This is a genomic window from Dankookia rubra (genome assembly GCF_004355005.1).
GTDB classification, from domain to species: Bacteria; Pseudomonadota; Alphaproteobacteria; order Acetobacterales; family Acetobacteraceae; genus Paracraurococcus; species Paracraurococcus ruber_A.
In genome coordinates this window covers 109519-163049 of record NZ_SMSJ01000008.1, presented here as the reverse complement: position 1 = coordinate 163049, position 53531 = coordinate 109519, and the positions used below count along the sequence as shown (strand labels likewise).

At 65.9% G+C, this 53531-nt stretch carries 54 protein-coding genes, 2 tRNA genes and 2 pseudogenes (1 of these 58 running past the window's edge); 30 read left to right on the top strand and 28 right to left on the bottom strand.

Features of this window, described 5'->3' with window-relative positions; translation table 11 throughout:
* The 3 genes from E2C06_RS09745 to E2C06_RS09735 form a co-directional block, all read right to left on the bottom strand.
* The coding region (locus E2C06_RS09745; protein ID WP_133288413.1) for a helix-turn-helix domain-containing protein at positions 1-189 on the bottom strand (189 nt) is incomplete at its 3' end.
* A gap of 129 nt (positions 190-318) precedes the next feature.
* A complete protein-coding gene (locus tag E2C06_RS09740; RefSeq protein ID WP_133288400.1) occupies positions 319-1482 on the bottom strand; it encodes an acyl-CoA dehydrogenase family protein in 1164 nt (387 codons plus the stop codon).
* Positions 1483-1670: 188 nt separating this feature from the next.
* Positions 1671-2624, bottom strand: a complete 954-nt coding sequence (locus E2C06_RS09735; protein WP_133288399.1) for a hypothetical protein — start codon at positions 2622-2624, stop codon at positions 1671-1673.
* Between the two features lie 189 nt (positions 2625-2813).
* Here E2C06_RS09735 and E2C06_RS09730 point away from each other — a divergent pair, with 189 nt between their 5' ends.
* Positions 2814-3191 (top strand): hypothetical protein, encoded by a 378-nt coding sequence (locus E2C06_RS09730; protein WP_133288398.1) that lies wholly within the window; start codon positions 2814-2816, stop codon positions 3189-3191.
* A gap of 447 nt (positions 3192-3638) precedes the next feature.
* On the opposite strand, the gene E2C06_RS09725 is transcribed toward E2C06_RS09730, so the two are convergent.
* The 3 genes from E2C06_RS09725 to E2C06_RS37490 form a co-directional block, all read right to left on the bottom strand.
* Entirely contained in the window at positions 3639-4064 is a 426-nt protein-coding gene (locus E2C06_RS09725) for a hypothetical protein (RefSeq protein WP_133288397.1), read from the bottom strand.
* Between the two features lie 20 nt (positions 4065-4084).
* Positions 4085-4396, bottom strand: a complete 312-nt coding sequence (locus E2C06_RS09720) for a hypothetical protein (protein WP_133288396.1) — start codon at positions 4394-4396, stop codon at positions 4085-4087.
* 248 nt (positions 4397-4644) lie between these two features.
* The gene (locus E2C06_RS37490) at positions 4645-4929 is read right to left on the bottom strand and encodes a hypothetical protein (protein WP_165982302.1); all 285 of its coding nucleotides are present in this window, start codon (positions 4927-4929) and stop codon (positions 4645-4647) included.
* Between E2C06_RS37490 and E2C06_RS09715 the strand changes: the two genes are divergently transcribed.
* Together E2C06_RS09715 and E2C06_RS09710 are read left to right on the top strand one after the other, a co-directional pair.
* Complete coding sequence (locus tag E2C06_RS09715) at positions 4922-6082, top strand: tyrosine-type recombinase/integrase (RefSeq protein ID WP_165982301.1); 1161 nt, start codon at positions 4922-4924, stop codon at positions 6080-6082. The two genes, E2C06_RS37490 and E2C06_RS09715, sit on opposite strands and share 8 nt — an antisense overlap.
* A 289-nt stretch (positions 6083-6371) precedes the next feature.
* Positions 6372-7700 (top strand): tyrosine-type recombinase/integrase, encoded by a 1329-nt coding sequence (locus E2C06_RS09710; RefSeq protein WP_133288394.1) that lies wholly within the window; start codon positions 6372-6374, stop codon positions 7698-7700.
* Between the two features lie 114 nt (positions 7701-7814).
* Here the strand turns inward: E2C06_RS09710 and E2C06_RS09705 are convergent, their stop codons facing one another.
* Entirely contained in the window at positions 7815-8816 is a 1002-nt protein-coding gene (locus E2C06_RS09705; protein ID WP_133288393.1) for a hypothetical protein, read from the bottom strand.
* Between the two features lie 1438 nt (positions 8817-10254).
* On the opposite strand from E2C06_RS09705, the gene E2C06_RS40745 reads away from it, so the two are divergent.
* From E2C06_RS40745 to E2C06_RS38665, 3 genes are all read left to right on the top strand, one after another.
* The gene (locus E2C06_RS40745) at positions 10255-10560 is read left to right on the top strand and encodes a transposase (protein ID WP_133288392.1); all 306 of its coding nucleotides are present in this window, start codon (positions 10255-10257) and stop codon (positions 10558-10560) included.
* A 119-nt stretch (positions 10561-10679) separates the two neighbouring features.
* Positions 10680-11237: a transposase gene (locus E2C06_RS38670; RefSeq protein WP_206664495.1), complete on the top strand. Its 558-nt coding sequence runs from the start codon at positions 10680-10682 to the stop codon at positions 11235-11237.
* Positions 11228-11995 carry an IS701 family transposase gene (locus E2C06_RS38665; RefSeq protein WP_206664494.1) on the top strand — a complete coding sequence of 256 codons (768 nt, stop codon included), beginning with the start codon at positions 11228-11230 and terminating at the stop codon, positions 11993-11995. Before E2C06_RS38670 ends, E2C06_RS38665 begins: the two co-directional genes overlap by 10 nt.
* Before the next feature lie 786 nt (positions 11996-12781).
* Here the strand turns inward: E2C06_RS38665 and E2C06_RS38660 are convergent.
* The 9 genes from E2C06_RS38660 to E2C06_RS09655 all read right to left on the bottom strand — a co-directional run bounded on the left by E2C06_RS38660 (position 12782) and on the right by E2C06_RS09655 (position 23441).
* The gene (locus E2C06_RS38660; RefSeq protein ID WP_241671199.1) at positions 12782-13258 is read right to left on the bottom strand and encodes a restriction endonuclease; all 477 of its coding nucleotides are present in this window, start codon (positions 13256-13258) and stop codon (positions 12782-12784) included.
* 36 nt (positions 13259-13294) lie between these two features.
* Positions 13295-13699: a winged helix-turn-helix domain-containing protein gene (locus E2C06_RS38655; protein ID WP_206664493.1), complete on the bottom strand. Its 405-nt coding sequence runs from the start codon at positions 13697-13699 to the stop codon at positions 13295-13297.
* The gene (locus E2C06_RS09685) at positions 13686-16748 is read right to left on the bottom strand and encodes a type I restriction endonuclease subunit R (RefSeq protein WP_133288391.1); all 3063 of its coding nucleotides are present in this window, start codon (positions 16746-16748) and stop codon (positions 13686-13688) included. The genes E2C06_RS38655 and E2C06_RS09685 overlap by 14 nt, the downstream gene beginning before the upstream one ends.
* 2 nt (positions 16749-16750) lie before the next feature.
* On the bottom strand, positions 16751-17440 hold the full coding sequence (locus E2C06_RS09680; RefSeq protein WP_133288390.1) for an HNH endonuclease: 690 nt from the start codon (positions 17438-17440) through the stop codon (positions 16751-16753).
* Positions 17427-18701: an AAA family ATPase gene (locus tag E2C06_RS09675; protein WP_133288389.1), complete on the bottom strand. Its 1275-nt coding sequence runs from the start codon at positions 18699-18701 to the stop codon at positions 17427-17429. Before E2C06_RS09675 ends, E2C06_RS09680 begins: the two co-directional genes overlap by 14 nt.
* Before the next feature lie 2 nt (positions 18702-18703).
* The gene (locus E2C06_RS09670; RefSeq protein ID WP_133288388.1) at positions 18704-19951 is read right to left on the bottom strand and encodes a restriction endonuclease subunit S; all 1248 of its coding nucleotides are present in this window, start codon (positions 19949-19951) and stop codon (positions 18704-18706) included.
* Positions 19948-21954 (bottom strand): type I restriction-modification system subunit M, encoded by a 2007-nt coding sequence (locus E2C06_RS09665; protein WP_133288387.1) that lies wholly within the window; start codon positions 21952-21954, stop codon positions 19948-19950. Before E2C06_RS09665 ends, E2C06_RS09670 begins: the two co-directional genes overlap by 4 nt.
* 48 nt (positions 21955-22002) lie before the next feature.
* Positions 22003-22206, bottom strand: a complete 204-nt coding sequence (locus E2C06_RS09660) for a type II toxin-antitoxin system Phd/YefM family antitoxin (RefSeq protein ID WP_133288386.1) — start codon at positions 22204-22206, stop codon at positions 22003-22005.
* Positions 22207-22371: 165 nt separating this feature from the next.
* Positions 22372-23441, bottom strand: a protein-coding gene (locus E2C06_RS09655; RefSeq protein ID WP_133288385.1) for an IS630 family transposase whose coding sequence is annotated in 2 segments (ribosomal slippage) — positions 22372-22947 and positions 22950-23441 — 1068 coding nt in all. Because the reading frame shifts where the segments join, the coding sequence is not laid out codon by codon here.
* A 1440-nt stretch (positions 23442-24881) separates the two neighbouring features.
* On the opposite strand from E2C06_RS09655, the gene E2C06_RS40235 reads away from it, so the two are divergent.
* The 8 genes from E2C06_RS40235 to E2C06_RS09610 all read left to right on the top strand — a co-directional run bounded on the left by E2C06_RS40235 (position 24882) and on the right by E2C06_RS09610 (position 32120).
* Positions 24882-25235: a Bug family tripartite tricarboxylate transporter substrate binding protein gene (locus E2C06_RS40235; RefSeq protein ID WP_133288384.1), complete on the top strand. Its 354-nt coding sequence runs from the start codon at positions 24882-24884 to the stop codon at positions 25233-25235.
* 14 nt (positions 25236-25249) lie between these two features.
* Positions 25250-25828 (top strand): tripartite tricarboxylate transporter substrate-binding protein, encoded by a 579-nt coding sequence (locus E2C06_RS09640; RefSeq protein WP_165982300.1) that lies wholly within the window; start codon positions 25250-25252, stop codon positions 25826-25828.
* A 923-nt stretch (positions 25829-26751) separates the two neighbouring features.
* The gene (locus tag E2C06_RS09635; protein ID WP_206664492.1) at positions 26752-26922 is read left to right on the top strand and encodes a helix-turn-helix domain-containing protein; all 171 of its coding nucleotides are present in this window, start codon (positions 26752-26754) and stop codon (positions 26920-26922) included.
* A 336-nt stretch (positions 26923-27258) separates the two neighbouring features.
* On the top strand, positions 27259-27600 hold the full coding sequence (locus tag E2C06_RS09630; protein WP_133288381.1) for a hypothetical protein: 342 nt from the start codon (positions 27259-27261) through the stop codon (positions 27598-27600).
* Positions 27600-30551 carry a DUF927 domain-containing protein gene (locus E2C06_RS09625; protein WP_133288380.1) on the top strand — a complete coding sequence of 984 codons (2952 nt, stop codon included), beginning with the start codon at positions 27600-27602 and terminating at the stop codon, positions 30549-30551. Before E2C06_RS09630 ends, E2C06_RS09625 begins: the two co-directional genes overlap by 1 nt.
* A gap of 477 nt (positions 30552-31028) precedes the next feature.
* Positions 31029-31475 carry a DUF5681 domain-containing protein gene (locus E2C06_RS09620; RefSeq protein WP_241671198.1) on the top strand — a complete coding sequence of 149 codons (447 nt, stop codon included), beginning with the start codon at positions 31029-31031 and terminating at the stop codon, positions 31473-31475.
* A gap of 2 nt (positions 31476-31477) precedes the next feature.
* Positions 31478-31690, top strand: coding sequence for a hypothetical protein (locus E2C06_RS09615; RefSeq protein WP_133288378.1), 213 nt, complete (start codon positions 31478-31480; stop codon positions 31688-31690).
* A gap of 205 nt (positions 31691-31895) precedes the next feature.
* Positions 31896-32120, top strand: a complete 225-nt coding sequence (locus tag E2C06_RS09610; protein ID WP_133288377.1) for a hypothetical protein — start codon at positions 31896-31898, stop codon at positions 32118-32120.
* 57 nt (positions 32121-32177) lie between these two features.
* Here the strand turns inward: E2C06_RS09610 and E2C06_RS09605 are convergent.
* Positions 32178-32570, bottom strand: a pseudogene (locus E2C06_RS09605) (IS66 family transposase); the annotation flags it as partial.
* Here E2C06_RS09605 and E2C06_RS09600 point away from each other — a divergent pair.
* Positions 32533-33237, top strand: a complete 705-nt coding sequence (locus E2C06_RS09600) for a Bug family tripartite tricarboxylate transporter substrate binding protein (protein WP_133288376.1) — start codon at positions 32533-32535, stop codon at positions 33235-33237. The pseudogene E2C06_RS09605 and the gene E2C06_RS09600 sit on opposite strands and share 38 nt — an antisense overlap.
* 58 nt (positions 33238-33295) lie before the next feature.
* Here the strand turns inward: E2C06_RS09600 and E2C06_RS09595 are convergent.
* The 3 genes from E2C06_RS09595 to E2C06_RS09585 all read right to left on the bottom strand — a co-directional run bounded on the left by E2C06_RS09595 (position 33296) and on the right by E2C06_RS09585 (position 33869).
* Positions 33296-33371 (bottom strand) — tRNA-Glu (locus E2C06_RS09595).
* A gap of 43 nt (positions 33372-33414) precedes the next feature.
* Positions 33415-33594 (bottom strand): DUF2256 domain-containing protein, encoded by a 180-nt coding sequence (locus E2C06_RS09590; RefSeq protein WP_133288375.1) that lies wholly within the window; start codon positions 33592-33594, stop codon positions 33415-33417.
* Positions 33594-33869, bottom strand: a complete 276-nt coding sequence (locus E2C06_RS09585) for a DUF6476 family protein (protein WP_133288374.1) — start codon at positions 33867-33869, stop codon at positions 33594-33596. Before E2C06_RS09585 ends, E2C06_RS09590 begins: the two co-directional genes overlap by 1 nt.
* Here E2C06_RS09585 and E2C06_RS09580 point away from each other — a divergent pair.
* From E2C06_RS09580 to panE, 12 genes and pseudogenes are all read left to right on the top strand, one after another.
* Positions 33838-34863 carry an RluA family pseudouridine synthase gene (locus E2C06_RS09580; RefSeq protein WP_133288373.1) on the top strand — a complete coding sequence of 342 codons (1026 nt, stop codon included), beginning with the start codon at positions 33838-33840 and terminating at the stop codon, positions 34861-34863. The two genes, E2C06_RS09585 and E2C06_RS09580, sit on opposite strands and share 32 nt — an antisense overlap.
* A gap of 231 nt (positions 34864-35094) precedes the next feature.
* Entirely contained in the window at positions 35095-35976 is an 882-nt protein-coding gene (rpoH, locus tag E2C06_RS09575; protein ID WP_193560444.1) for an RNA polymerase sigma factor RpoH, read from the top strand.
* Positions 35977-36103: 127 nt separating this feature from the next.
* Positions 36104-36973 (top strand): polysaccharide deacetylase family protein, encoded by an 870-nt coding sequence (locus tag E2C06_RS09570; RefSeq protein WP_133288372.1) that lies wholly within the window; start codon positions 36104-36106, stop codon positions 36971-36973.
* A gap of 43 nt (positions 36974-37016) precedes the next feature.
* Positions 37017-37844 (top strand): ABC transporter permease, encoded by an 828-nt coding sequence (locus E2C06_RS09565; protein WP_133288371.1) that lies wholly within the window; start codon positions 37017-37019, stop codon positions 37842-37844.
* Positions 37844-38611 carry an ABC transporter permease gene (locus E2C06_RS09560; protein WP_133288370.1) on the top strand — a complete coding sequence of 256 codons (768 nt, stop codon included), beginning with the start codon at positions 37844-37846 and terminating at the stop codon, positions 38609-38611. The genes E2C06_RS09565 and E2C06_RS09560 overlap by 1 nt, the downstream gene beginning before the upstream one ends.
* Positions 38612-38633: 22 nt before the next feature.
* Positions 38634-39641, top strand: coding sequence for a taurine ABC transporter substrate-binding protein (locus tag E2C06_RS09555; protein ID WP_133288369.1), 1008 nt, complete (start codon positions 38634-38636; stop codon positions 39639-39641).
* On the top strand, positions 39638-40426 hold the full coding sequence (locus E2C06_RS09550; protein WP_133288368.1) for an ABC transporter ATP-binding protein: 789 nt from the start codon (positions 39638-39640) through the stop codon (positions 40424-40426). Before E2C06_RS09555 ends, E2C06_RS09550 begins: the two co-directional genes overlap by 4 nt.
* An 81-nt stretch (positions 40427-40507) precedes the next feature.
* Positions 40508-41104, top strand: a complete 597-nt coding sequence (locus E2C06_RS09545; protein WP_133288367.1) for a glutathione S-transferase N-terminal domain-containing protein — start codon at positions 40508-40510, stop codon at positions 41102-41104.
* Positions 41105-41342: 238 nt separating this feature from the next.
* Positions 41343-41831 carry a VOC family protein gene (locus E2C06_RS09540; RefSeq protein WP_133288366.1) on the top strand — a complete coding sequence of 163 codons (489 nt, stop codon included), beginning with the start codon at positions 41343-41345 and terminating at the stop codon, positions 41829-41831.
* A 73-nt stretch (positions 41832-41904) separates the two neighbouring features.
* Complete coding sequence (locus E2C06_RS09535; RefSeq protein ID WP_133288365.1) at positions 41905-43518, top strand: peptide chain release factor 3; 1614 nt, start codon at positions 41905-41907, stop codon at positions 43516-43518.
* A gap of 117 nt (positions 43519-43635) precedes the next feature.
* Positions 43636-44345, top strand: a pseudogene (locus E2C06_RS09530) (IS5 family transposase); the annotation flags it as partial.
* Positions 44346-44390: 45 nt separating this feature from the next.
* On the top strand, positions 44391-45332 hold the full coding sequence (gene panE, locus E2C06_RS09525; RefSeq protein ID WP_133288411.1) for a 2-dehydropantoate 2-reductase: 942 nt from the start codon (positions 44391-44393) through the stop codon (positions 45330-45332).
* A gap of 220 nt (positions 45333-45552) precedes the next feature.
* On the opposite strand, the gene E2C06_RS09520 is transcribed toward panE, so the two are convergent.
* On the bottom strand, positions 45553-45741 hold the full coding sequence (locus tag E2C06_RS09520; RefSeq protein WP_133288364.1) for a hypothetical protein: 189 nt from the start codon (positions 45739-45741) through the stop codon (positions 45553-45555).
* A gap of 182 nt (positions 45742-45923) precedes the next feature.
* On the opposite strand from E2C06_RS09520, the gene E2C06_RS09515 reads away from it, so the two are divergent.
* Positions 45924-46712, top strand: coding sequence for an SDR family NAD(P)-dependent oxidoreductase (locus tag E2C06_RS09515; protein WP_133288363.1), 789 nt, complete (start codon positions 45924-45926; stop codon positions 46710-46712).
* A 67-nt stretch (positions 46713-46779) separates the two neighbouring features.
* On the opposite strand, the gene E2C06_RS09510 is transcribed toward E2C06_RS09515, so the two are convergent.
* The 3 genes from E2C06_RS09510 to E2C06_RS09500 all read right to left on the bottom strand — a co-directional run bounded on the left by E2C06_RS09510 (position 46780) and on the right by E2C06_RS09500 (position 48968).
* A complete protein-coding gene (locus tag E2C06_RS09510; protein ID WP_133288362.1) occupies positions 46780-47598 on the bottom strand; it encodes an SDR family oxidoreductase in 819 nt (272 codons plus the stop codon).
* Positions 47599-48156: 558 nt separating this feature from the next.
* Positions 48157-48249, bottom strand: a tRNA-Ser gene (locus E2C06_RS09505).
* Between the two features lie 89 nt (positions 48250-48338).
* A complete protein-coding gene (locus E2C06_RS09500; protein WP_133288361.1) occupies positions 48339-48968 on the bottom strand; it encodes a glutathione S-transferase family protein in 630 nt (209 codons plus the stop codon).
* A gap of 209 nt (positions 48969-49177) precedes the next feature.
* Here E2C06_RS09500 and E2C06_RS09495 point away from each other — a divergent pair, with 209 nt between their 5' ends.
* Positions 49178-49456: an NINE protein gene (locus E2C06_RS09495; RefSeq protein ID WP_133288360.1), complete on the top strand. Its 279-nt coding sequence runs from the start codon at positions 49178-49180 to the stop codon at positions 49454-49456.
* Between the two features lie 85 nt (positions 49457-49541).
* On the opposite strand, the gene gatB is transcribed toward E2C06_RS09495, so the two are convergent.
* The 4 genes from gatB to gatC are packed head-to-tail and all read right to left on the bottom strand — an operon-like array spanning position 49542 to position 53128.
* A complete protein-coding gene (gene gatB / locus E2C06_RS09490; RefSeq protein WP_133288359.1) occupies positions 49542-50990 on the bottom strand; it encodes an Asp-tRNA(Asn)/Glu-tRNA(Gln) amidotransferase subunit GatB in 1449 nt (482 codons plus the stop codon).
* Positions 50974-51357: a hypothetical protein gene (locus E2C06_RS09485; RefSeq protein ID WP_133288358.1), complete on the bottom strand. Its 384-nt coding sequence runs from the start codon at positions 51355-51357 to the stop codon at positions 50974-50976. Before E2C06_RS09485 ends, gatB begins: the two co-directional genes overlap by 17 nt.
* Complete coding sequence (gene gatA / locus E2C06_RS09480) at positions 51354-52841, bottom strand: Asp-tRNA(Asn)/Glu-tRNA(Gln) amidotransferase subunit GatA (protein ID WP_133288357.1); 1488 nt, start codon at positions 52839-52841, stop codon at positions 51354-51356. Before gatA ends, E2C06_RS09485 begins: the two co-directional genes overlap by 4 nt.
* Positions 52841-53128 (bottom strand): Asp-tRNA(Asn)/Glu-tRNA(Gln) amidotransferase subunit GatC, encoded by a 288-nt coding sequence (gatC, locus tag E2C06_RS09475; protein WP_133288356.1) that lies wholly within the window; start codon positions 53126-53128, stop codon positions 52841-52843. The genes gatA and gatC overlap by 1 nt, the downstream gene beginning before the upstream one ends.
* Positions 53129-53172: 44 nt before the next feature.
* Here gatC and ruvX point away from each other — a divergent pair, with 44 nt between their 5' ends.
* Positions 53173-53531, top strand: the 5' portion of a protein-coding gene (gene ruvX, locus E2C06_RS09470; protein ID WP_133288355.1) for a Holliday junction resolvase RuvX. The gene runs 112 nt beyond the window's last position; only the first 359 of its 471 coding nucleotides appear in the window; the start codon lies at positions 53173-53175; its stop codon lies beyond the right edge, outside the window.

The following is a 53531-nucleotide window of genomic DNA, read 5'->3' as shown; positions in this document are numbered from 1 at the left end:
GTCGGGCCCGCGCTGCCCGGTCTTCAGCCCAGCCGCACCTCGCTCCGCATACCGCTTGCAAATGTCGAACACCCCGGTCTGGGTCAGCCCAACCTGCGCCGCGATCGCACCGTAGGTCAGGCCGGCCTGGCGCAGCCCGATCACCTGTCGCCGACGTTCCTCTTGCGCCGCCGCCGGCAGCTTGCGCATGTCCACATGCTTCATGCCCCCAACCTGGACGGATCCTACTCGCCTTCAAGACCGCCCAGGCCGGATCAATAAGTGGACATGGAATGGGCGGCATCGCCCGGGTGTGTCTTACCCGGTCCTTGTCGGACCTCAGAAGCGTGTCGTGCCAGGGTCCATCCCAAGCATCACCCGCCCTGCCGTCTCGTAGTTGGCCACCGACAGCCCGAGGTGCTGCGCCGCTGCGTGGGCATCCCGCCAGCACCGCGCCAACCGGCAGCCCTCATACAGAGAGGCAGAGCCTCCCGCGCGGTACATCATGTCGGCAACCTGAGCCGCCGACGTACCGACGTTCGCCAGGGCGAGACGGACAAGCGCTCGGTCCCGCAGGGTGGCGTCCGCCCCGGCATCCCACAACGCCTGGATGGCCTCGAACAAGAAGGCGCGTGCGGACCTCAGGATGGCCTCAGCACGGCCAATCTCGGCCTGGATAGCAGGCTTGTCCCGAAGCACCTGCGTCGAGCCGACCGATGCCTTGCTTTCCGCCAGTTCCATCAGCGCGTCGATCGCCGCCCGCGCGACCCCGAGCGGGACCCCGGCAACGGAGGTGGAGAAAACTGTCATCACTGGGAGGGCGTAGAGGCGCCCTGGCGTCGTCGGGACGGGCGTGGCCCAGACCATGGTACGAGCCTCCGGAACGAAGATGTCCTTGACGCGGAAGTCGTGGCTGCCGGTGCCGCGCAACCCTGATACGTGCCACGTGTCCAACACCTCGGTCTCCGCCTTCGGGAAGATCACCAGCCGGAGTTCGGGCGATCCATCCGCGGCAGCCTGCGGCGTATCACCTGAAAAAACCCGGCAGACGCCCAGCACCCAGTCGCTATGGCCGATCCCACTCCCGAAGGACCATCGGCCGGTGACACGGTAGCCGCCCGGCGCCACCTCGGCGCGCCCGGTCGGGACGAGGGTCCCGGCGAGCACCGACGCACCATCGCGGAAGATTTCGTGTGTACTGGGCTCTGCCAAATACCCTGCCAAGCGGCTGTAGGAAGTGGCGATGGCGGCGCACCACCCGGCCGACCCATCCGCCCGGGAGACTGCCTCGACAACACGCACAAGGTCGGCGACGGAAAGCTCAGGGCCGCCGAACCGTTTGGGCAGCCACAAGGAGAAGAAACCCGCTTCACGCATTTCGTGGGCGAGATTGGGCGGCAGGCTACGATGCTGCTCGATGGCGTCCCGTTCTGCCAGGATGCTGCGTGCGAGCCTGTCGGCGGCTCGCAGGAAGTGCTCGGCCGATAATTGCGACCACGACATGGCTGCGCCTCCCGCTCTGCGATAGCGGAGCCTATGATGCGCGAGGAGCCGTAGCCAACCGCGGTCTGCCTACGCGACTCGTTCGCTGCCGCTTATCCGGCCAGTTGAGGATGCCAAGCTGGCAGTCGCGGCGAAACTCACATGAGTTCGTTCGCCGATGACCAGCGTCAAGTATTATCCTGCCGCTACTAGAAGGCGATCGGCATCGGCTCAAAAGACGGCCGGGGTTTTTGCTCGGCCATTTGTTGGAATGCGCTCACGCCTGCCGCCCGCTGAGGTAGCACGACGATCCGCAATGGCTCACATCCGCGCCTCGCGCTCCCAAGCTCTACTGCATCCTCCACCGACATTGCCCAGCAGGGCGACGCTGAAATGCCCTGCCGGATAACCGCGTCCGGCCAGCGTCGAGTGATGACATCGCCGACCTCGGCCAGGGCAACTGCGGGGTGACGAATGAGCAGCAACGCCGTGCCGTTGCCGAATGCCATGCCCGCCATGGCCATGCTTCGCCACCGTGCACGTTGTCGGGCGGCACGATCCCGTACATCCCGACATGCCCGGCGCAGACGTGCGACAGCGGCCCGCAGTTCACCGGGACGATATTGCAACGGGACGATGGCGATGCTGACCGGCTCGCCACCCTCTACGATCCACCGCTGAACGCCGTTCCACCACCGCCTCATCGTTGTCTTGCCACACCACGCGCAGCCCGCCGACCGACATGTCCATGGACGACCATCGTCCGAGCAGCGACCCACCCTCGCCTTCATGCACAGGGCGAGGCGGTCCGCCACACGCTCGTCACCACTGTCGTGTAGCACGGCGATGACCCGCACCTGCGTGGCGACCATCTCGGCCATCTGGCGCCGGGTCGTCATCGCCTTACCAGCAGATCGGATGCACTCCCTTTCTTCCGTGTGCTCTCTTGGTCTGATTGCCGTGCTACTGATTGTGGTATCATTTGCTTCGACGCCGTAGCCACGTTTTTTCGCGCCCTGTCGATGATTCCGAAATCCCTGCCAGCATATGCAAACCTCTGCCCCATAAACTCCCTCGCGCGCATCATTTTTCTCCTGCCGATGCATGTATTTATGTAGCGAGAATTTCCGAGCCGAGGCGAACTCGCTCAATATGATCTGCATCGCCGACTGATCCTGAGCGGGGCGGCGAGACCGAGGCGGTCCCCTCGGCCCGGGACGCCACCCTGGGGCGCCACACGATCATCTATGAGGAGGTGGTCGGCCCTGAGTGAGTGTGGCGTGGCGGCAGGTCAGGGGCGGTGATTGGCTGAACGTTTCCTCCGGCATGGCGCCATGTGTCAGGATGCCGGGATGAACAGAAACAGCGAACCGAGCCGTACGCGTGCAGTACGCATCCGGGCCTACCTGGGAGAGCCCCGCGACGTGAGGCGGACCTTCCGCGCGCCCGCGGACGCGGACCTCGGGGCGTTCATGAAGCGCGCCGCGCTAGCTGTCCTCCCCAAGGACGAGGGCTGGCTACTCGCCGTGTTTTCCGTCGAGAGAACGAGCGAGAGCGAGCAGGTCGCGCCTTTCCTCGACCGGCTGGCACGCCGTCACATGCGCGGGAAAGATTTCGCCGCTGCGCTGGTGGCGACGTTCGACGGGGCACGAGCCGTGCTGGCGATAAGTGCAAAGGATAAGGCGTTGATCGAGCGGCTACGCACGGCGCTCGCCGGGAATGGACGCTGATCCGGCGCGGATAGCCGCATCGGACACGATCAAGAGCACCAAACCACTTGGATTAGCGTACCACCTCGCCGCGCTGCCCTACGGCTTGCCCGACGGCGGCCAAGGCTTTCAGTGCGGGCAGGTCCTTGTGTCGGTCCATCTCGGAATGCCGGTTTCGGGTGCCGCGCTACGTGTCCACTGGGTAGCGTTACCATGCGGCATCGCCGTCGCTATCTGGCCGGGAGGCCCACCGCCACAGGAGGACACCCGCCAGGACCGCCCACAGGAGGAACGCCGAACTCGACGCCATGCTCAGCGCCATAGCTGCGCCCGAGAAATCCGCGGACATCTTTGCCACTCCCCCCGCCGACATCCCCAGGCCGCCCAGAAGGCCAAGCGCGCCAAGCCGCGCGGGGTACTGCGCGCCCGAGAGGATCGCCAGACCGAAGGCGATCGGCGTAAGGCCGGTCAAGATGCCAAGGACGCCCGCCACCCCGATCTCGATCCAGCGCAGCGCGTGCGCGGCCTCGTAGACGAGCGGCCGGGCTTCGAGGCCGTGCGGATGATGACAGGCGAAGTCGTCACCGGAGGGAGCGCCGACCAGCCGTCAATCCAGCGGACGACGGCGCACACCTCCTCGACCGTCCGCTTGGGCGTCTGTATGCGCGTCCGCCCGGCCACGACCATCATGCGCCCGTACAGCACCGGCTCGCGGAAGCCCTCGATGACAAACCGGTTCTTCGACTGGGTGTCCGAGCCGCTGTCGTCGAAGATCAGCCAGTCGCTCTCCCAGCGGGTGTCGCGGATGGTGACCTCGCCCAGCGGTTCGTCGGTGCGTTCGGCCGAACGGTCATGCTTCGCCGCAGTGAAGGTGCGCGCCACGGGGTCGATCATTATCTCGGATGCATCGAGGTTCACCGGTATCGCTTTCTAGCGGCGGCGGTGGACGAGAATATAGGTCGCGGTGGTGGTGCGGCGAGCGTGAGAGCGACATCCGCCGCACCCAGGAGGGCGCCGCCCAGCGCGGCCGTCGTGGCGTCATTGACATCCCGCCGGTACTCCTGCTGGCGGGCGATGTACGAGAACAGCGCCCCTGCCCGCTCACAGGCCGCTGCGTCGCCCTGGTAGCAGCGCGCGCCGAAGGCGTTGACCTCGGTCTCAAACGGGCCGGGTCCGATGGCGCACCCCGAGAGCGCCAGCAGGACGACCGGGATCACTCGCTTCAAGGTCTGATGGTTTTCGTTCAATGTCACAACGATAGGTAGGAGAGAAAAGGCCGAGGTGTCATCCCCGGCCTTGTGCCGCCACTAACTGGTGAGATGGCAAGGTCGCGTAGCGGCGGAAAGCATAGAAGGGGGTTCGAATCTACACATCCCAAGTATTAAGATTCGAACCCCCACCACATAATAGCAATGAGCGCTTCGGAGCACGCCGAAGTATATCGCAATTCGGATCATTGCTGAAATGAATGCCGTCACGTTCGTGCGATACCCCGGCCATTGGCCGGGGTTTCGGTGGAGTATTCTATTTTTTCCGGTTGTACTTTGTCTCGTCTGGCTGCGAGCGTTGCCAGATGCCGCGGCAGCGCCTTCACCCCGACGACCTTGCTGCCACGCTCGCGCAAATACGGGCGTTGGTGGACGGGACTGTTGAGATCGACCCTGAGGCGGTTACTCTCTCGGCCGAGCAGCAGGAGGCCGATGATGCCTTTAGACGCTTCCGAGAGCGCGTCCAGGCGGAAATACGTGCAGATGAACACCTGCGGCGACGGTCGGGTCCGGCCGTATTATCGCCGGGTCAACCCGAAATTCCGCCAGCGGCTTCCCGACGACCTCGACAGTACTGAATTCGAAGCCGCCTATCAGGCGGCGGCCGCGGCCTACATCCGGTTGAAGGCCCAGGCCGCCGGTCGGGCACCCCCGGATGGGTCGGTCGCAGCCGCGATTGCGGACTATCGCAACTCGGTTGAGTTCCGCGAGCATCCGAGGACGACGCGGGATCACTACGAAACCTTCCTGCGCATGTTCGGCAATGAGTTCGGCCACCTGACGATGCGCGGGCTCACCAGCCGCGGGCTCGATGATTACCGGCTTGGCATGTACGAAGCGAAGCGCGCGGCCAGCTTCAACGAAATTCGTAAGGTGATGATCAACGTCACCAAGCATTTTATCAAACGCCACCCCGGCCTCCTGAAAGACGGGAACCTGTGGCGGGATATTGACCGGCTACCCATAGCCAAGGTGCCCGAGCAGGAGCGGCAGAACCGACCTTGGCCCCTGGATGTCATCGCCGCGGTGTTCAGCGCCGCCACGCCGGGCTTCCGCGCCCTGTTGACCCTCTACCTCTACACGGGCCAGCGGGGCGGCGACGTGGTGCGCTTTACTGTTGACGATGATGCGGTGTTATTTGATCCGGAGCAGTGTGTGCTGCGCTTCGCGCAGAACAAAACCCACCGGCCGATGGACCTGCCGGTGCCCGAGGAACTGCGGCCGCTGCTGACGCGCACAGGCGGCGGCTCGGCCCTGCTAACGCCGCGCGGCGTGCCGTGGACCCTGGGCAACGCCCGCGAGACACTGCGCACCCTGCTGACCAACCTCAACCTGCCACGGTACACGCTGCACGGGCTGCGCAGCACGCTGACGCGCGAATTGGCGGCGCTCGGGTTCAACGAGATGGTCATGATGTTGCAGTGTGGTTGGACAGATTCTCGGGAAGCGCGCCGCTATCTGCGCGGCGTCGAACAGGCGCGGGTGCTGGTGGGGGTTCCGACTGCGGTCGCGGGGCATTTCGGCCCGACACTCGAACAGGCCGCGCTGGCGGGCAACGAGCGACGATTTGCCGGGAAAACCGGACGGGCGGCGGCGAAGGCAGGTGTGGTCGGCAACGTCAAAGCGCGACGGCGCGACAGATAGCCCTTGACCGTTTTGTACCCGAAGATGAACCCTGTACCCGGCCGGAGAGTTCGTTTCGGCATTCCGCCTAGAAAAGGAGCCGGTTCAATGGCTTACGCTTGGCGTCCCCTAGGGGATTCGAACCCCTGTTACCGCCGTGAGAGGGCGTTAAGTTGTATCAAATTTGGGGTTCTTGGGCCACCCTGAAACAGCCTGATATGACCTATCTAACTGACTTTCAACACTCACTATCCCATACCGACCCATCGTGTGTCAGAGTGGGTATTGGAGATGGTATTGGAGATGGAGGATGCCTGCCAAAATCCGCGAAGTCAGCCTTGCTACCCGCACTGCGCGGACCAAGCTCACGGCAAGGGTGAAGCCCTATTACCGGCGGATCGGGGGCGACCTGCATCTCGGTTATTACCGGCCGATGACGAAGGGCTTGGCGGGCTCATGGATCGCCCGGCGCTATCTCGGCGCGGCGAAATATGAGACGGCGGCGCTGGGGCGTGCCGACGATGTGCCCGAAGTACCTGCGGACGGCACCGCAGTTCTGACCTTCGACCAAGCGCAGAGGGCAGCGGTTGAGTGGTCGCGGCAGAAGGCAGCCGCTGTCCGCGCCGCCGCTTCCGGCGCCACCAACGTGACCGTTCGGAGCGCGGTCGATGCCTATGTCACTATTCGGAAAGCGAGGGCAATGAAGGCGGGCCGGGATGCCGAGCTACGGCTGTCCCATCATGTCCTGGCCGCGCCGCTGGCAGATACCGCGCTGCTGACCCTGACCGATGGCGACCTTGCCCGTTGGCGCAGCGGAATAGCCCGTGGTGGCCGTGGGAAGCCGCGGAAGACCCCACTCGCCCCTGCCACGCTGGCCCGCCTGTTGAACGATCTGCGGGCCGCCCTGACGGCCGCAGCCCGCAAGGCGAAAGCGCCCGCCGATCTGCACACCACGATTAAGGACGGGCTGCGTCCTCCGGAGGATCACGGCAAGGCCCGGCCGAAACAGGTTCTGCAAGATGCCGACGTACGGAAGCTGGCGGCGGCGGCTGAGGCCATTGATGCCGACTTCGGCGCGCTGGTGATGATCCTCGCGGCGACTGGCGCACGCCTTGATCAGGCAGCACGGATCACGGTCGCGGACTTCCAGCCCGAGGCGCGGCGCGTAATGGTCCCGCCAAGCCGCAAAGGCCGCGGTCAGAAACAGATAATCCGCATTGCCGTGCCACTGCCGGATGACGTCATCGCCCGGCTCCGTTCCCTCGCCGCTGGTCGCGCTGGGCATGAGCCCCTTTTGACCCGTTGGCATCATCGGCAAGTTGAAGGCGACAAGGCCGCCGGCACCCTTTACCGCTGGGAACGCGTGGACCGGCGCCCATGGGCGAATGCCGCGACCATGACACGCCAGTGGCGGGCGGCGGTGGCTTCTATCGGCTTGCCGGCCGACCTCGTTCCGTACTGCCTGCGCCATTCCAGCATTGTCCGCGGGCTGCGGTCCGGGCTGCCGGCGGCGCTGGTGGCGAAGGTCCACGACACCAGTGTCGGCATGATCGAAAAGCACTACGGTGCCTTCATCGTGGATGCGAGCGAGGACCTTTTGCGGCGCGCTGTCGTCCCGTTAGAAGCTGTACACGATTAAACTCCTTGCTGCATCTGGGTCTGGGCGGCCAGCCCGCTTCGAAACGGAGACCAATGCAGAACCAAATGGATCAACCAGCCGCTCCGGTCACAGAGCCTAGCTGCAACTGTAAGACTACCGGGCGATGCTGCGTGTTATTCGACGACTGCTGTTCGCAGCTGCGGCAGCGCTGAGTCGGCCATCGAAATCATAGGTCGCGAAGGTGCGGCTGAGTTCTTCCAGCTTGCCCGTTGCTGGCGGTCTGTGACGCTCGGGATCAGGCTCTTGCTTGGTCATAGCTCGCCATAGGGCGTCCCGACCGTAATTTGCGTCAAATTCGTTTCTGCAGAAACGATCAGCCAGTAGGAAGCGATACTCGTCCCACTTAGCCCTGTCTTCGTCTGTTGCTCGGTCCGGAAGGGTTCCACGCAACGCTTCATGGAAGTCGATGCGGAACCGACTGCCCGCGCCAACGGCAACGGGCCGGTTGAAATTTTCTATCAGCGCTAGCTGGCCGAACGTACCGATGCCGAGCGAGGCATGAACGCCTGCTCGCGAATTAGAGACGCCGGTCACGCTGCTCATGAGTGCGTTGACGCGTTGCGACTCAGCGTTGGCTCCTGGCTCGTCAGCCCTGGTGCCGCGCGCATTCGGATTCGACTGTGGTTGCTGGCCACCCCCCTGGTTCTGAGCAGTAAGCGGTGGGACTTCGGGTGCCCGCCGAATGTCGCGCGGAAGGGCGCCCTGCAGGTCGACTACGGCCCGTATGGCCCGCTGGGCGTTGCTCGAAAAACTGAACTCGATTCCTCCCGAGTATAGGACACGATTCACCGCATAAAGCGCGACTTGAGAACGCCCGAGGTAGCCGACATCTCCTGCGCACGCGGGACGCACAAGGTCACTCCGCAACTCGCTAAGCCACATAAGAAGGTTTTGAGGAAGGACCCGATTATAGTACATCTGCGGTCCTGAAAAATCGTACAACGCGTTTACGCGCCATGCGTCCAGGCCAAGTTCCTGTACATCCCGAAGATTGATATGGATCTCGGCCTGTGACGCAAAGCCGGCTCCCAAGTTGGCGGCGAAGTTGCCGAGAATGCCGGCTGCGCCAAGCTGCGCCTGCGTGACTCTTGCCACTGTGAGTGCAGGTACAGCACTTCGCCGCAGACGTGTTGGTATTTCATCTTGGTCAGCGGATCCGATCTCGAACCGCCCGGGTGGTGTTCCCTCTACATTCCGCGGATTCGGCCGGGATGATCGCTGTTGCGCTTGCCGCGTCGTAGGCGAGGAAGGCGGTGCGTCCGTTGCCTGAGTGCTTTCCTTGGCGGCGGCTGACCTCTGCGGGGCCGATTGACTCCTGCTTGCAGCGGGAGCTCCGTTCGGGATTAGGGGTTCATAGTGCAGGCGTTCGAGCTGCTGAGCTTTCAAATGCTCACGAAGTGAGAACGTGCGGGGGTCAACCAGCGGGTCCGGCGTGGGTGGATCGAGGGTTGCGATTCGAACAATACTAAATCGTCCCGAAACGTAGCTCGTCGCTCTGGCCCACGGGAGAGCATTTTCAAACTGCCGTGCCACCCATGCCGTTGCGCCAGTTCGCGGTGGTGCAAACAACAGCAGATCGCCGGGTTGCACATCCTCGGACACTGGGTAAAACCCGAACATGCCGAGCCGCCTCATGGCGTCGGACCATTGGTGCTCGACGTCTACTTCTGGTGGCCTCATCATTGAGCATCCACATGCAAGAAGGGCGACCATTGGGAGCGTAACGAAACGGGGCTTCACGTTGCCTCCCTGAGCGATATGTCGCACTAATTTCGAGTTGAACGTCCGCATTTGTTGAACCACGAGGCAAATAGTATGAATGTGATTGAGCTTTGGCAGTGTATTGCGTGCAGCTTCTTAGTTTGAACACGAAATAAGCCTGACCCATCAGGCGGGTCTCGACCCGTAGGGCATTGCGCTGGCTGAGCCTCACCATGTTGGGCCGATGTCTCGCACCAGCCTACACAGCAGTGTCGACCTGCCTCCGCCTTACGACCGCCGTGTTCCCCGCCCCCAGCCGTGGTGACGGCTGGAACGCCCTGGCCGACATTGAAGTCTTCGTCTTCGCGGTCGAGGCCGAGTTGGAGGCCATCGACCACGAGCGGATCGGCGTGCACCGCCGCGGCCGCAAGCCGGACCTCGCACTGCGGCGGCGGCTGATCGGGCTGATTTGGACGCTGACCTTCGGCGGCCTGCAGTGGCGCATCGCCGGCTGGCTCTCGGGTGTTCCGTTCACCACCCTGCACAGCAGCTTCGCGCGCTGGACCCGCCTGGAGCTGTGGCGCCGGCTGGGCCAACGCCTCGCGCTCGATTGGCGCTTGGTCCGCGGCGACGAGGTGCTGCCCTCGACAGTGATGGCCGACAGCCGCTCCCTGCGGTCAGCCCCGACCGCCTGGGTGCGCGGTATCGACGGCGGCAAGTTGGTCAAGGGCGTGAAGCTGTTCGCAGTCTGCGACAAGCATGGTTCGCTGCTCGACCTCGATTTGCAGCCGGGCAGCCGGCCAACAACGACGACCGCGCTGGCACATTACCGATGCTGCCGCAGCTGGCCGCGCTCGGCTTCCAAGGTGATCTCCTCGGCGACAGCGGCTTCAAGGGAGCGCCCTTCGCCGCCGCACCGCTCGAGCATGACATCCATGTCTCGGTCTCGCCCGGCGGCACGCGCGACGGGCGCTTCCTGCCAAACGGGATCAGGTGGGTGGTGGAGCGGCTGTTCGCTTGGCTCAGCCGCTACCGTCGCCTCAACGTCGTGTACGACCGCGCCGCAGACCTCTTTGCCGGGCATATCTGGATTGCGATGATCTCCATCATCGCACGCCGGCTCGTCGCTAAAATTTAGGTGCAGTAAGAAATTTATTCGCGTACAGCTTCTTAGCTCGAGTTTGGCCATTTCCGGGGCTGAGGCGGCGGAGCGGGTGAGCGGCTAGGCTGGGGCGTCCCCGCCAAAGGACAGCCGCCATGCCGCGCCTGCCGGCCCGCTTCGCCGCGGTGATCCTATGCTTTGCGCTGTTCTTCCAACAGCGGAGTTGGCGACATGCCGAGGTGCTGCTGATCGGAGCGATCCTGGCGCCGGGCCGGCGCACGGTGACCAGCATCCTTCAGATCAGCGGGCTCTGCCGGGAGCGGCGGTTTGTGAACTACCACCGCGTGCTGAACCGCGCCGCCTGGAGTGGCCGGGCAGCGGCGCGGGTGCTGCTTGGCTTGCTGCTGGACGCCTTCCTGCCGGCGGGGCCGGTGCTGCTGGGCCTCGACGACACCATCGAGCGCCGGCGCGGCAAGCGCATCAGCGCCAAGGGGATCTATCGGGACCCGGTCCGCTCCAGCCACGGGCACTTCACACAAGGCCAGCGGCCTGCGCTGGCTCAGCCTCATGCTGCTGGTGCCGATCTCCTGGGCCGGGCGGGTCTGGGCACTGCCGTTCCTGACGGCTCTCGCCCGTTCGGAGCGCTACTGCCGCGAGCGCGGGCTGCGCCACAAGAAGCTGACCGATTGGGGACGGGCACCTCGTGCTGGTGACCGACAGCGGCTTCTCCGCACTCGAGTTCCTGGCCGCCCTGCTCCGGCAGGAGGTCACCTGCGTCACCCGCCTGCGGTTGGACGCTGTTCTCTACCGGCCGGCGCCGCCGCGCCCACCCGGCACGATCGGACGCCCCCGGACTAAGGGCGAGCGCCTGCCGACCCTGGCCGAGGTGCTGGCCAACAAGGCCACAGGATGGCAGCGGGTCACCGTGCCTGGCTGGTATGGCGAGGGCGACCGCATCGTTGAGATCTGCTCGGATATCGCCGTCTGGCGCCACAGCGGCCTCCCAGTCGTGCCGATCCGTTGGGTGCTGCTGCGCGATCCCGGCCGGCGCTTCGACCCGCAGGCCCCGCTCTGCACCGACCCGGCACAGGAGCCGCTGCAGATCGTCCGCTGGTTCGTCCAGCGCTGGCAACTCGAAGTCACCTTCCGCGAGGTGCGTGACCACCTCGGCGTCAAGAGCCAGCGTCAGTGGTCGGACAAGGCCATCGCCCGCACCACGCCATGCCTGCTCGGGCTGTTCTCCATCGTCACCCTGCTGGCCTCGCGCCTCGACGGTCGTGCCCGGATCGCGGTCTCGGCCAGTGCCTGGTACCATAAGCAGCGGCCGACCTTCGCCGACAGTCTCGCCGCGGTACGACGGGCAATCTGGAGCGAGCAGGGTTTCGTCATGTCCCGGCAGTCCGTCGAGACCACAAAACTCTCGCCAGCCCTCCGCGAGGGCATCACCTATGCCCTCTGCCACGCCGCCTGAATGGCCAAACTCGAGCTTAGCGTCGGCAACGGCGAAGTCGTTTCGGACCGCGTCGTGAACGCAGCCAGTGATGCGCTGGCCCTGGCTGGGTCCGGTGCCACGAGGGCGCAGGCACCAGCAAAGCGATGCACAGGGCCGGCGTTTAACCTACGTTCTCTGCCCCGCCCTGCCATTCGATTGCCGCTCGGATTAGTCCGACCAATCAATTTAGGCGAGGTCGACAGCGGGTTTGCGGACACTCCGACCTGTTGGAGCGTGGTCGGATTAGTCGGATGGAGCGACCACTTTCCTGGTCAAATCGTCTGCCACGATGTACATAGGCGTTCAATCGGAATTTTCCCCCCGATCAGCTTGTGGCTTCCGTAGCGTGAGTTCGAATTCAGCTTCCTCCGCCAGTTTTCTTGGGCGTCGCGCTCTCTGCGAGACCGACCTTCGCGCTGAGTGGCAGGTTTCCACAGGTTTTCGGGGGAGACCTTTTGACTGGTCCGGCGCGGCGACGCCCGAAAGTCGCTCTCCGGACGCCAATTCTCTGCGGATCTCCTGACCTGGCCGATTTATTGAGATGGCCCTCATTGACGCGATTCCCTCACCGCCGAGCAGCGGCTAGGGGGCTCAGCGCGGCAAACAGGTCACTCAAGACAATGAGGGCCGTCTCAATAGTACGGACCTCAAGAGCCTAGGTGATAGGCGGGTTTCAGCGCGGTTGGCACGTACCTTGGTTCGAACCCCGCTTGCCCGAAATCCGCACGGCGAGAGCGAATACGTTGGTAAGGCCAGTAGGGCAGATCACTCCTCCTCCGAGAAAAAATCCTGGTCGAGGCGTTTGAACTCAATGGTTCGGCTGATGCGCACCCCGACACCGTGCTCGACCATCAGTTCGGTCAAGCGCTTCCCGGTGATCAGCACCACGCGCTGCGGGATTCTCGATGCGAAGTCGATGGCCTGGGCGGAGAATGCACAGGTCGTCACGAAGACGCTTTTCGACGCGCCAAGGCCGACGAGGCTGCCGGTAAATGCCTGTATCTCTGGCCGCCCAATGGTGCTGCCAGGCGCGTGCCGCTTGGCCTGAACATAGACCCGATCGAGGCCGAGAACGTCCTCATTGATAACGCCATCGGCGCCGCCGTCACCAGACTTACCGAGCTGCTCCGCGGCCTCCAGACGTGATCCCCCGTAGCCCATGGCTACCAAAAGTTCGACTATCAACCTCTCAAAGAAGGCCGGGCTATTCTGTAGAATCCGGACCAAGAGCTCATCGCGCAATGCCGCCTGAAGAGCCTTGTAGGCAGCGTCAACAATCTATTCGGGCGTCGCAACCGGTGGTTCCACCTCCAAGACCCGATCGGCGGCGCCGCCCTCCTCCTCGCCGCGGTAGAAATCGCGGAACGCCGGAATTGCCAGGAGGTACTTCGTGTTAAGCTCTGGCGGTGGGCTGCCGAGCGCCTTCCTACCCGCATCGGTAATCACGAAGCGGCCCCGCTTTGGGCTTTCAAGCAATCCTGCCTTGGTCACATAAAACTTGGCCCAGTGCACCCGGTTGTGGAGCAAACGCTGCTTCCCGCTGAGCAGCATCTGCTCGCGCTCCTCGTCGGTGAGCCCCAAGCGTCCAGCGATCTCGTTATCGGCCAAAGGTATCGACGATCCGCCTTTCGCCGCGACCTCCAAGACAGGTAGCATAAAGGATTTGTAATCAGGAATTGGCATCTACTGCCTCGACGCGCTCAGACCCCGCCGCGCTGCTCGACCGGAGCTTTCGATAGGCTTCAGACGAAAGCCAGCCCGTCACAACCTTCTGGAATGATTTATCATTCATAAATCTTGCAAATATCTCTTCATTTTGGTCCATCCGTTCAACGAACAGCGCCTCAAGCAGGTTCTTGAAAACAAGCTCAAACTTGTCATCTGGATTGACGGCTGCCGCCTGCTCCAGGGCCGCGTCGGAAATCGCCGCTTCGACGATCTGGTCAAAGAATAGCTGATCCGCCTGATTGAAGTCGGCTCCGAATCTATCGTTAACAACGTCGATCAAGCGAGACAGCGGTACGGCATCCTCGCGCGCAACGCCGCTTCCGACCTCGGATGGACCATCAAGCCGGTCGGCTTGACCTTCGCTTAGGCTAATGGACCCTTCGCTGATCTTCTGGAGTCGATAATACTCGAGGCGCACCTCGTCATCGAACTGGTAGGATGGCCCAGTGTCGCTTTTCGGCAGCTTGGTCGCGAGGTGCCGTAGAAACACATACAGCCGCTCGAGATCCGTGTCCTGATAGGGAATGATTTGGCTGAGGAAGCCATAGAGACTGCAGAAGGCCAGCAGTTTGCCGCGCCATAGCTCAGCCTCGTCTGGTCTTTCCTGCTGAAGCTCCTTGAAGCGTGCAACACAGGAGTCAAGCGCGGCATTCATCAGCTGGTGATCGTTCGGGCTCTGGCGCTGGCGCGGCTTGAAATAGACAGAGCTGAAGCGCTCAACGTCGGCAATTACATAGATCCCGCCGGCGTCGAGTTCGCTCTTGATCTCGTACATTCGGGCCGGATCGACGTTCTCACCGACCTCCGCGCCTTCGTAATAGGTCTTGAATGCCTCGCGAATCTCGTCGCGCTCGTTGACGAAGTCGAGGACGAAGGTGTCTTCCTTCAAAGGGTGGATGCGGTTGAGGCGGGAAAGGGTTTGCACAGCCTGGATGCCGGCAAGCCGACGGTCGACATACATCGTGTGCAGCAAGGGTTGGTCGAAACCCGTCTGGTACTTCTCGGCGACGAGCAGCACCTGATATTCTTGGGTGGCGAAGACCTCCGGCAGTTCCCTCTCGCGGACGCCGAGGTTCATGCCTTCCTCAGTGTATGTGACATCCTTCAGCCTGTCGTCCGTGACGACACCGGAAAAGGCCACAAGCGATTTGATGGCGTAGCCCTTTTCCTTGATGTAGCGGTCGAAGCTCTGCTTGTAGCGGACGGCTTCGAGTCGGGAGCCGGTCACAACTATCGCCTTGGCCCGACCACCGATCTTGTGTTGGGTCGCAGCGTGGAAATGCTCAACCATGACCTCGGTCTTCTGGGCGATGTTGTGAGGGTGCAGCTTGAGGAAGCGCGCCAGGGCCCGCGCTGCCTTCTTTCGTTCGACGTTCGGATCGTCCTCGCTCGCCTTGAGGAGCCTGACATAGGTGGCGTAGGTCGTGTAGTGCTTCAGAACATCGAGGATGAAACCCTCCTCGATGGCTTGGCGCATGGTGTAGCGATGCGCAGGCTTGTCGTCGCGTCCGAAGACCTTGAGGGTCTTGTGCTTCGGCGTCGCGGTGAAGGCAAAGAAGCTGATGTTTGCCTGGCGGCCGCGTTTGGCCATGGACCGGTAGAGCTCATCCATGTCCTCCTCTTCGCTCTCGGCCATATGTCGCGCAGCCTCCTCGCGAAGGCCCTGGCCGCCGAGAACTTCCTTGAGGTCGGTTGCCGTCTCGCCGCCCTGCGAGCTATGGGCCTCGTCGATGACAACCGCGCAGCGGCGCGCCTTTAGGACGCCGCCTTCGACCTCGCCGCGCTCCTCCGCCATCTTGGCTAGCTGGCGCGACACGAAGGGGAACTTCTGCAAGGTGGTGATGATGATGGGCACGGCGCTTTCGAGAGCTTCGGCCAGCTGACGCGAACTCTCGTCGATCTTCTGCACCACGCCGTGCTTGTGCTCGAACTGGTAGATCGTGTCCTGCAACTGCTTGTCCAGCACCACGCGATCGGTGATCACGATAACACTGTCAAAGACGCGGTTGTTCGTCTCGTCGTGCAGCGACGCGAGCCGATGCGTGACCCAGCCGATGGTGTTGCTCTTGCCGCTGCCAGCCGAATGTTCGACCAGATAGTTGTTCCCCACTCCCTCGCGCTGCGCCCGATCGACTAGCGAACGAACCGCTTCAAGCTGGTGATAGCGTGGAAAGATCATGGTCTCCTTCTTGACCTTTCGCCCCTGATCGTCGCGCTTCTCCTCGACCTGCAGGTGGATGAAGCGTGCGATCAAATCGAGCAGGCTGTCTCGCTGCAGTACCTCTTCCCAAAGATAGGCCGTGCGATAGCGTCGCCCTTCGGAATCTGGTGCATTGCCGGCACCGCCGCCGTTGCCCTTATTGAAGGGGAGAAAGTGCGTAGCTGGCCCCGCAAGCCGGGTGGTCATGAAGACGGACTCGGTGTCAGCGGCGAAGTGAACGAGCATCCGCCGCTTGAATTCGAAGATCGGCTCGCGCGGGTCACGATCGTTCCGATACTGGCGTAGTGCTTGCTCGACGGTCTGGCCGGTCATTGGATTTTTGAGTTCGACCGAGGCGACCGGAATTCCGTTGACGCTGAGCGCCACGTCCAGCGATTTCTCCGACGCCTTCGAGAAATGCAGTTGCCGGGTAATGCCGACGCGGTTTGCCGCGTAGCGCGCCTCAAGCTCCGGGTTGAGGCCATGCGCGGCCTTGAAGAACGCAATACGCAATGTCTTACCATAGCACTTGAAGCCGTGGCGCAGGGTGGCCAGTGAGCCTTCGCGATCCATCCATTTGCCCAGATCGGTCAGGATTTGGGCGCCGGTCTTTTCCCCGTGCAGCCCTTCCAGCGCCTTCCATTCCTTGGGCTGGGTCGCGCGGATAAAGGCCAGCACCGTCTCCGGAAAGATCGCCCGCTCGCGGTCGAACCCTGCCGCCGGCTCCGGCACGGCGCCATTGGCCAGCATCGTGGCTTCAATGACCGTCTCGAAGGCGCGTTCCGAGTGCCTGGCGTGGTTCATGACTAGACTTGGCCTCCGGGTCGCGGCTGAACATTCTCGGTAGGGTCAAAACAAATGTGTGCAGTGCCAATAAACGCTTCTCGAAATCTTTTTCTCATGTCGGCATCATGGGAGAATTGCAGCCAATATATTGAGAACATGCCCTTTCCCTTAGCGACTTCAACAATAAGTTCTCGCGTTTCAGGTGTGTCCTGCAAAGCAAGAATTTCCTTGCAGCGCTCAGCCTTCTGCCAAGCTTCCTTTCGCTTCAGCCAACGCTTGTCTGACTCAGTCGGACGCCGACCCAGTTTCGGGTTTCCCGGGTCTTTATCAAGGCCGGTGATTTGGATCAGCGCCTCAGCTTTCGCTCGCATTGCCGGCGGCAAAGTTGCGCTTGATTTGACCAGCCCTCCCGGGCCGTACTCGAAGGCGCGAAGGGTATTGTCGAGATCCGGCCAAAGAAAATTTTGAACCACTACTTGCTGAACGCCTTTGCTTGAATTGCAGTGAACGCAACCCAACAAAAAATTGGTCCACGTATTTCGCAGAGCTGGTTCCAAGTCTTTCGGCTGAACATGCTCCACCGCGAGATTCGTTTCGATCTGCCGTTCACAGTAGCTGCAATAATCGCCGAGCCGCGCCTGAAGGTCTGGGCCAGCATCCTGATAGTTCGTGTAGATTCTGGGGGCTGCTCCTCGCTCAACTGGTCGCATCGCCACCCCCGCGTGCCTTTGTTTCCCTTTCTAGCTTCAAGAGTGCCTGGAAGGCGGGATCGTCACTGAACGGAACTGAGAGTTCATTCAGGCGCGACTCTGCCGCGGCAACAAGCGTTTGATCGGGCGATTGCTGGCGCACCAGGGTGAAGTATTCCTCGGCCACTCTCATCATTTCCTGGTAGCGCTGGCTCTTTTGCGGAAGATCTACGCCCATCACGTTCTCGGAAATGTCCTCAATGCTCTTGTCCGAGTATTCGACAAAATCGTCAGGGTCGAGATTGATCAGTTCGCCCGGCTTCAGCGACTGGATAATGAAGGGTGAATGCGTGGTGGTCACAAACTGCACGTTGGGGAATGTCGCGACAAGCTTATCTCGGACCTCCCGTTGCCACTTAGGGTGCAAGTGCAACTCAAGTTCATCGATCAGTGCGACGCCCGCACCCTGCAGCGGATTAGGTAGCTCGGGATTTGCGAGTGCGAGGCGCCGACCAAGATCGCAAATCAGCGCCAGAAATGATCGTTCGCCGTCGGAAAGCTGAGAGAGGTCGAAGGTCTGGCCACCCTTATCGACGAGCAGCCTCAATGGCAATGACTGCACGCGCAGATTCTGAAATCCGCCCAGGAACGTTGCCAGCGCTCCAGATATCGCGCCAACGGCGCCGTCTCCAATATAGTTTGGGTTCAAGCGCGTCTCGTCTTCCTGGACCACAATTGCGCTGCGGTAGCGCTCCATGAAGTCGCGAAAGTTGACTGTTCTATTGAACAACGCGCCGGTGTACGCTGCCTCCTGGCCGCCCGGCGCTTCGGAACGCAGCTTCTTCGGGAGCCGGTATCCGGCCCGGTCTGTTGTGAAGTAGACGACCAAGGGTGCGGCATCGTCGGCCCGGGTCGGGTCGCCATAGACATTGCGGACGGCCTGTTTCACGGCCGGAGCAAGTTTTGTGACCTCTGGCGGCCGCGCACTGTCCTCCAGCTTGATACCGAACTCGATCGGGATGCCACCGCAGTTAATCTTCATTGAGAGCGACAACGTGCCACGCCCATCGTGTAGGTCGAGAGGACCGAGTGACCGGTAGCCGCTGCGGGCTGGTGAAATGTGCGGCAGGATACGCGAGGCAAGCAGCGCCAGCCCGTCGAGCAATGATGTCTTGCCGCGACCGTTGATTCCGGCAACAGCGGTGAAATTGGTGGGAAACGGGAAGGTTTGCCGTTCGCCGAAGGCCCGATAATTGTGTATTGTGAGTTCGCGTATCCGCATGACTACGCCGCTTCCGGGATGTCTATCTGGCCGGTGACGGCGGCGGCGATCAGCGCGCCGCGGCGTTCCTTCAAGAGCGTGATGGAATGCTCGGTAGCGGCGCGAAGTCGGTCGATCTTCGCAGTCTCGGCCGCGATGTGCTCCACGATCTGCTGCTGTTCATCCAGCGGCGGGACGGGCCACCGGGTTTCGAATAAGCCCTCGGGATAAAGCCGCAGCCGCGAGGACCAGACGCCCTTGGAGTAACGTGTCACCTCCTGTGCAAAAACGGGGATGCGGACCAGCGCGTCGACATAGTCGGGCAGCAGCCTTGGGCCGGGGGTGTAGACGTTGTAGGCAGGGCTCACGATGCCATCGACTCGGGCAATGCCCATGGCCCCCATCCAGGCCCAAAGGGTGTTTATGGCCAAGTCACCGGCGAAGCACAGCTTGTAGCCTGCCGTACTTTCGGCCTCGAACATATTGACGTCCTTCTCTGATCGCGGTGTGACGCCCGTGATGTGCGAGACGGTCAGCATTTCTTCGGTGCCCGTCTCGGATCTCTCGTCCCTTTCGCGGAACAGCCAGCGCGAACGCTCGACTTCCCAATGCGCGGGGATGTCGCCGAGCCAGTCGATACCAGAGGGGCGCAAGCTTGCGGCCGGGTTGAGACCGCGCATGACAGCATCGGCGACAATCGCCCGGCGCTTCTCGGCTAGCAGATCGAGCAACTGCTGCTTGGCGGCTATCAGGTCGTCAATATCGGCGGTCTCGCGGTCGAGGAACCGTACGACATCTGATTGCTTTTGTTGCGGCGGGAGCGGGATCGGCAAGTTGCCTATGAATTCCCAGTCCGCGCGAGGCATTTTCGAGCCAAAAGTGGAAGCGTCAACGGCATCGATAAACTGCTGTGATAGGACTATATACAAGCCGAAACGCGGGTGGATCTTTTCCGGACGAAGTGGAAGCAGCTCTGTACTGCATCGCCCGTTGAATTCTGCGATCCAAGCTTTCGCGAGATATGGCCGAAGCTTCCCAAAAAGAATGTCGCCTTCTTCAAACAAGGCAGAGAGTGATTCGCCCGAAGTCGACACAAACTCACCTTCGGCAGCCCCTGTCGTGGCAGACGGGATCAAACGTCCGGTCCGACTTTCAATGTTTTCGAGGCCGACATAGGGCCGGTCGCTATCCGGACCCTCAACACGAGCGCGCCGAAGTTCGACGGCATACTTCAATCTCAAAGTCTGCTGATTTGAAAGTGCGCCTTTCATTTCGTCACCTCCCGTAGCAGCCGGAGGATGTCGTTTTCCGCCTTCTTCAGATCCGCATCGATCTGCGCCAGCTTGCGCGGCGGGGTGAACTTGTAAAAGTGACGATTAAAGTTAATCTCATAGCCGACCTTATCCTTGGTACGGTCCATCCAGGCATCCGGCACATGCGGCAGTACCTCGCTCCTGAAATAGGCCTCGATGTCCTCCTGGAGCGGCACGTTCTCGAAGTCGCGCAGCTCGGAATCGGCCTCAAAGCTGGACCCCTTCTTTACGGGCGCGCCCTCCGGGTCCCTAACGGTGAAGACCGTGCGGAATAGCTTTTCCTCCGGCGCCTTCCAGCGTGAACCTAGCTTCTTGAGGAGCTTCTCGATGCTGGACCAGACGGCGTTCCAGTGGAGGTGCGGCTCGCGGCCGAGCGCCTTGTCGATGGCTTGAATATCGTCGAGCAGGTGCGGCGCGGCATCGAGGAAGCGCGCCTTGTCCTCCACGCTCATCTGGTAGCGCAGCTTCAGGGGCCGCTCGATCGTGACGCGGGTATAGCCGAAGTCTTTATTGTCGAAGAGCTTCGAGTTCTCATTCGCCTCGAAACGGCCATAGAGCCGCACGATATCAGAGATCTGGTCGGGCTCGTCCGGCCTGTCATCCCCTTCCAGCGCAGCGCCTTCGCCGATCTTACGGCGTTTGTCACCCTGGTTGCGGCTCATGGGAATCCACGTCCCGCGCGCATCGACGAGCTGGATCTTGCCCTTGCGCTCCTTCCTTTTCCGGTTTGTAACGATCCAGATATAGGTGCCGATGCCCGTGTTGTAGAACATCTGTTCCGGTAGGGCGACAATGCCTTCGAGCATGTCACGTTCAATGATCCAGCGGCGGATTTCGCTCTCGCCACCACCCGCGCCGCCAGTGAAGAGCGGCGAACCAGAAAACACGATGGCTGCGCGCGAGCCATATTTCTGAGCCTTCAGATCGACATCCTCGAATTTCGAGATCATGTGCTGGAGGAATAGCAGGGAACCGTCATTGACGCGGGGCAATCCGGCGCTCCACGGGTCGCCTTTCGGCGCCTTCTCGTGCCGCTGGACTATCTCTTTTTGCTGCTTCTTCCAATCCACGCCGAAAGGCGGATTAGCTATAAAGTAATCGAAACTCTGCCTTTCGAATTTGTCGCTGAGAAAACTATCTCCGAATTGAACATTCTCACCGTCGCCATTGTGGTCGATCTCCTTCAAAAGCACGTCGGAAGCTGCGGTCGCGAACGCGCGTTTGTTGTAGTCTTGCCCGTAAACATACAGTTTCGCGTCTTCGTGGTGCTCGCGCATATACTTCTGCGCGCCGGCGAGCATTCCGCCCGTGCCGCAGGCAGGATCGAGCATCCGCACGGCGATACCTGGCTTGCTGAGAAGGTCATCTGCATCGAGAAAGAGCAGATCGATCATGAGCGTGATGACCTCGCGGGGCGTGAAGTGATCGCCGGCCGTTTCATTTGCAAGTTCGTTGAAGCGACGGATCAGGTTTTCGAAGAGAAGTCCCATCTGCTCGTTCGGCACCAGACGCGGGTGCAGATTGACCCCGCAGAACGCACTGATGACGAGGTAGAGAATATTGGCCTCGCGCATGCGCTCGATTTCATTGCCGAACTCGAAATAGTCTAAGAAGATGCGGCGCACATTGGTTGAGAAACCGTTGATATAGCTGATCAAGTGGCTGTGGATGTTGTCGGGGTCACCTTTCAGCTTCTGGAAGTCCAGCGGCGACCGGTTATGGAAGCGATGGCCGGAGGCGTTGTTCAAGATCCGGTCAAGCGCATCGTCCTCCAGCTTGCCGCCCTTGCGGCGCTCGAACTCTGCCAGAACTTGCTGCTTGGTGTCCGCCAGCACGCAATCGAAACGGCGGAGCACAACAAGCGGAAGCATGACGCGCTCATACTGTGGCGGCCGATAAGGTCCGCGCAGCAGGTCGGCGATCTGCCAGATCAGGTTCGCGAGATCAGAATGGCTGGCCATACTGTGCCGCCTTCCAGATGCTGGTTGCTGCTGCTCGTTCCATTGTCGTCACGCCTTCGCCCCTTTGCCCGTTGCGGGCTTCGTCCCGGAGCGTCGTTTTTCAATCTTCCCCGATAGACGCTCGTACTCCTCGACGGCCATGACGATGACGACGGATCGGCCGTACTTTTCGATCGCGACCGGCTCCGCCCGCGCCAGATCGATTAGCTTGCCGAAGCCGTTCTTGGCGTCTCGCGCCGACATGCGTTGCATGGAGCAGCCCCCTACTCGGAGCTATTTTAGCTATCCTCAACGCTTCGGATAGATCGCTGAGGCGACAAATCCGAATTCGCAACATTCCTTTCCCTCTCTCGGTCGACGGACCAGTTCCAGGAGCGCACCTTGCATAGCTCAGGCCGACCGGACCTTATATAAAGCTCATAAAGTCCTGACCTTCTGCAGGTAGGGGTAGTTGGTAAGTGACGCGATGCGGCCTGGCTCTGCGATGAGGCGGTTCCAGGCGTCGCAGCAGCCCTCGATGATGGCATCGAGACCGGCAAACAGCCGGAGCGAGAGGAAGCGCTCTCGCAGGTAAAGCCAGACCCGCTCGACCGGATTGAGGTTTGGGCTGTAGGGCGGCAGGAAGATCAGGCTGATGTTGACCGGGACGGCAAGGTCGGCGGCGATGTGCCAGCCCGCGCCGTCGACGAGCAGGGCGGCATCCACCTGCTCCGGCAGGGTCGCGGCAAAGCCGTTGAGGAAAGCCTGCATGGCCGCCGCGCTGACCTCCGGCATGACCAGGGCGAAAGCATCGTCGGTGCCGGGGCGGATGGCAGCGTAGGGCCAGGCGGATGCGTAGCGGTGGTCGAGCACGCCCTCGGGACGGATGCCACGCTCGAACCAGGCTCGGACGCCACGACCCTTCTGGCCGACCCGGGCTTCGTCCTGGCACCAGAGCTGCACCTCTGCGTCGGGATGGCGTCGGGCGACTTCGCTCAACGCGCGGGCGAGGCCCCTTTTTTGAACCGCTCCTGCGCGGCCTTGTCCGCCTTGGGGTGGCGCGGCCGGGTCTTCTGCCAGGAGAGGCCCAGCGACTTGATGAGGCTTCGAATGCCACCCTCGCGGTAGGTGACGCCGAAGCGTTCCTCGACGATCCGGCACAGGTCGACGATGCGCCACGTCGACACGCCGTCCCGCTCCGGATCCGGGCCGTGCAGCACGATGGCCTTGAGCGTCGCCTGCTGGCCCTCGGGCATCCGGGCCGGGCGGCCGGAGCGCGGCTGGTCTCGCAAGCCATCGACACTCTCGGCATTGAAGCGGATCACCCAGTCCCGCAGCGTCTGCCGGTCCATCCCGGCCGCCCGGGCCGCCGCCTCTCGTGTCATGCCGTCCAGGACATTAGCCAACGCGATCAGCCGCGCCGCCACGCGACCATCCCGCTCTCGACGGGCCAGGCGGCGAAGCTCAGCCGCCTCCAGGTCCGATCGGACGATCAGTGGCGATCCCATCCCATGACCTCCGCCAAATCGGAGGCCACCGAATCACACTCCTTGCGGCTCGGCCCTACACAGGAGAATCAGCAGTTCACGCGGCGGGTATTACTCGGCGTCATCCTCACCCGCCGCAGCGGCGGGGCTGGAAGTTGGAGCGCGGCGATGCGTTGTCTGCGTGCGGCACAGTCGCCTAGCGGACGCTGCAACTGATGAGTGAATTGAGCAACGCTTTCCGAGGTTGGCGGCTCGGGGTGCGGACAGTGAATCGGACGTTATGGACGTCCATCCACGGCGTGACCCAAAGCTCACCATCTCTCCACGCCAGCTCGGTATACCTGCATCTGCAACAAGTGGCGGCCTCGTAAAATGGCGCGCAGCCACGGCGCCATCTCTCCTCGGACTGACACTATAGCCAATCACGCGTGCCGAGGCCGAGGAGGCTTAAACCGATAAGGCCGCCAAAGCCGGCGCCACCTCCGCAGCCGCTACGCCTCCCCCCGCCCCGTCCACCGCGGCCGCGCGTAATTGCCGGCGAGGCCGCGACCGTGGCCAAGCGGTCGAGCGCCAGCGCGCGGCGGGATCGGCTGAGGGTGTCCATGACAGCATCAATACGAAGCAGCTGCCCGTGGGCGCAAGGAAGGGGTTAGGGCGCAGACTCAACTGCGACTCGAACGTGCTCACGCGGATCTTTTCGGCATGCAAGCCGCCGACTGCAGGGCCTGCACGGGCCTTTTGTGCTCGGCCGCCGCGCCGGCGACCGCTGGCTCAGCCCGTGCCGAACGCGCCGCGCTGCTTCGCCCAGCCCGCTGGAAACGACTCCAGCAACTGCGGCAGCCCCATCCCGTCAGCCTGCCGCCCTTCCAGGATCGCCTCGAAGAGGTCCGGCGACAGCAGGGTCAGCCGCAGCAGCGTGGCAGCGCGTTGGGCACTATGGCGGTGAGGTCCCGGACCAGACTGGCCAAGCCCTCCAGCCGGAGCCGGATGTCGGCGCCGGCTGAGCTGATCACCACCCGCTCCACCAGCGACCAAACGATCCGAGCCTGCTCAGCTGAGAACAGCTGCCCCACCGCGGGTCGAGCCGATGCAATACGTCGCGGGTTTCGCCCTCTGTCGACTCCGGCGCCTCCCTGCGCGCCGCCCGCCAGGTGCCGACGACGATCTCGGGATGGCGCAGCAGCGCCCGCACCTAGTCCACCATCGCCGCATCGGTCTCCGCCGCCGGCACGGGCCGCATTATGCTGGCATCACGGCTTATCGGCTCGCCCCAGTGGGACCTCAGCTGACCCCATATCGTCCGCAAGCAGCACGACCATGCGAAAAACGATGTTCACGCTTCCAGAGACGGTGCAGCGGTTCACCAGCCATCATCCAGCCTTGGCAGATGCCCTGCCGCGCCGCACGGTCGTGGGGAAGCCTCGCTGATTGAGCCGAGGCAGCACTAAGGGGAACCAGGCCATGCGACTTGGCACAATTCTGATTGTGCTGAGGATAGCCGCGCTCCTGCGTATGGCTCCCGACCAGCCTGCGTCGGCGCAGGAATTCCCCCAGCGCACCGTCACCGTCATCTTCCCCTCTGCCCCGGGCGGCACGCTGGATGCGTTGGCGCGGTTCTTCGGCCAAACGATGGGCCCGGCGCTCGGGTGGCCCGTCGTGGTGGAGAATGTCAGCGGTGCCGGCGGCCTGGTCGGGTTGCAGTGCTTGGCCCGCGCTGAACCTGATGGCCACACCATCGTCTTCGGCAACATGGGTGTGCTGGCGGCGGCCATAGCGCTGAACCCGGGTCCGGCTTCGATCCGCGGCACGACCTAGCGCCGATCGGGGTGGTGGCCAATGTGCCGATGGTTCTGGCGGCTAGCCAGGCCAGCGGCATCCGTAGCCTGCCCGAGTTGATCGAGCGAATCCGCCAGCGCAGCGAACGTGTCAGCTTCGGCACTGCGGGCAATGGTACGACCAGCCATCTCGCGCCGGGCTTCCTCTTGTACTTGACCGAGCTGAAGGCGACGCTGGTGACCTATCGCGGCTCAGGCCCGGCGATGAACGACCTGCCGGCCGGCGTCCTCGACACGGCAGTCGGTCGGACGTTGACGGTTATCCCGCCACATCGTGGCGGCCAAGTGACTTTGCCATCGAATTTTGACCCATTTGCCTTCCCCCAACCTACAGGCTCCCGCTCGCACCAGGGGCTTGGCATGGACAGGAAAGCGAAAAGGGATTTGTTCGGGAGGCTCCACCGGGAGCATAAGTTTGGCATTGGGACGGTGGCGGGCGTCGCAGCCAAGTTCGGGGTGCATCGCCGCATGGTTCGCAGGCAATTGGTGGTGCGCTGCCACCGCCGCGCCACTATCCGCAACGCGCTAGGCCGAAACTGGACGTCGTCACCGCCTTCATCATCCAGGTGCTGAAAGCCGACCGCGATGCGCTGCGCAAGCAGCGGCACACAGCGCTGCCGGCATGGGCGATGCTCGCATGGATCGTCGGTTTCCGCCTGACGATCCCTTTTTCAGTCGAATGTGGTCGGATGGTCGGATTACGCTAGGTAATCTGTGGGTTTGGGCGGTGTCCGACCTCTTGGATGGTGGTCAGATAGGTCGGATATGGCCAGCACCGGGAGGCATCCCGCGGCCCTGGCCGAGGCAGGAACCGCCGGGTTGTCGTGACAATGAGGGCGGGACGGTGGTGCCGCTCAAAGAGTAGCAGCGGGCGAAACGGGGAAGTGTCACCATGGGCCGCCGCCTTCACGAGGACGACGCCGCTCCACCGCCGCACAGTCGCCGGGGCCGTCCGCCGGGGAAGACCGAGCAGCGCTGGAAAATTAGGGGTGCAATCCTGACGGCCATTCAGGCCGTCAACAGGCGGTTGGGCCGGTCGCTGAAGAACCCCCTAGCCCGAATTCCGACCGCCGAAATCGTTGCTATTCTCGACCCCAGCGGCAGGCTTTACGGGGAAGGATACCGCGATCAGCGCGCAAGCCTGGAACGCGCTATTCGCGCTGAGCGCCGGGCCTTACGACATGGCGCTGCCCGCGATCCGGACAGTCCGCTTATGGGGTTTTTCGTCCTACCCTTGGCACGGGCGAAGGGACAGCAGAATCTTGCGAAGTCAGAAGAAAAGTCCCGGAAAATACAACGGGAGAGGGCGTCAGCCAAGCACAAACCCATGAAAAGGAAGGACAATTACCGTCCTTAAATCTATCCGGCGCGCACCGGGAAAAAGCTGCATATCTTTCGTGTCGCCCCGGCGCATTCCGCGCCACTGCGGATAAGGCGATACCATGCACCTCACGGAGACGGCTACCCGCCGCCCCTTAACGTCCCAGCAAGCCCCTGTGCCCGCCCCGCTGTCCTACGGCATCAACGACGCTGCTGCCGTGTCCGGCCTGTCCCGCAGCACGCTCTACCGGCACGCAACGGCCGGACGGCTGCGGCTGGTGAAGGTCGGAGGTCGCACGTTGGTCTGCGCTGCCAGCCTTCGGGTGCTGCTGGGAGCCGAGAGCTGATGCCGGCCGCCATTCCGATCCGCGCCGCGCGGCTGCGGCCGGCTAGGGCCTGAAGCGCAACCGCCGGGAGCCTTGCGGCGCCCGGCGGGGAACGTGGTTCAGCGGCGGTGGTATGCGGCCTTGACAACCGCTTTCTACCACCGCGCCACCTTCCGCGCCACGGCCTGCAGCCTCCTCGGCTCACATTGGAGTTGGGGTTTTGAACCCTCTGCACATCAAGAGCCATACGCACACGGCTGACCTCTCCCCGATCTGCATCGGCTGCGCTGTTGCGCTGACGATCTTCCCGGTGACCACCGCGGCGCTGGCCACGTGGGGCGACATGGAGGCCGCCCGATGATCGCCAGCAATCGCCTCCGACATGCACGCTTTCGCCGCACAACTATTGACTTCGCCGCGGTGAACCGCGTGGCGCTGCCGCATCTCGAACCGCTGTGCAGGCGGTGGCTGCCAGGCGGCCGGCGAATCGGGGCCGAATGGGTGTGCGGCAACCTACGTGGAGAGGCCGGCCAATCCTGCAAAGTGAACCTTCGTACCGGCCGCTGGGCCGATTTCGCCGCTGGGCAGGGTGGAGGCGATCCCGTGAGTCTGGCAGCGGCAGTGGCCGGCATCGGGCAGGCGGAGGCTGCACGCAATCTCGCGCGAATGCTTGACATTAAGGTCGGAGGCGGCTGGTGATGGGCGCTGTTCCAGAGCAGGACGCCGATTCCAAGGCGGCGGCGCTTGACGCCATGTTCGGCGCCGAAGCTGACAACTTGCTGAGTGCGGCGGACTGGGAGGAAATTTGGGCTGCCGAGGCGGAGCGCGAGGTAGAGAACAGTCGCAAGGATTCTTCGGGCGAAGCGCTGCCGGCAATGAACGCGCTCCTCAATCCGTTCGCTTTACTCACTTCGGCAGAAGTCGCGCACCCGTTCACCGGTCCTGCCCTCAGCGCAGCGACGCCACCCACGGGGGTCTGGCAGCCGCAATTGCCGGCGCCCAGTCAACCTCCCGAGGCTGTCGCCATCCGACACAGCCGGCACGGTGCGGCAGCGCGGCGCTGGATCTATCGTGATGTCGAACGTCGCCCGCTGTTCGCGGTGGCACGCTTCGATGCGAAGAACGCCGATGGCACGCCGCTGTTGAACCGGCACGGCAAGCCCACGAAGGAAATCCTACCGTACACTTACGGCACTTATGCCGGGCGCGTTGGCTGGCATTTCAAGGCACCTTTGGCCCCTTGTCCGCTATATGGTTTGGACCGCCTCGCCGCGCGTCCGAGCGCGCCTGTGCTGCTAGTCGAGGGTGAGAAGGCTGCGGATGCCGCGGCGGCTCTGTTCCCCGACCACGTGGCGATGACTTGGCCGGGTGGCAGCAACGCGGTCGGCAAGGCCGATTGGATGCCCCTGGCAGGCCGTAGCGTGACCATGTGGCCCGACAACGACGCGGCAGGCAGGAAGGCCGCGGCAGTGATAGCAAAGGCCGCCAGCATGGCTGTTGCGGCAAGCGTAGCGGTGGTGCAAGTGCCGGCCGAATGGCCGGATGGCTGGGACCTGGCGGATCCGCTGCCAGGAGGAGTGCTGCCCGACATGCTGGCAGCCATGCTCGCTGCAGCAGAGGCGCAACCGGCGGAGGATGCGCCACCAGCACAGCAACCGGTGCTATCGGCGGAGGAGGTGCAGGCCGTAGTAGAACGCGCCGCCAATCTAAACGGCGCCGCCTATGCCGCAGCCCGCACCGTACTGGCCGCCGAATTGCCGGGCGTTGGCGTGACCACACTCGACAAGCTGCGACGCGAGGAAGTGCGGCGGCGGCGGGCGGAGGAGCGCGAAGCGTTCGATGCCCTGGACGATGCCGTAGCTATGGAGGCCACGCCTACCGAGGTCGATCCGCCGCGGTGTGGTACGCAGGTGCGCTGGCCGCCCGGCTTTGTCATGCGGAAGGCCGGGTTGTTCCGTGAGGCGGAGGATGGCAGCAGGCGCATTGCCGGCCCCTTTGCGGTGCTGGGCAAGACGCGCGACACGACCAACCGCGGATGGGGCCTCGTGCTCGAATGGGGTGACGATGACGGCGCACCGCACCGCGAGCTAGTTCCCGGCCGGTTGATCCATGCCGAGCCTGGCGCGCTCGAAACTCGGCTGTATGAGGGAGGGCTGTTTGTCTCGCCCGATCCGGGCGACCGGCTAGCGCTGCGGGATGCGCTGGCCGGCATCAAGACGACGGCACGGGTTCGGCGGGTGACACGCTGCGGCTGGCACCTTCCGCCCGGCGGCGGCGCGCCTACCTATGTCCTCCCTGACGGGACTATGATCGGGCCAGCGGCCGAGCCGGTCATCTTGGACAATGCCTCGCCCGAGTTGGCGGCGCGCTGCCGCATGGTTGGCACCCTGGAAGGCTGGCAAGCCGAGGTGGCGGCAAGGGCGGTGGGCAACCCAGCCGCGGCCTTCTCCATCGCCGCAGCCTTTGCCGGACCGCTTCTTGAAATCGCGGGAGAACCGTCCGGCGGCTTTCACATGGCGGGGCCTTCAAAGACCGGCAAAACCACCGCGGTGCAGATGGGCGTGTCCGTGTGGGGATTGCCCGACAAGCGCGGCGCGCTGCGGGACTGGCGCAGCACTGCGAACGCCATGGAGGCAGCGCTTGAGGAAGCGTCTGACGGGCTGCTGGCCCTGGACGAAATTTCGCAGGCGGATCCGCGCGAGCTGGAAACAGCAATCTATCAGGCAGGCAATGAGGGTGGGAAAGGCCGGCTGCGGGCTGACGCCACCGCCCGCGCACGGCGGAGCTGGCGCGTGCTGATCCTCTCGACCGGGGAGGTGACGCCGGCACAGAAAGCGGCGGAGGCGGGCAAGGGAATGCGGGCTGGCGCAGAGGTGCGACTGCCAGCGCTGCGCTTCGCGGCGGAGGCCGCGACGATGTGGCCGGCACTCCACAATGCCGCAGATCGTGCCGGCCTCTGGCGCACGATCCATGAGACCATGCGGCGGCATTACGGCACGGCGGCACGGGCCTTTCTCGCCCGGCTGGCGGAGGCGCGAACCTCTGACGAAGCCGGGTTACGGGCGGCGGTGGGGGAGTCCCGGCAAGCCTTCCTCGGTTCGCATCTTCCGGCCGATGCTCCCGACCAAGTCCGCTCCGTGGCGGCTCGCTTCGCGCTGGTAGCGGCGGCCGGCGAGATGGCGACGGATATGGAAGTGCTGCCCTGGCCGGCGGGCGAGGCAACCCGCGCCGCCGCTGCTGGCCTTGCCGCCTGGCTGTCCGACCAGGGCAGTGCCACCAGCGGCGAGGATGGCGCGGCAGTGCAGGCGGTGCGGGCGTTTATTGAGCGCCACGGGGAGGCACGGTTTGGGGTGATCGGACGCGATCAAGGCCGGCGGATCATGGAGGGGGACGGGCGGCCGGTGCCGAATCGGGCCGGCTGGCGCCTCCGCCCGAAGCGGGAGGACGAGGGCTGGCGCTTCCTGTTCCTGCCGGAAGTGTGGCGGGCAGAGGTGTGCGCCGGCCTTGATCCCGCGAATGCAGCTCGCGCCCTATTACGGGCCGGGCTGCTCATCGGCGGAGATGGCAAGAACTTAGCCCGCAAGGAATGGATACCGGGCGAGGGCCGCCAGGTACGGGTCTATTTGGTGGCCGGGAGCATTCTCGAATGACCCGGCGTGCCATTGGGGCGGCGGTATCCAAAAGATCCGACCGCCCTGTTGCGGGTCGGATCGAGCCAAAGTCCGCGGATCTCCTCGCTAAATCCGACCATCCGAGACCATCCGACCAGAGGTGGGGAGAGCAAGCCGGGAATTAGGCTTGGTCGCCGACGCGATGGCGCGAGCGGATGCGCCGCATCAAACCCGCGGCCGCTGGGGAGGCGGCGCAGAGCTGTGGCGGGGATGTGCGCGGGCTTGAGTCCTCCCCTTCCGGTCAAGCGGAGTCAGCAAGCGATTCATTGGACGTGATGGCGGCCCGTGCGGCCTGGCTGCTGCGATGGGTAGAAGTTGCTTGGACGGCCTGGGAGGCACCCAACGTAGGAGCGCCGCCGTGCGATGTTGCGGCCGATGATTGGGCCGAGGTGGACGCCTTGATAGTGAGCTGCGACCGAGCCGGATATGCGAGGGCTGATCTGTGAGGGCTGATCGATGACTGATTCCGAAGTGCCTGAAACAACAGGCCGGGATCACGCTGGCCGATGGCAACCCGGCGGATCGGGTAACCCCGCAGGCCGCCCGCGTGGTGCCCGACATGAAGCGTTGCTCGCACTCGACGCCATCGGGGCCGACAACGCCTACGAGGTGATGCGCGCGGTGGTGGGTGCAGCACGCGCCGGCGACATGCGGGCCGCAGAAATCCTGCTGTCCCGGCTCTGGCCGCAGCGAAAAGGCCGCCCGGTGGCGCTGGACCTGCCGGCGCTGAACACGGCGGCGGATGTGTCGGCGGCGCTGGCGGCGACAGCTGCCGCGATGGCCGAGGGCACCCTGTCCCCGGAGGAAGCCGGCGCCGTCGCCGCGGTGATCGAAGCACAGCGCCGGGCCATCGAAACACTAAATTTGGAGGCGCGCATTGCGGCGCTGGAGGCGCAAGGCTGAGCATGACCGGCCTGAGCAGCCTGGCCGAGCGGGTCGCGACGATGGAGCGGAATGAAGCGGTGGGCGGAGTGATCTTCGCCATCAGACAAAGTGGCGAGTTGGCCGAAGCCGCCATGCGTCGCAGGTTCAGCACCAAAGGCCCGTCCCAAAGCGCTCGCGTCGTGCTGGTGGTGGCCGGCATTGACCGTGCGGACGATGATGGGGTGGACCCATGAGGGACTTGTCCCGCCGGCTGTTCATGCTGGAGGCAAAGGCGGGCCAACCCGGCGAGAGATTCTGTCTGTTCCTGAAACCGGGCGAGGATGTCGCGGCTGCCCTGACCAGCACGTTCGGCACGGCCGGCGCACCTCCGGGGGCGAAGATCACGTTGTTTTCGTGCATGTTGGAGCAGGACTGTACCGGCGCCAGGACATGGGCTGCGTGAGCGGCCGAGCTATCGCCCGCCGGGTGGACGCCCTGGAGCGGGCCATGCCGCTGCCGGACCTCTCAAAGCTGACGGAGGCCGAGTTGGAGGCCAGGGTGATGAGCGACGTGGAGGCGTGGCGCGACGCCGAGATGCGGGCGCTGGCGGACCCGTCCAGCACAATGGCACGGCGAACGCAGGCCGAGGATGCGCTGCGGGTGGTGGCGGAGATGTTGGCGTGATGCGGCTGGGAGCACGGCTGGTGTAATTAACCCCCCCTGACTTGTGCGGCGTAGCGGTCAGGCCGTGACAGTCGTCAGGATGGTGCCAAAGACGCTGGTGTTTGGCGCGAGGCACGCGGTGGCGACCACGGTGCGCACGTCCGCCTCGCCCTGAGCGGCGCACATCGCGCGATAGCCGTTGGTGACCTTGCGCTGGATCACGGCGGGGCGGAGGTCGCGCTCGCAGGCGTTGTTCGTCGCCTCGACCCGGCCGGGCCAATCCACAAAGGTCAGAAGCTGGTCGCGCGCTCGCCACAGCTTCGCTTGCAGCACCCGCGTCAGCTCGCACAGGCAGGTCTGCTGGGCCAAGCCGTGGCCCTGCTGCGCCGCGTAGCGATTCGAGAGCCAGACCGCGGGGCGGGGCCCGGCCATCATGGCGCGCACGACGGAGGCGGCGCGTGCCGGCTTCGCTGCGACGCACCTACCCTTCCGCGGCGCGGCGCAGACCATCCCGGCCATGCTGGCGGGCGACGTCCACTACGCAGTGGACATCCTCGCCAGCTACGTCCCGGTGATCCGGAAGGGGCGCATACGCGCCCTAGCGATTGCCAGTGCCGAACGGCGGCCGACCCGGCCCGAGGTGCCGACCACGGCGGAGGCAGGGATAGACGGCTTCGAGATCACCTCCTGGCACATGTGGGCCGCCCCCGCCGGCACGCCGCGGTCGGTCATTGACCGGCTGGTCGAGACAATCCGCGGCCTCTACGTCGACCCGGGGCTGGAGCAGCGCGCGCTCGGCATGGGCGCGCGGCTGCTCGGCTCCACCCCGAAGGAGGTCGCGGCGCGGCTGGCGCAGGAGCGTCCTGTCTGGGCGGAGGTTGTCCGCGTCTCTGCGCGAAGGCGGAGTAGCCCGCCCGCCGGCCAGGAACATGCGGACGGGCCGCTGGGACGGCAGCCTGGGACGCGAGGCCTGTCCGGCGGGCGGAGCTATCACATCAGAACGTCAGCCGTCGGAGCCTTCCGGACGGCGACGGTGGATACCGTCCGTCTGAAGTGCACCACTAGGTTCCGCCGCAGCTATGGAGGCTCCTCCCCTGGGAGCAACCATCCCACTGCGCATCATGCCGTGTCAGAGTGAGTATTGGAGATGGGATTGGAGATGACGCGCTTGGCTACATCTAACCCACTGAAAACGCTGGCGTCCCCTAGGGGATTCGAACCCCTGTTACCGCCGTGAGAGGGCGGTGTCCTAGGCCTCTAGACGAAGGGGACTAAAGGCGGCGTGGCGGGCTTCTAGGGCCCGCCCGCCAGGGGGTCAAGCACCCTTGGCCGGTTTTCCGCCCGCGCGGCGCGCCGCGTCGTAGCGCCCGTCCCGGCAGGCCTCGGAGCAGTAGCGCACGCTCTCCCAGTCCCGCGCCCACTTCTTCCGCCAGGCGAAGCTGCGGCCGCAGGCGGCGCAGGTCTTCTCCGGCAGCATGGCCTTCCAGTGCGCCATCAGCGGCCCGGCCGGATCTCGCCGACCACCCTGCCGCGCTTCGGCTCGACCAGCAGCACCCGCTCGCCGTCCGGCCGCGTCACCAGCACGCCGATCCCGCTCTCGGTCGCGGCGATGCCGGTGATGCGCGTGCCCTCCGGCTGCTCCAGCGCGGTCTCCCACCGCCCGCTGCCGCTACCGCCGCCAACCCGCTGGACGAGGATCATCACCAGGGCCAGGGTGCCGCCGACGATCAGCACCCCCATGACGACGACGAGTATCTTGAGCGCACGCACCGGCCATCCCCCTGAATCCACCGCCGCCGAGACCGTCACCCTGGTCGCGGCGCCCGGGCAGGCCGGCCTCCGGGCCGACCGCTTCCTCGCGGAGGCGATAGGTTCGCTCTCGCGCTCCCGCGTCAAGGCGCTGATCGCCGCCGGCGCCGCGACGCGGGACGGCAAGCCGCTGCGCGACGCCGCCGACCCGGTGCGTCCCGGCAGCACCTACAGCCTGACGATCCCCGGCGCCGTCTCCGCCCTGCCGCTGCCGCAGGACATCCCGCTGGCCATCCTGTTCGAGGACGCCGACCTGATCGTGCTCGACAAGCCGGCCGGCCTCGTCGTCCACCCCGCCCCCGGCAACTTGGACGGCACGCTGGTGAACGCCCTGCTGGCGCATGCGGGGGAGGACCTGCCGGGCATCGGCGGGGAGAAGCGGCCGGGCATCGTCCACCGGCTCGACAAGGACACCTCCGGCGTCATGGTCGTGGCGAAGACCGAGCGCGCCCACCGCGCGCTGTCGGAAGCCTTCGCCACCCGCGACCTCGACCGCGAGTACCTGGCCTTGGTCTGGGGCCTGCCCGATCCACCGGCCGGGGAGATCGAGGCCGCCATCGGCCGCCACCCGATCGACCGCAAGCGGATGGCGGTGGTCGAGCGCGGCGGCAAGCACGCCCTGACCCGCTACGTCACCGAACGGGCCTGGGGCGGCGGCTGCACCCTGCTGCGCTGCCGGCTTGCCACCGGCCGGACCCACCAGATCCGCGTTCACCTTGCCGAGATCGGCAACCCAGTGGTGGGAGATCCGGTCTATCTTCGCCGCACGCCCGCGGCGTCACGCAGCCTGGCGGAGCCGGTTCGCCAGGCCCTGCTCAGCTTTCCCCGCCAGGCGCTTCACGCGGCGACACTGGGCTTCCGCCACCCCGTCACCGGTCGGGCGCTGAGCTTCTCCGTCCCGCCGCCGGCGGATTTCGCAGCCCTTCTCGGATTGCTGTCAGGTAACGGGGAGTAACCAACCCCGATACTCGGTTTTTCTGGACAGCGGGGACTGGGAACGGTACAAACCGTGCCAAGGCAGCGTCATCGGGTGCCGAACAAGCCCTTCCCGCCAATCTCGCCCCGTCGTGACCGGGGCTGGCGCGGTCGGGTGGGCCCGCGTGACGTTCGAAATGCCAGGATCGTTCGCGGACAGGGCCCCGCCGTCACGGGGTGGCCCTTCGCGCGCAGGAGGCAGATGGACCCTATGGCTTCCAGCTCGGTCATTCCGATTGCCCCAGAGGGCAACCTCTCCCGCTATCTGCAGGAGATTCGCAAATTCCCCATGCTCTCGCCCGACGAGGAGCTGTCGCTCGCCAAGCGTTGGCGCGACGAGGGCGACGAGCGCGCGGCCCACAAGCTTGTCACCAGCCATCTCCGGCTTGTGGCCAAGATTGCCATGGGCTACCGCGGCTATGGGCTGCCGGTCGGCGAGCTCATCTCCGAGGGCAATGTGGGCATGATGCAGGCGGTGAAGCGGTTCGATCCGGACCGCGGCTTCCGCCTGGCCACCTATGCCATGTGGTGGATCCGTGCCGCCATCCAGGAATACATCCTCCACAGCTGGTCGCTGGTGAAGATGGGGACGACGGCGGCGCAGAAAAAGCTCTTTTTCAATCTCAGGCGCTTGAAGGGCCAGATGGCGGCCCTCGAGGACGGTGACCTGAAGCCTGAGCAGGTGGAGAAGATCGCCCGGGTGCTCGCGGTGCCGGAACAGGACGTGGTCTCGATGAACCGCCGCCTGGCCTCCCCCGACCATTCGCTGAACGCGCCGGTGCGTGCGGACAGCGAGGGCGAGTGGCAGGACTGGCTGGTCGACGAGCAGGAGACGCAGGAGTCCGAGCTCGCCGACCGCGAGGATATCGGCAACCGGCGGATGCTGCTGGGCGAGGCCCTGAAGACGCTGAACGAGCGGGAGCGCCACATCCTGATCGAGCGGCGCCTGAAGGACGAGCCGACGACGCTCGAGGAGCTCAGCCAGCAGTACAACATCAGCCGCGAGCGCGTGCGCCAGATCGAGGTGCGCGCCTTCGAGAAGTTGCAGAAGAGCATGAAGACGCAGATCGTCGAGCGCAGGCTCGCGGTCTAGCCGAAGGCTCAGGCGAGCGGGTCCGACCCGCAGCGCCCATGTCCGGATCAAGAAGGGGGAGGCTTCGGCCTCCCCCTTTGCAATTGAGCCGCTCGACACCCTTGGCCGCCGCCCCATCTTCCGCGGCATGATGGATTCCTCGCCGCTGGCGCGCCGGCTCGGGCTTGCGCGCGCCGCCATCCTGCACGTCGACGATCTCGGCATGTGCCATGCCGGCAACCGGGCCTTCCTCGGCCTCGCGGCGCGCGGGCAGGTCACCTGCGGCTCGGTCATGGTGCCCTGCCCCTGGTTCCGCGAAATCGCCGAGGCCGGCGCCGCCGACCCGGGGCTCGACCTCGGCATCCACCTGACGCTGACCAGCGAGTGGCGGTACTACCGCTGGGCGCCGGTCTCGACCCGCAGCCGCGCCTCCGGCCTGATCGACGATGACGGCTATTTCTGGCGCGACCTCGACGCGCTGCGGCGGCACTTGGTGCCGGAGGCGGCCGAGGCGGAGTTGCGGGCGCAAGTGGAGATCGCCCTCGCCGCCGGTTTGCGGCCGTCGCATTGCGATGCCCACATGGCCGGCGCCATGCTGCCGGAACTGCTGGGCTGCCACGTCGCCCTGGCGCGCGAGCACGGCATGGTGCCGGTGCTGCCGCGGCGGATCCGCTTCGCCCCGGACCCGGTCGCGTATGAGCAAGCCGTCGCTGCGCTGGATGCCGCCGGCCTGCCGCTGCCGGACGGCCTCCGCGGCACCCTGGCCGTGCCGGCGGAGCAGACCCGAGCCGCCTACCGCCACATGGTCGAGACCCTGCCTGAGGGGGTCACCCACCTCGCCCTGCATTGCGCGACGCCGGGCGACATCGAGGCGATCGCGCCCGAGCATGCGGGATGGCGGATGCGGGAGCACGCGCTGCTGGCGGAAGGCGCCATCGAGGATTGGTGCGGGGCGGCCGGCGTCACGCCGATCGGCTACCGCGCCGTCCAGCCATTTTGGCCCCCACCCCTGGCATAGGCGTTGCTAACCTTCGGGCCAGCCGCCTCAGCGACAAGGCCCGATGCCCGATCTCCCCATGACCCTGCCGGCCGCGGCCCCGACCATCCCGCGCCGGCCCCGCGCCGCGCTGCCGCGCCCGGCCTATGGCGCTGCCTCCGTCGCGGCCATGCTGCTGGTCTGGTGGGCGATCTCGGGCGGCCGGTTGATAGCAGCCGACCTGCTCCCCTCCCCGGCCCAGGTCTGGGCGGCGGCGGTCGAGATCCTGCGCGACGGCTACCGGGGTACCACCCTGCTCGGCAACATCCTCTCGACCCTCGGGCGGCTGGCGGGCGGCTTCGGCCTGGCGGTGATCACCGGCGTGCCGCTCGGCCTCTGGATGGGCCGCAACCGGCTGGTCGGCGCGGCGATCGACTGGATCATCCAGTTCCTCCGGCCGCTGCCGCCGCTCTCCTACATGATCCTGCTGATCCTATGGCTCGGCACCGGCGATGCCTCGAAGACCGCGCTGCTCTTCCTGACCGCCTTCCCGATCGTCGTCGCCGCCAGCGCCGCCGGCATCAACGGCGTCCGCCGCCAGCGCATCCAGGCGGCCGAGGCGCTCGGCGCCTCTCCATCCCAGATCTTCCGCCACGTCGTGCTGCCCTCCGCCGCGCCGATGATCTTCACGGGGCTGCAGATCGCGCTGGCCGCCGCCTTCTCGACCGTGGTCTCGGCGGAACTCATGGCCGCCAGCGACGGTCTCGGCTGGATGGTCATCTCGGCCAGCCATTTCCTCCGCAACGACGTCATCATCCTCTGCATCCTGGTACTCGGCCTGCTCGGCGTCGCACTCGCCTGGGGGCTGCGGGCGCTCGACCGGCGGATCGTCCATTGGCGCGGGCGGGACTGATGCGGCGCGTCCCCGGCTTCCTCGTCACCGCCCTCTCGGTCGCGCTCGTCCTCGGCGCCTGGGTCTTCGTCACCACCAACGGCCTGGTCCGCGACCTCTTCCTGCCCGGGCCGCGCGACCTATGGCTCGGATTCTCCGAGCTGATGGAGGACGGCTACAAGGGCCGCACCATGGCCGAGCACCTCGGCATGAGCCTGCTGCGCGTCGGCGCCGGCTTCCTGACCGGCGCGCTCGCCGGCACGGTGCTCGGCCTCGCCATGGGCACCTCGCGCCGGCTCGACGCCGCGGCGGCGCCCTTCGTCGAATTCCTCCGCCCCCTGCCGCAGCTCGCCTATCTCGTGCTGCTGATCGTCTGGCTCGGCATCGGCGAAGCCAGCAAGATCACCATGCTCTTCCTCGCCGCCCTGCCGGTCGCCGCCATCGCCGCGCGCGACGGCGTCCGCAACATCCCCCCCGAGCGCCTCCGCATGGCGCAGTCGCTCGGCGCCTCGCGCGGGCAGGTCTTCTGGCACGTCGTGGCGCCCAGCGCATTGCCGGAGATCCTGACCGGCGCCCGCCTCGCGCTCGGCATCGTCTACGGCACGCTCATCGCCTCCGAGATCATCGCCGGCAGCAACGGCATCGGCTGGATGATCCTCGATGCCGGGCGCTTCCTGCGCTCCGACTATGCCTTTGTCGGCATCCTGGTGATCGGCCTGACCGGCATCCTGATCGACCGGCTGCTGCTGCTGCTGGAACGCCGGGTCGTCCACTGGGCCGGCCGCTGAATCCCCGCATGAGGAGACCACGATGCCCCAGCTCACCCGCCGTTCCGCGCTCGCCGCCGCGACGCTGCCGCTCTTCGCCTTCCGCGCCCACGCCGCCCCGGCCAAGGCCAATGTCGGCTTCTTCACCGAGGCCAAGCCGACCATGATCGCCAAGGGCCAGGGCTGGTTCGCCGAGGGCGTCGGCGCGCCGATCACCTGGACCGAATACGGCAGCGGCGCCGAGATCAACACCGCGATGGTCGGCGGCTCCTGCGACATCGGCCTCGCCACCGGGTCGGTCGCCACCGCCGCCGGCATCGCCCAGGGGCTGCCCTTCCAGGTGGTCGGCCTGGTCGACAATATCGGCCCGGCCGAGGAGATGACCGTCCGCACCGCGGCGAACATCAGGACCCCCGCCGACTTCAAGGGCAAGAAGGTGGCGACGCCCTTCGGCTCGACCAGCCATTTCCGCCTGCTCGGCTTCCTCAAGACCAATGGCCTCACCCAGCGCGACGTCACCGTGCTCGACATGAAGCCGGCCGCCATCCAGGCCGCCTGGTCGAAGGGCGAGATCGACGCCGCCTATGTCTGGGCCCCGGCCAAGAGCAAGATCATCGAGGCCGGCGGCACCCCCTTCACCACCTGGGACAAGCTCGACAAGGCCGGCTACGCCATCGCCGACGTCATCATCGTCCACAACGACTTCGCCAAGTCGCATCCGGATTCGGTGGTCGGCTTCCTCAAGGCCTATGGCCGGGCGCTGGCCATGTGGCGCGGCAGCCCCGAGGAGGCGGCGAAGCTCGTCGCCCAGCAGGCCGGCGTGACGCCGGAGACCGCCATGGCCGAGATGAAGGCCTACGACTTCGTCGACCTGGCCGCCCAGACCGGCGAAGCCTGGCTCGGCACCCCCGGCAAGCCCGGCAGGTTCGCCGAGGTGCTGAAGGGCACCGCCGACTTCCTGGTCGAGCAGCGCTCGATCCGCTCGGCGCCCGCGGTCGGCGCCTTCGGCAGCGCGCTCAACTCCAGCTTCCTGCAGAAGGCGGTGGCGTGAGCGAACCGGGCTTCGTCCGCTTCGACGAAGTTTCGGTCCGCTACGGGGAGGGCGCCGGCTCGGTGCTCGCCCTGGAGCGCGCCGACCTCAGCTTCGCCCGCGGCGACTTCGTCTGCATCGTCGGGCCGTCCGGCTGCGGCAAGACCACGATGATGCAGACGCTGGCCGGCTTCCTGGCCCCCACCGGCGGCGCGGTCTCGCTCGCCGGCAAGCCGGTGACCGGGCCGGCGCCGGAGCGCGGCGTGGTCTTCCAGCAACCGACGCTCTTTCCCTGGATGAGCGTCGCCGCCAATGCCGGCTTCGGCCCGCGCATGCGCGGCGAGAACCCCGCCGAGGCGAAGGCGCGCGTCGAGCGCTGGCTGCGCACCACGGGACTCTGGGAGTTCCGCGACCGCTATCCCTACGAACTCTCGGGCGGCATGCAGCAGCGGCTCGCCATCGCCCGGGCGCTCTGCAACGAGCCCCTCGTGCTGCTGATGGACGAGCCCTTCGGCGCCCTCGATGCCCTGACGCGCGAGCACATGCAGGAGGAGTTGCACGCCGTCTGGCGCCGCACCGGCATGACCGTGGTCTTCATCACCCACAGCGTCGAGGAAGCGGTCTATCTCGGCACCGAGGTCGTGGTCATGTCCCCCCGCCCCGGCCGCATCGTCGAGCGCATCCCTCTGCCCTTCGCCCGCGACGAATCGGCCGCCGACATCCGCGCGGTGAAGAGCAGCCCCGACTTCATCAGGGCGCGGGAGCGCGTGCTGTCGCTGATCTGGGGCATGCAGCATGACGCGTGAGGCGCGCTTCCGGGCGATGCCCGACTTGTCGTCGTTCCACGGGCGGGGGACAGTTCTGCCCCTGCAGGAGGAAACGACGCCATGAAGCTCGCTTATTCGCCGAACAGCCCCTATGTCCGCAAGTGCCTCGCCGCCGCGATCCTCCGCGGCATCGATGGGCAGGTCGAGCTCTGGACCATTCCCGCCGCGGATCCGGCGGTCGCTGCCTTGAACCCGCTCTCGAAGGTGCCGACGCTGGTCACCGACGACGGCATGGTGCTCTACGACAGCCCGGTCATCTGCGAATACCTCGACAGCATTGGCGGCGCGCCGAAGCTCTTCCCGGCACCCGGCCCGGCCCGCTGGAATGCCAAGCGCCAGGAAGCCCTCGGCGACGGCATCCTCGACGCCACCCAGCCGCGCCGGCGGGAGCTGGCCCTGCCGCTGGATGAGGGCCGCCGCGACTACATCGCCACCCAGCAGGCCAAGGTCACCCGCGCGCTGGACGCGCTGGAAGCGGAGGCCGGCAGCCTCGGCATGCTGTCCACGATCGGCGAGGTGACGATCGCCTGCGCCCTCGGGTACCTGGATTTCCGCTATGCCAACGAGCCCTGGCGGCCGGGCCACCCGAAGCTGGAAGCCTGGCACGCCAAGGTCGCGGTGCTGCCGGCCATGGCCCGCACCGCGCCGCCGGCCTGAAGAAGGCAAGGCCAGGGAGGAAGTATCCTCCCTGGCCCCTCCTCTATTTTTGTGAGTCTGGCAGCCGCCACGCGGCGAGTGCCAGACTCACAAAAAGGAAGAGTGGGGCTTGGGGGGGGAATACTTTTCCCTCCCCAATCTTCCTCTCATTTCTCCGGCCCATACCGCCCATTGTCATTCCCGATTGGCGCCCTGCCCCGCCCCGCCGCATGCTCCGCCCCACCAACGGAGCCGCCCCATGCCCGACGTTCCCATCCATCCCGAAGCCCGTATCGGCCATGTCCACCTGAAGGTCGCCGACCTCGACCGAGCGCTGGCCTTCTGGCACGGCGTTCTCGGCTTCGAGATCACCCAGCGCATGGGCAACCAGGCGGTGTTCCTCTCGGCCGGCGGCTACCACCACCATATCGCCCTCAACACCTGGGAGAGCGCCGGCGGCCCGCCCCCGCCGCGCGGCACTACCGGCCTCTACCACGTCGCCCTGGTCTACCCCGACCGGAAGGCCCTGGCCGCCGCCCTGCTGCGGGTGGTCGAGGCCGGGATCGAGCTGGAAGGCGCCTCCGACCACGGCGTCTCCGAGGCGATCTACCTGCGCGACCCCGACGGCAACGGGGTCGAGCTCTACCGCGACCGGCCGCGGGTGGAATGGCCGCGCGACGCCGCCGGCAACCTGGCCATGGGCAACCGCCGCTTCGACCTGCAGGCGCTGCTGGCGGAGCTGCGCTGACCCGCTTTCCCTGGTCTTCCGGCCTCGGGGCGCCTACATCTGCGGCAACATCCCCAGATCAGAGACACCGCCCGTGGACGCCCTCGTCGCCCCGTCGCCGGTCGCCGCCGAAGCGGCGCGGCGCCGGACCTTCGCCATCATCGCCCATCCGGACGCCGGCAAGACAACGCTGACGGAGAAGCTGCTGCTCAAGGGCGGCGCCATCCAGCTGGCCGGCGCCGTGCGTGCCAAGGGCAATGCGCGCCGCACCCGATCCGACTGGATGAAGATCGAGCAGGACCGCGGCATCTCGGTCGCGACCAGTGTGATGACCTTTGAGCGCGGCGGGCTGGTCTTCAACCTTTTGGATACGCCGGGCCACGAGGACTTCTCCGAGGACACCTACCGCACCCTGACCGCGGTCGATGCCGCGGTGATGGTGCTGGACGCCGCCAAGGGCATCGAGAGCCAGACCCGCAAGCTCTTCGAGGTCTGCCGGATGCGCGACATCCCGATCATCACCTTCGTCAACAAGATGGACCGCGAGGCGCGCGACCCCTTCGAGCTGATCGACGAGATCGAGCAGACCCTGGCGCTCGACGCCGCCCCGGTCGCCTGGCCGGTCGGCCGCGCCTCCGAATTCGCCGGCACCTGGGACCTGCTCGACAAGCATTTCCTGCCCGTCGATGCCGACGATGCCGGCTCCATCCCGCTCGACGACATCGACGACCCGCGGCTGGATGAGCTGGTCGGGGCCGAGCGCGCGCTGATGCTGCGCGAGGAAGCGATGCTGGCCGAGGCCGGCCTCAAGGTCTTCGACCTCGAGGCCTTCCGCGAGGGCCACATGACCCCGGTCTTCTTCGGCAGCGCGTTGCGCGACTTCGGCGTCGGCCACCTGCTGGACGGCCTCGCCCGCTACGCCCCGCCGCCCGGCGCCCGGGCCGGCGACCCGCGGGAGGTTCTGCCGGGCGAGGAGAAACTGACCGGCTTCGTCTTCAAGGTGCAGGCCAACATGGACCCGAACCACCGGGACCGCGTCGCCTTCGTCCGGCTCTGCTCCGGCAAGCTGACCAAGGGCATGCGCCTCAAGCAGGTGCGGACGGGCAAGCAGGTGCCGGTCAACGCGCCGCTCTTCTTCTTTGCCAAGGACCGCCAGGTCGCCGAGGAAGCCTGGCCGGGCGACGTGGTCGGCGTCGCCAACCATGGCACGCTCCGCATCGGCGACACGCTGACCGAGGGGGAGGAGCTGAACTTCCGCGGCGTCCCCTCATTCGCGCCGGAGATCCTGCGGCACGTCCAGCTGGAAGACCCGATGCTGGCGAAGAAGCTGAAGACCGCGCTCGACCAGCTCGCCGAGGAGGGCGTGGTGCAGCTCTTCCGCCCGCTCGACGGCTCGCTCCCCGTGGTCGGCGTGGTCGGCCAGCTGCAGCTCGACGTGCTGCAGTCCCGGCTGAAGGTGGAATACGGCGTCCCCGCCCGCTTCCAGGACACCATGTGGTCGATGATGCGCTGGGTCACCAGCGACGACCGCACGGCGATCGACCGCTTCGCCCAGGCCAACCGGCGCGATACCGGGGAGGACCATGACGGCGAGCTGGTCGCCTTCTTCGGCTCCGACTGGCGCCGCAAGCGAGCCGAGGAGGAATGGCCCGCGCTGCGCTTCCACGCGGTGCGCGAGCAGCATGGGCTGGAGCAGATGAAGCGTTAGGTCGTGTGGGCTCTCGGGATTCCCACTGGCTGATGCCGTGATTCAAAGCTGCTTCCTTCGAGACGGCGGACGGGTGTGCTGGATCGGCTGATCCTGCGGGACGACCCATGCGAGCGGATGGCCGCCGACAGGACCGGGGATGAGCGGACACGCGGCTCGCCCAGGCGGGACAACCGCATGTTCGTCGAGGGGGTGCCGTGGATCGCCCGCACCGGCTCGCCCTGGCACGACCTGCCGGCGGTCCTCGGCGGCGGGAACAGCGTCTGCCGCCGGTTCAGCCGCTGGAGCGCCAAGGGGATCTGCCGGCGGGTCTTCGCCGCCATGTCTGACGACCCCGACTTCGGGTACCTGGTCATCGACAGCGCCATCCTGCGGGCGCACCGGCAAGCGGCAGGCGCCAGGAAGGGTCCGAGGATCAGGCCATCGGCCGCTCCCGCGTCGGCCCGGGCACCAGGATCCGCCTTGTTGTCCGTGGCCTCGGCTGTCCCGTCCGCATCATCCTGACCTCAGGCCAGCGCGGCGACGTCCCGCAGGCGCCGGCGCCGCTCGGCACCGATCGGCCAGCGGCGGTCCTGGCCGATGCTGCTTCCGACCCCAACGCCTTCCGCGCTGCCACCACCAGGGCGGGTGCGGTCGCCGCCATCCCCGACAAGCCGTCGCGCGCCACCAAGCAACAACCCGACAGGACGCTCTCCGAGGAGCGGCCCCTGGTCGGGTGTTGCGTTTCCCGGCCCAGGCAGTTCCGCCGCGTCGCCGCCCGCCCCGAGAAGACCGCGCGGAACGACCTCGCCATCGTCACCCCCGCCGCAACCGCCCTCAGGTTGCGGTACCTCTCCGCAGAACTTAGAGAATTGAACTTTGGGGAGGACGTCATGCGGGTCCTGGTTGTCGGTGCAGGGGCTTTGGGCGGCTATTTCGGCGGCAGGCTGGTCGAGGCCGGACGCGACGTGACCTTCCTGGTGCGGCATCGACGCGCCGAACAGATCGCGCGCATGGGACTGCGCATCGACAGCCTGCACGGCAATGCCCACGTCAACCCTCGCACCGTCCAGGCAGGCAACCTGGGCGGTCCCTACGACCTCATCCTCCTTGCGGTGAAGGCATACTCGCTGGATGCCGCGATGGACGACATCGCGCCCGTGATCGGGGCCGGGACCGCTATTCTCCCGGTCCTGAACGGCATGCGGCATCTCGATCTGCTCGCTGCCCGCTTCGGTCCGGAACACGTGCTGGGCGGCGTCGCGCAGATACCTGCCACCCTCGGTCCGGAGGGACAGGTCATTCATCGCTTGGGGCCGGATCATCAACTGATCTTCGGCGAGGTTTCCGGCGGCCTCTCCGCTCGCGTGCGGGCCATTCTGTCGATGTGCGACGGTGCGACGTTTTTGCCGCGCGCAAGCGATCAGATCTTGCGGGAAATGTGGGAAAAATGGGTCATGCTGGCCACCCTGGCCGGCGTATCCTGTCTGATGCGCGGGACTATCGGCGACATCCTCGCCTCGCCCGGCGGCCGGGACGCGATCCTGTCGCTGTTCGGCGAGTGCCGGGCCGTCGCAGAAGCCGCCGGGCACGCGTCCCGTCCCGCCTTCGTCGATGCCGTCACGGGCATGTTGACGAAGGAGGGGTCGCTTCTGACCGCCTCGATGCTGCGCGACATCGAGCGCGAGGCTCCCGCCGAGGGTGAGCACGTCCTGGGCGACATGATGCAGCGGGCCGAGACGCTGGGTGTTGTCGGCACGCCCATCCTGCGGCTCGCACGGTGTCATGTCGGCACCTATGACGCGCGCCGCAAACGGGAGGCCGCGGCACAGTAGCGCGCCCGGGCGGCTATCTGCCCTTCCGGACAGACCCCGCGAGCCAGATGCGCTTCGCCTCGGCCCACAGGTTGACCGCGGCGCCATCGTTGTCGCCACCGTCCATACTTCGATGCGGATGAACCGAATGGGCCAGGATCGGACCTTGTTGCCGGGTCAGGGGACCCACGCTTTCCGCCACGTCACGCATCATCCGCTGCTGCGGCTCGACTATGTCGAGCTACCGCGCTTCGATGTCGGCGAGGTCCAGCACGAAGTGACCCGCCTCGAAGGTCTCGGCGATGGCGGTCAGGGTTTCCAGTCGATCCCCGGCGAGACTGCCTCGCTCAGGCTCCAGGGCGACGAGGCGCCGGATTTCACCGAGTGCCTGTTCGTATTCGGTTTCGGTCACGACCGGGGCGATCAGCATGTCAATCCATCCGTCGGCATAGCAGTGGCTTACGAGCCAATCCTCTACCATCAGTAGAAAATATACGCCCTGCATTTTTGCGATGCGGCGAGGCTGCTGCGTCCGGTGTGCCTTCCGTGCATCACCGCGGCGATCAGGGTCAAGATGGCTTGCCAGCAGGGCCAAGCAGGAGGGAAGGGAGCATGGGACGTTTGACCGGCAAGGTTGCCATCGTGACCGGAGCCGCCTCGCAGGCGGAGGGCCTGGGCAATGGCGCCGCGACTGCCATCCTGTTTGCACGGGAAGGCGCCACGGTCGTTCTGGTGAACCGCCGCGCGAACCAGGCCGAGGAACTCGCGGCGCGCATTCGGGCCGAGGGTGGGGAGGCTGTGGCCTTCGCCGCAGACGTCACCGAACCCGAGGCCGTGGAGGCGATGGCCGCATTCACGGTGGCAAGCTTCGGCCGTCTCGATATCCTGCACAACAATGTCGGAATTGGCGGGCGCCTCAGCACTCCGGAGACGATCGACCTCGCCGACTGGCAACGCGTCTTCGAGACGAACCTTACCTCGGCATTGTTGTGCTGCCGAGCCTGCATCCCGCGGATGCGGACGGGCGGCGGCGGGGCGATCGTCAACGTCTCGTCACTCGCGGGCGTGATCGGCCTTTCGGGCTCACCCGGCGCTGTTGCCTACGCGACGACCAAGGCCGGGCTGCAAGGCTTCACGCTGTCGATCGCGGCCGATTATGCCGCCGAGAACATCCGCGCCAACTGCCTGTTGGTCGGCACCGTCAACACGCCGATGGTCAGCCGGCTTGGCGCCGACGCCCTGGAGCGACGCAGGAAGTCGGTTCCGCTCCAGACGGAAGGGACCGGATGGGATGTCGGGCATGCCGCGGTCGATCTGGCCAGCGACGAGGCACGGTGGGTCACCGGGGTGATGCTGCCGATCGACGGTGGTTTCCTTGCGATCCGTCAGTGGCCGCGCTGAGGGATGCCGGTGGCGGGGTCTCGCAGGCCTGGGGTCCGGCCATGGAAGGGCTTTGTCCCGGCAGCAGTTACGTGCCCTTCTGAAACTCCATCGGGAAATCGGACGAAGCGAGCGAGGCGCCGCCGTCCACGTGAAGTGTCTGGCCGGTGATGAACCCTGCCTGCTCCGAGCACAGCAGGGCAACGGCGTCACCCACATCGGCCGGTGTCGTGAGGCGCCCCATCGGGACCCACCCGGCCCCGGCCCAGCCGCGCAGCGCTTCCAGCACCTCGGGCGGAAGCGTGCTGAACACGCTATCGTCCGTCACGCCGGGGCTGACCGCATTCGCCGTGATGCCACGCCCGGCAAGGTCCCAGGCGAGGTAGCGCAGCAGCGCTTCCATCGCAGCCTTGGCGGGTCCCATTGCCGCCCAGGACCGCCAGCTTCCGGACTTTGCACCACCCGCGTAAGTGACCGCGACGATTCGGCCGCCACGGCTCATCATGCCGGCCGCCTCGCGGGCGCAATGCAGCAGGGCGGTGGCCTGGGAGTCCATCGCGGCCCGCCAATGCTCGGCGGTCAGGTCGAAAGCCGGTTGGTAAAAGTGCTGCACATCCGGCCGAGCATTAGCGACAAAGATGTCGAGCGGGCCGAAGGTCGACCGCATCTCCGCGAACATCCGCACAATGTCTTCGGGAATCGTAACATCGGCCCGGATCAGGACGGGCTCTGCGCCGCAGTCGCGCAGCAGACGGGCGGTCTCCTCGGCGGCCACTTTGTTCTTCTGGAAATGGACGCCGATCCGCGTGACGCCGCAGCCCGCGAGTTTCAGCGCGATGCCACGTCCGATTCCGCGCGAACTGCCGGTGACCAACGCGGACCGGGCCTTCACCTCAATCCCTGCCATCACACGCTTCCTCACTCGAGCTTGCGCGCTGCCGAACGAGCAGTCGACGAGGGTCAGCCTAGGCCGCCTCGCTCCCCAGTTTCACGCGTGAACAATGTCTGGCGCCATGCACGCCGGGGTTGGCGCGAGATGCCGGTGCAGGCGGGGATGCCGTTGCCGCTCACCGGTCAGACAGGCCAAAGACGCACAGGTACAGGCTGTGGAGGGTCGTGGGAGCGTCGGCGAGGAGGTACACGCCGGCCATCGGGTTCTTCATCCGGCTCGGTTCGACAGGAAAGTCCCGCGCGGCCGGCGAACCAACCGGCCATCGATCCGCTCACGGCGTCCCGACCGATCCATCAACACACGATCGCCCCGCCCCGCGACCCGCAGCCGATAAGACCAACGTGGCCGACAACAGCGAAGGAATGCGTCGTCACAGCCGGGTCGACGAGTTGTCTGGCTCTTGGAACTCGAGCGCCCCGACGATTTGGAGCCGGCCGATCAGCGCCGCCCTGAACGCCAGCCTGCAGAGACCCGACGATGTCTTGGACTAACGCCTTCATAGCAAGCGGGTCGTGGAGGAGGGGAAGGGATTCGAACCCTCGAAGGGCCTTGACGACCCTTAACGGTTTAGCAAACCGTCGCCTTCAGCCACTCGGCCACCCCTCCTCAGGTGCAGCAGGCCCACGACGTATGCAGGTGGCGTCTTACAGGCGGGCAGGCCGGGCGTCAAACCTCCCGGCCACCCATTTTCGCCGTCAGGACAGCGCCACCTCGAACCCCTTCGCGGTCCCCGGCCGGGCCATCATGCGGTCGTACCAGGCGGCGACGTTCGGCAGGTCGTCGAAGGGCACCTGGTGCCGCTCATGCCGCCAGGCCCAGCCTAGAATGGCGAAGTCGGCGATGCTCGGCTCGCCGCTGGTCGCCACATAGTCCCGCCCCGCCAGCCGACGGTCGAGCACGCCGTAGAGCCGCTGCGTCTCCTTGTGGTAGCGGGTGAAACCGTAATCCTTGGCCGGTCCGTCCGGCTGCATCAGGAAGTGGTGCACCTGGCCCGGCATCGGCCCGAAGCCGCCCATCTGCCACATCAGCCACTCGAGCACCGGCACCTTCGCCCGCAACTCGGCGGGCATAAACTTTCCGGTCTTCTCCGCCAGGTAGATGAGAATCGCGCCGCTTTCGAAGATGCTGATCGGCTGCCCGCCCGGGCCGTCCGGATCGATGATCGCCGGGATGCGGTTGTTGGGGCTGAACTTCAGGAAGGCGGGGTCGAACTGTTCGTTCTTGGAGATGTTCACCGGCTTCACCGCGTAGGGCAGGCCCATCTCCTCCAGCGCGACGCTGATCTTGCGGCCGTTGGGGGTGTTCCAGGTGTGCAGTTCGATCATCGGTGGCTCCGATCCGGGCATTTCCACGGCGAGGCTAGCCGAGGACCCGGCCGGCGGCGAGGCCACCTGCCGTGGCTGCCCCGCCACGGCGCAGGAAAGACGAAGCCGTTGTTGCGAAACGCCTTCCCAACCGGCTCACACTACAGCAACTTGGCATCGGCGCCGTTGCGTTTGGGGTACGAACGGAGCTCGATCGGGGGAATGATTTGATGGACGCGTTGATGCTGTCGGGCTCTCGCCGGAAATCGGTGGGGCTCGCCTATCTGTTGCTGACTTTCTTCGGCCTGTTCGGCCTGCACCGCCTCTATCTCGGCCGCAGCCTCTCCGGCGCCGGGATGGCCGCCATCACGCTGCTCTCCATCCCCCTGATCTGGAGCGGCCTCGGCCTCCTCGGCTTCGTCACCACCGGCACCTGGGCCTTGGCCGACGCGCTGTTGATCCCCTCGATGGCGCGCGAGACCAACCAGGCGATGCCGGCACTGGCCTGACGTCCGAAGGCCCTCCCCCCCGGGGGCCGGACCATGGCCAGACGCGCGGGGGAAGGCCGTTCCCCCGCGCCTCCCGCGGCAGGCCTCAGCTCAGCTTCCGCTTGACTGCCTCGTTCACCAGGGCCGGGTTGCCCTTGCCCTGCATGGCCTTCATCACCTGGCCGACGAAGAAGCCGAACAGCTTGTCCTTACCCGACCGGTACTCGGCCACCTTCTCGGCATTCGCCGCCATCACCTGCTCGACCATGCGGTCGATCGCGCCGGTATCGGTCACCTGCCGCAGGCCTCGCTCCTCGACGATCGCGCCGGGGCTCTTGCCGGTCTCGACCATCGCCTCGAAGACCTGCTTGGCCAGGGTGCCGGACAGCGTCTTGTCCGCCAGCAGGTCCAGCAGGGCGCCGAGATGCGCGGCCGGCACCGGCGGGGCGGCGATGCTGGTCTTGGTCCGGTTGATGGCGGCGAAAAGGTCGCCGGTGACCCAGTTGGCCGCGACCTTGGCGTCGCGGCCGGCAGCCACCTCCTCGAAATAGGCCGCCGTCTCCTTCTCGAGCGTCAGCACATGCGCGTCGTAGGGCGTCAGGCCCATGGCCGCGTAGCGGGCGCGCCGGACATCGGGCAGCTCGGGCAGCGCGGCCTTGAGCTGCTCGACCCAACCGGCCTCCAGCACCAGCGGGGGCAGGTCGGGGTCAGGGAAGTAGCGGTAGTCGTGCGCATCCTCCTTCGACCGCATGGACCGCGTCACGCCGCGGCCGGTGTCGAAGAGGCGGGTCTCCTGCACGACCTCGCCGCCCTCCTCCCAGACCTCGATCTGCCGTCGCGCCTCGGCCTCCACCGCCTGCATGACGAAGCGGATGGAGTTGACGTTCTTCACCTCGCAGCGCGTTCGGTAATCCTCGCCGGCGCGGCGGACCGAGACGTTGACATCGGCCCGCATCGAGCCCTCGTCCATGTTGCCGTCGCAGGTGCCGAGGTAGCGCAGGATCTGCCGCAGCTTGGTCAGGTAGACACCGGCCTCCTCCGGGCTCCGCATGTCCGGCTCCGAGACGATCTCCATCAGCGCGACGCCCGAGCGGTTCAGGTCGATGAAGGACTTCGTCGGGTGCTGGTCATGCAGCGACTTGCCGGCATCCTGTTCCAGATGCAGCCGGGTGATGCCGATGGTCTTGGTGCTGCCGTCGGCCAGCGTGATCTCGACCTCGCCGGTACCGATGATCGGGTGGGCGAACTGGCTGATCTGGTAGCCCTGCGGCAGGTCGGCATAGAAGTAGTTCTTGCGGTCGAAGCGCGACCACAGGTTCACCTGGGCCTTCAGCCCGAGGCCCGTGCGCACCGCCTGCGCCACGCATTCGCGGTTGATCACCGGCAGCATGCCGGGGAAGCCGGCGTCGACGAAGCTGACCTGGGTGTTCGGCGCGGCGCCGAAATCGGTCGCCGCGCCGCTGAACAGCTTCGCCTGCGACGTCACCTGGGCGTGGACTTCCAGGCCGACGACGATCTCCCAGGGGCCCGTCCGGCCCTCAAGCGTAAAGGACATGGCCTCGTTCCTTGTCTGCCCAGGCGAAAACGCGCTGCTGCTCGTCCGCCAGGAATGCGGCGGCGTCGCCGCCCACGATGCGCCCGCAACGCTCCGCCGCGCGGGCGAAGCCGATCAGCGGCCGGCCGCGCATGGCGCCATGCGCGACGCTTGTCCGGTCCACCACGATGGCCGAGAGCAGCGGCCAGCCCCGCTCCGTCGCCCAGGCGCAGAGCGCGAAGAGATGCGGGTCCATCCGCCGCCTCGCCGCCTGCCAGGCCAGCCCGCTGGCTGCGGCGACGGCGCCGTAGCTGAGGAAGCGGCGCGCCTCGGCCGCCGCGCGGATGGCGGCAAAGCTGCGCCGGCGGTCGAGCGCCGCCCCGGTCACGCCCCGGCCCGCAGCGTCGGCACGGCGCGGAAATCCGCCGCCGTCTCGATCGCCGAACCGACCGCGAAGACGGTCTCCTCGTCGAAGGCCCGGCCGATCACCTGCAGGCCGAGCGGCAGCCCCTGTCCGTCCAGCCCCGCCGGCACCGCGAGCCCTGGCAGCCCCGCCAGGTTCGCGGTCACGGTGAAGACGTCGTTCAGGTACATCGTGATCGGGTCGTCCTGCTTCTCGTCCATCCCGAAGGCGGCCGAGGGAGTCGCCGGGGTGACGATGGCATCGACCATCCGGAACGCCTCGTCGAAGTCGCGCTTGATCAGCGCGCGGATCTTCTGCGCCTTCAGGTAGTAGGCGTCGTAGTAGCCGGCGCTCAGCACATAGGTGCCGATCATGATGCGGCGCTTCACCTCCGGCCCGAAGCCGGCGGCACGGGTCCGCTCGTACAAATCCTTCAGGTCGCCATCCTTGGCGGTCTCCCGCAGGCCGAAGCGAACACCATCATAGCGGGCGAGGTTGGACGACGCCTCGGCCGGCGCGACGATGTAGTAGGTCGGCAGGGCATACTTGGTGTGCGGCAGGCTGATCTCGACCGTCTCGGCGCCCTGGTCGCGCAGCCATTGCAGCCCCTGCTCCCAGAGGGCGGCGATCTCGGGCGGCGTGCCCTCCAGCCGGTATTCCTTCGGCACGCCGATGCGCAGCCCCTTCACCCCGCGGGCGCAGGCGGCGCCGAAATCCGGCACCGGCACATCGGCCGAGGTGCTGTCCTTCGGGTCGAACCCCGCCATGGAGCGCAGCAGGATGGCGCAGTCCTCGACCGTGCGGGCCACCGGCCCGGCCTGATCCAGGCTGCTGGCGAAGGCGACGATCCCGTAGCGGCTGCACCGCCCATAGGTCGGCTTGATCCCGGCAATGCCGCAGAAGGCCGCGGGCTGGCGGATCGACCCACCCGTATCCGTCGCCGTCGCCCCCAGCGCCAGCCGCGCCGCCACCGCCGCGGCCGAGCCGCCGGAGGACCCGCCCGGGACCAGCCTTGCATCCGGGTCGTTCCGCCGCGACCAGGGATTCTCCACCGGCCCGAAGGCACTGGTGGTGTTCGACGAGCCCATGGCGAACTCGTCGAGGTTGACCTTGCCGAGGAAGACCGCGCCGTCCCGCAGCAGGTTGCCCGACACCGTGCTCTCGTAGGGCGGCACGAAATTGCCGAGGATCCGGCTGCCCGCCGTGGTCCGCGTGCCGACCGTGCAGAACAGGTCCTTGATCGCCAGCGGGATGCCGTCGAGCGGTCCGGCCACGCCCTCGGCCCGGCGCGCGTCGCTGGCCCTGGCCTGCTCCAGCGCCTGCTCGGCGGTCACGGTGAGATAGGCATTCAGGCGCGGGTTCAGCGCGGCGATGCCGTCCAGGTGCGCCTGGGTCAGCTCGACGCTGGTCAGCAGCCCCTCGTTCAGCGCCTCGATGGCGCCGCGGAGCGAGAAATCCGTCGGGTGCATTATTCAACCACCTTCGGCACGCCGAAATACTCGCCCATCCGGTCGGGCGCATTCGCCAGCACCTGGTCCGGGATGCCGCCATCGGTCACAGCATCCTCCCGCATCCGCAGGCTCACCGCGCCGCCGCCGGCCATCGGCTCGATGCCCGTGGTGTCCACCGCCTGCAATTGCTCGATCCAGCCGAGGATGCCGTTGAGCTCGGCCTGCATGCGGCCGACCTCCTCCTCCTCCAGCCGGATGCGGGCAAGGGAGGCGATGCGCCTCACCGTGGCGGTGTCGAGGGACATGCGGGGTTCCAGACCTGAGCAGTGGCACGGCTATAACGGCGGCCATGCCCCTCTTCAACCTGACCGACCTCCGTGCCGCCCTGCCCCGCGGCCAAAGGCTGATCGGCCTCGATCCCGGATCGAAGCTGATCGGCGTGGCGCTGTCCGACGTGCTGCTGATGCTGGCCTCGCCCTATGGATCCTTGAAGCGCGGCAAGCTGAAGGCCAACGCCGCCGAGGTCGCGGCGATCGCCCGGAAGGAAGGCGCCGGCGGACTGGTGGTCGGCCTGCCGCTCGGGATGGACGGCTCCTTCGGCCCGGCCGCGCAGGCGGCAAAGGACTGGGCGATGGCGCTGGGCGAGGCGGCCGGCCTGCCGGTGGCGCTCTGGGACGAGCGTCTCAGCAGCTCGGCGGTCAACCGGGC

Excerpts from the sequence above, each read along its gene's own strand:
- E2C06_RS40235 (WP_133288384.1), top strand. The coding sequence starts at position 24,882 with ATGCGACTTGGCACAATTCTGATTGTGCTGAGGATAGCCGCGCTCCTG.
- E2C06_RS09675 (WP_133288389.1), bottom strand. The coding sequence starts at position 18,701 with ATGCGGATACGCGAACTCACAATACACAATTATCGGGCCTTCGGCGAA.
- E2C06_RS09740 (WP_133288400.1), bottom strand. The coding sequence starts at position 1,482 with ATGTCGTGGTCGCAATTATCGGCCGAGCACTTCCTGCGAGCCGCCGAC.
- E2C06_RS38655 (WP_206664493.1), bottom strand. The coding sequence starts at position 13,699 with ATGCCAATTCCTGATTACAAATCCTTTATGCTACCTGTCTTGGAGGTC.
- E2C06_RS09730 (WP_133288398.1), top strand. The coding sequence starts at position 2,814 with ATGAACAGAAACAGCGAACCGAGCCGTACGCGTGCAGTACGCATCCGG.
- E2C06_RS09510 (WP_133288362.1), bottom strand. The coding sequence starts at position 47,598 with ATGGCAGGGATTGAGGTGAAGGCCCGGTCCGCGTTGGTCACCGGCAGT.
- gatC (WP_133288356.1), bottom strand. The coding sequence starts at position 53,128 with ATGTCCCTCGACACCGCCACGGTGAGGCGCATCGCCTCCCTTGCCCGC.
- E2C06_RS09580 (WP_133288373.1), top strand. The coding sequence starts at position 33,838 with ATGACGACGACGAGTATCTTGAGCGCACGCACCGGCCATCCCCCTGAA.
- gatA (WP_133288357.1), bottom strand. The coding sequence starts at position 52,841 with ATGCACCCGACGGATTTCTCGCTCCGCGGCGCCATCGAGGCGCTGAAC.
- E2C06_RS38670 (WP_206664495.1), top strand. The coding sequence starts at position 10,680 with ATGCCGCGCCTGCCGGCCCGCTTCGCCGCGGTGATCCTATGCTTTGCG.
- E2C06_RS09515 (WP_133288363.1), top strand. The coding sequence starts at position 45,924 with ATGGGACGTTTGACCGGCAAGGTTGCCATCGTGACCGGAGCCGCCTCG.
- E2C06_RS09625 (WP_133288380.1), top strand. The coding sequence starts at position 27,600 with ATGGGCGCTGTTCCAGAGCAGGACGCCGATTCCAAGGCGGCGGCGCTT.
- E2C06_RS09685 (WP_133288391.1), bottom strand. The coding sequence starts at position 16,748 with ATGAACCACGCCAGGCACTCGGAACGCGCCTTCGAGACGGTCATTGAA.
- E2C06_RS09555 (WP_133288369.1), top strand. The coding sequence starts at position 38,634 with ATGCCCCAGCTCACCCGCCGTTCCGCGCTCGCCGCCGCGACGCTGCCG.
- E2C06_RS09615 (WP_133288378.1), top strand. The coding sequence starts at position 31,478 with ATGACCGGCCTGAGCAGCCTGGCCGAGCGGGTCGCGACGATGGAGCGG.
- E2C06_RS09495 (WP_133288360.1), top strand. The coding sequence starts at position 49,178 with ATGGACGCGTTGATGCTGTCGGGCTCTCGCCGGAAATCGGTGGGGCTC.
- E2C06_RS09570 (WP_133288372.1), top strand. The coding sequence starts at position 36,104 with ATGATGGATTCCTCGCCGCTGGCGCGCCGGCTCGGGCTTGCGCGCGCC.
- gatB (WP_133288359.1), bottom strand. The coding sequence starts at position 50,990 with ATGTCCTTTACGCTTGAGGGCCGGACGGGCCCCTGGGAGATCGTCGTC.
- E2C06_RS09710 (WP_133288394.1), top strand. The coding sequence starts at position 6,372 with ATGCCTGCCAAAATCCGCGAAGTCAGCCTTGCTACCCGCACTGCGCGG.
- E2C06_RS09630 (WP_133288381.1), top strand. The coding sequence starts at position 27,259 with ATGATCGCCAGCAATCGCCTCCGACATGCACGCTTTCGCCGCACAACT.
- panE (WP_133288411.1), top strand. The coding sequence starts at position 44,391 with ATGCGGGTCCTGGTTGTCGGTGCAGGGGCTTTGGGCGGCTATTTCGGC.
- E2C06_RS09540 (WP_133288366.1), top strand. The coding sequence starts at position 41,343 with ATGCCCGACGTTCCCATCCATCCCGAAGCCCGTATCGGCCATGTCCAC.
- E2C06_RS09545 (WP_133288367.1), top strand. The coding sequence starts at position 40,508 with ATGAAGCTCGCTTATTCGCCGAACAGCCCCTATGTCCGCAAGTGCCTC.
- E2C06_RS09520 (WP_133288364.1), bottom strand. The coding sequence starts at position 45,741 with ATGCTGATCGCCCCGGTCGTGACCGAAACCGAATACGAACAGGCACTC.
- E2C06_RS09725 (WP_133288397.1), bottom strand. The coding sequence starts at position 4,064 with ATGATCGACCCCGTGGCGCGCACCTTCACTGCGGCGAAGCATGACCGT.
- E2C06_RS09660 (WP_133288386.1), bottom strand. The coding sequence starts at position 22,206 with ATGCAACGCATGTCGGCGCGAGACGCCAAGAACGGCTTCGGCAAGCTA.
- E2C06_RS09620 (WP_241671198.1), top strand. The coding sequence starts at position 31,029 with ATGACTGATTCCGAAGTGCCTGAAACAACAGGCCGGGATCACGCTGGC.
- E2C06_RS09565 (WP_133288371.1), top strand. The coding sequence starts at position 37,017 with ATGCCCGATCTCCCCATGACCCTGCCGGCCGCGGCCCCGACCATCCCG.
- E2C06_RS09670 (WP_133288388.1), bottom strand. The coding sequence starts at position 19,951 with ATGAAAGGCGCACTTTCAAATCAGCAGACTTTGAGATTGAAGTATGCC.
- E2C06_RS09735 (WP_133288399.1), bottom strand. The coding sequence starts at position 2,624 with ATGCAGATCATATTGAGCGAGTTCGCCTCGGCTCGGAAATTCTCGCTA.
- E2C06_RS40745 (WP_133288392.1), top strand. The coding sequence starts at position 10,255 with ATGCTGCCGCAGCTGGCCGCGCTCGGCTTCCAAGGTGATCTCCTCGGC.
- E2C06_RS09680 (WP_133288390.1), bottom strand. The coding sequence starts at position 17,440 with ATGCGACCAGTTGAGCGAGGAGCAGCCCCCAGAATCTACACGAACTAT.
- E2C06_RS09500 (WP_133288361.1), bottom strand. The coding sequence starts at position 48,968 with ATGATCGAACTGCACACCTGGAACACCCCCAACGGCCGCAAGATCAGC.
- E2C06_RS09665 (WP_133288387.1), bottom strand. The coding sequence starts at position 21,954 with ATGGCCAGCCATTCTGATCTCGCGAACCTGATCTGGCAGATCGCCGAC.
- E2C06_RS09715 (WP_165982301.1), top strand. The coding sequence starts at position 4,922 with ATGAACACCTGCGGCGACGGTCGGGTCCGGCCGTATTATCGCCGGGTC.
- E2C06_RS09600 (WP_133288376.1), top strand. The coding sequence starts at position 32,533 with ATGGCGCGCACGACGGAGGCGGCGCGTGCCGGCTTCGCTGCGACGCAC.
- E2C06_RS09560 (WP_133288370.1), top strand. The coding sequence starts at position 37,844 with ATGCGGCGCGTCCCCGGCTTCCTCGTCACCGCCCTCTCGGTCGCGCTC.
- E2C06_RS09590 (WP_133288375.1), bottom strand. The coding sequence starts at position 33,594 with ATGGCGCACTGGAAGGCCATGCTGCCGGAGAAGACCTGCGCCGCCTGC.
- rpoH (WP_193560444.1), top strand. The coding sequence starts at position 35,095 with ATGGCTTCCAGCTCGGTCATTCCGATTGCCCCAGAGGGCAACCTCTCC.